49 protein-coding genes and 1 pseudogene (2 of these 50 cut by a window edge) are annotated in these 57,671 nt (G+C 34.6%); 25 read left to right on the top strand and 25 right to left on the bottom strand.

The window, feature by feature from the left end; genetic code table 11:
• Positions 1 to 734: the 3' portion of a quinone-dependent dihydroorotate dehydrogenase gene (locus FLA105534_RS15415; protein WP_173967009.1), read on the top strand. The gene continues 301 nt to the left of window position 1, outside the view; the window shows 734 of its 1,035 coding nt (coding positions 302–1,035); its start codon lies beyond the left edge, outside the window; it ends in the stop codon at positions 732 to 734.
• Here the strand turns inward: FLA105534_RS15415 and FLA105534_RS15410 are convergent.
• On the bottom strand, positions 720 to 1,436 hold the full coding sequence (locus FLA105534_RS15410) for a DUF3307 domain-containing protein (RefSeq protein ID WP_173967008.1): 717 nt from the start codon (positions 1,434 to 1,436) through the stop codon (positions 720 to 722). The two genes, FLA105534_RS15415 and FLA105534_RS15410, sit on opposite strands and share 15 nt — an antisense overlap.
• A complete protein-coding gene (locus FLA105534_RS15405) occupies positions 1,433 to 2,047 on the bottom strand; it encodes a hypothetical protein (protein WP_173967007.1) in 615 nt (204 codons plus the stop codon). Before FLA105534_RS15405 ends, FLA105534_RS15410 begins: the two co-directional genes overlap by 4 nt.
• A 209-nt stretch (positions 2,048 to 2,256) precedes the next feature.
• Between FLA105534_RS15405 and FLA105534_RS15400 the strand changes: the two genes are divergently transcribed.
• The 4 genes from FLA105534_RS15400 (at position 2,257) to guaB (ending at position 6,892) form a co-directional block, all read left to right on the top strand.
• A complete protein-coding gene (locus FLA105534_RS15400; RefSeq protein WP_173967006.1) occupies positions 2,257 to 3,123 on the top strand; it encodes a hydroxymethylglutaryl-CoA lyase in 867 nt (288 codons plus the stop codon).
• 84 nt (positions 3,124 to 3,207) lie between these two features.
• On the top strand, positions 3,208 to 3,762 hold the full coding sequence (locus FLA105534_RS15395; protein WP_173967005.1) for a hypothetical protein: 555 nt from the start codon (positions 3,208 to 3,210) through the stop codon (positions 3,760 to 3,762).
• The gene (locus FLA105534_RS15390; RefSeq protein ID WP_173967004.1) at positions 3,759 to 5,162 is read left to right on the top strand and encodes a DUF5723 family protein; all 1,404 of its coding nucleotides are present in this window, start codon (positions 3,759 to 3,761) and stop codon (positions 5,160 to 5,162) included. The genes FLA105534_RS15395 and FLA105534_RS15390 overlap by 4 nt, the downstream gene beginning before the upstream one ends.
• Before the next feature lie 257 nt (positions 5,163 to 5,419).
• The gene (guaB, locus tag FLA105534_RS15385; RefSeq protein ID WP_173967003.1) at positions 5,420 to 6,892 is read left to right on the top strand and encodes an IMP dehydrogenase; all 1,473 of its coding nucleotides are present in this window, start codon (positions 5,420 to 5,422) and stop codon (positions 6,890 to 6,892) included.
• A gap of 71 nt (positions 6,893 to 6,963) precedes the next feature.
• Here the strand turns inward: guaB and FLA105534_RS15380 are convergent, their stop codons facing one another.
• The 20 genes from FLA105534_RS15380 to FLA105534_RS15285 all read right to left on the bottom strand — a co-directional run bounded on the left by FLA105534_RS15380 (position 6,964) and on the right by FLA105534_RS15285 (position 29,562).
• Positions 6,964 to 8,163 carry a hypothetical protein gene (locus FLA105534_RS15380; protein ID WP_173967002.1) on the bottom strand — a complete coding sequence of 400 codons (1,200 nt, stop codon included), beginning with the start codon at positions 8,161 to 8,163 and terminating at the stop codon, positions 6,964 to 6,966.
• 101 nt (positions 8,164 to 8,264) lie between these two features.
• Complete coding sequence (locus FLA105534_RS15375; RefSeq protein ID WP_173967001.1) at positions 8,265 to 9,422, bottom strand: FAD-dependent oxidoreductase; 1,158 nt, start codon at positions 9,420 to 9,422, stop codon at positions 8,265 to 8,267.
• Positions 9,423 to 9,618: 196 nt separating this feature from the next.
• Entirely contained in the window at positions 9,619 to 10,500 is an 882-nt protein-coding gene (locus FLA105534_RS15370; protein WP_173967000.1) for a L,D-transpeptidase, read from the bottom strand.
• Between the two features lie 95 nt (positions 10,501 to 10,595).
• Complete coding sequence (locus FLA105534_RS15365; RefSeq protein WP_246253253.1) at positions 10,596 to 11,483, bottom strand: alpha/beta hydrolase; 888 nt, start codon at positions 11,481 to 11,483, stop codon at positions 10,596 to 10,598.
• 54 nt (positions 11,484 to 11,537) lie between these two features.
• Positions 11,538 to 13,031, bottom strand: coding sequence for a S41 family peptidase (locus FLA105534_RS15360; protein WP_173966998.1), 1,494 nt, complete (start codon positions 13,029 to 13,031; stop codon positions 11,538 to 11,540).
• Positions 13,032 to 13,070: 39 nt separating this feature from the next.
• Positions 13,071 to 13,652: a GDP-mannose pyrophosphatase NudK gene (gene nudK, locus FLA105534_RS15355; RefSeq protein ID WP_173967059.1), complete on the bottom strand. Its 582-nt coding sequence runs from the start codon at positions 13,650 to 13,652 to the stop codon at positions 13,071 to 13,073.
• A gap of 55 nt (positions 13,653 to 13,707) precedes the next feature.
• The gene (locus tag FLA105534_RS15350) at positions 13,708 to 14,979 is read right to left on the bottom strand and encodes an adenylosuccinate synthase (protein WP_173966997.1); all 1,272 of its coding nucleotides are present in this window, start codon (positions 14,977 to 14,979) and stop codon (positions 13,708 to 13,710) included.
• 95 nt (positions 14,980 to 15,074) lie between these two features.
• Positions 15,075 to 15,533 carry a Fur family transcriptional regulator gene (locus FLA105534_RS15345; RefSeq protein WP_029268726.1) on the bottom strand — a complete coding sequence of 153 codons (459 nt, stop codon included), beginning with the start codon at positions 15,531 to 15,533 and terminating at the stop codon, positions 15,075 to 15,077.
• A gap of 182 nt (positions 15,534 to 15,715) precedes the next feature.
• Positions 15,716 to 16,258, bottom strand: coding sequence for a hypothetical protein (locus tag FLA105534_RS15340; RefSeq protein WP_173966996.1), 543 nt, complete (start codon positions 16,256 to 16,258; stop codon positions 15,716 to 15,718).
• A gap of 31 nt (positions 16,259 to 16,289) precedes the next feature.
• Positions 16,290 to 18,512, bottom strand: coding sequence for a RelA/SpoT family protein (locus FLA105534_RS15335; protein ID WP_173966995.1), 2,223 nt, complete (start codon positions 18,510 to 18,512; stop codon positions 16,290 to 16,292).
• A gap of 273 nt (positions 18,513 to 18,785) precedes the next feature.
• A complete protein-coding gene (locus FLA105534_RS15330) occupies positions 18,786 to 20,324 on the bottom strand; it encodes a serine hydrolase (protein ID WP_173966994.1) in 1,539 nt (512 codons plus the stop codon).
• Between the two features lie 16 nt (positions 20,325 to 20,340).
• Positions 20,341 to 21,132 carry a TrmH family RNA methyltransferase gene (locus tag FLA105534_RS15325; RefSeq protein ID WP_173966993.1) on the bottom strand — a complete coding sequence of 264 codons (792 nt, stop codon included), beginning with the start codon at positions 21,130 to 21,132 and terminating at the stop codon, positions 20,341 to 20,343.
• A gap of 188 nt (positions 21,133 to 21,320) precedes the next feature.
• Positions 21,321 to 21,818: a hypothetical protein gene (locus FLA105534_RS15320; protein ID WP_173966992.1), complete on the bottom strand. Its 498-nt coding sequence runs from the start codon at positions 21,816 to 21,818 to the stop codon at positions 21,321 to 21,323.
• Positions 21,819 to 21,937: 119 nt separating this feature from the next.
• Positions 21,938 to 23,023, bottom strand: coding sequence for a phosphoglyceromutase (locus FLA105534_RS15315; protein WP_173966991.1), 1,086 nt, complete (start codon positions 23,021 to 23,023; stop codon positions 21,938 to 21,940).
• A 165-nt stretch (positions 23,024 to 23,188) separates the two neighbouring features.
• Positions 23,189 to 24,520, bottom strand: a complete 1,332-nt coding sequence (locus FLA105534_RS15310) for a DUF58 domain-containing protein (protein ID WP_173966990.1) — start codon at positions 24,518 to 24,520, stop codon at positions 23,189 to 23,191.
• A 106-nt stretch (positions 24,521 to 24,626) separates the two neighbouring features.
• Positions 24,627 to 25,637, bottom strand: a complete 1,011-nt coding sequence (locus FLA105534_RS15305; protein WP_173966989.1) for an AAA family ATPase — start codon at positions 25,635 to 25,637, stop codon at positions 24,627 to 24,629.
• Positions 25,638 to 25,676: 39 nt separating this feature from the next.
• On the bottom strand, positions 25,677 to 26,888 hold the full coding sequence (locus tag FLA105534_RS15300; protein ID WP_173966988.1) for a DUF4350 domain-containing protein: 1,212 nt from the start codon (positions 26,886 to 26,888) through the stop codon (positions 25,677 to 25,679).
• Positions 26,881 to 27,654: a DUF4129 domain-containing protein gene (locus FLA105534_RS15295; RefSeq protein WP_173966987.1), complete on the bottom strand. Its 774-nt coding sequence runs from the start codon at positions 27,652 to 27,654 to the stop codon at positions 26,881 to 26,883. Before FLA105534_RS15295 ends, FLA105534_RS15300 begins: the two co-directional genes overlap by 8 nt.
• On the bottom strand, positions 27,647 to 28,597 hold the full coding sequence (locus tag FLA105534_RS15290; RefSeq protein WP_173966986.1) for a hypothetical protein: 951 nt from the start codon (positions 28,595 to 28,597) through the stop codon (positions 27,647 to 27,649). The genes FLA105534_RS15295 and FLA105534_RS15290 overlap by 8 nt, the downstream gene beginning before the upstream one ends.
• A complete protein-coding gene (locus tag FLA105534_RS15285; protein WP_173966985.1) occupies positions 28,597 to 29,562 on the bottom strand; it encodes a stage II sporulation protein M in 966 nt (321 codons plus the stop codon). Before FLA105534_RS15285 ends, FLA105534_RS15290 begins: the two co-directional genes overlap by 1 nt.
• Positions 29,563 to 29,582: 20 nt before the next feature.
• Here FLA105534_RS15285 and FLA105534_RS15280 point away from each other — a divergent pair, with 20 nt between their 5' ends.
• The 7 genes and pseudogenes from FLA105534_RS15280 (at position 29,583) to FLA105534_RS15250 (ending at position 36,011) form a co-directional block, all read left to right on the top strand.
• The gene (locus FLA105534_RS15280; RefSeq protein ID WP_173966984.1) at positions 29,583 to 30,326 is read left to right on the top strand and encodes an RDD family protein; all 744 of its coding nucleotides are present in this window, start codon (positions 29,583 to 29,585) and stop codon (positions 30,324 to 30,326) included.
• A gap of 187 nt (positions 30,327 to 30,513) precedes the next feature.
• On the top strand, positions 30,514 to 31,377 hold the full coding sequence (locus FLA105534_RS15275) for a hypothetical protein (protein ID WP_173966983.1): 864 nt from the start codon (positions 30,514 to 30,516) through the stop codon (positions 31,375 to 31,377).
• Between the two features lie 91 nt (positions 31,378 to 31,468).
• The gene (locus FLA105534_RS15270) at positions 31,469 to 32,071 is read left to right on the top strand and encodes a trimeric intracellular cation channel family protein (protein ID WP_173966982.1); all 603 of its coding nucleotides are present in this window, start codon (positions 31,469 to 31,471) and stop codon (positions 32,069 to 32,071) included.
• Positions 32,072 to 32,243: 172 nt separating this feature from the next.
• Positions 32,244 to 33,194: a FemAB family protein gene (locus FLA105534_RS15265; protein ID WP_246253252.1), complete on the top strand. Its 951-nt coding sequence runs from the start codon at positions 32,244 to 32,246 to the stop codon at positions 33,192 to 33,194.
• Positions 33,191 to 33,748, top strand: a pseudogene (locus tag FLA105534_RS15260) (DegT/DnrJ/EryC1/StrS family aminotransferase); the annotation flags it as partial. The gene FLA105534_RS15265 and the pseudogene FLA105534_RS15260, both read left to right, overlap by 4 nt.
• Before the next feature lie 66 nt (positions 33,749 to 33,814).
• Entirely contained in the window at positions 33,815 to 35,278 is a 1,464-nt protein-coding gene (locus FLA105534_RS15255; RefSeq protein WP_173966981.1) for an oligosaccharide flippase family protein, read from the top strand.
• Complete coding sequence (locus FLA105534_RS15250; RefSeq protein ID WP_246253251.1) at positions 35,265 to 36,011, top strand: acyltransferase; 747 nt, start codon at positions 35,265 to 35,267, stop codon at positions 36,009 to 36,011. The genes FLA105534_RS15255 and FLA105534_RS15250 overlap by 14 nt, the downstream gene beginning before the upstream one ends.
• A gap of 1 nt (position 36,012) precedes the next feature.
• Here the strand turns inward: FLA105534_RS15250 and FLA105534_RS15245 are convergent, their stop codons facing one another.
• On the bottom strand, positions 36,013 to 36,912 hold the full coding sequence (locus tag FLA105534_RS15245) for a glycosyltransferase family 2 protein (protein WP_173966980.1): 900 nt from the start codon (positions 36,910 to 36,912) through the stop codon (positions 36,013 to 36,015).
• A gap of 54 nt (positions 36,913 to 36,966) precedes the next feature.
• On the opposite strand from FLA105534_RS15245, the gene FLA105534_RS15240 reads away from it, so the two are divergent.
• From FLA105534_RS15240 to FLA105534_RS15230, 3 genes are read left to right on the top strand one after another with little or no spacing between them, the layout of a single operon-like run.
• Positions 36,967 to 38,058, top strand: a complete 1,092-nt coding sequence (locus tag FLA105534_RS15240) for a glycosyltransferase (protein ID WP_173966979.1) — start codon at positions 36,967 to 36,969, stop codon at positions 38,056 to 38,058.
• A gap of 4 nt (positions 38,059 to 38,062) precedes the next feature.
• On the top strand, positions 38,063 to 38,467 hold the full coding sequence (locus tag FLA105534_RS15235) for a sugar 3,4-ketoisomerase (RefSeq protein ID WP_173966978.1): 405 nt from the start codon (positions 38,063 to 38,065) through the stop codon (positions 38,465 to 38,467).
• Entirely contained in the window at positions 38,464 to 39,561 is a 1,098-nt protein-coding gene (locus FLA105534_RS15230; protein ID WP_173966977.1) for a glycosyltransferase family 4 protein, read from the top strand. Before FLA105534_RS15235 ends, FLA105534_RS15230 begins: the two co-directional genes overlap by 4 nt.
• Here the strand turns inward: FLA105534_RS15230 and FLA105534_RS15225 are convergent.
• Together FLA105534_RS15225 and FLA105534_RS15220 are read right to left on the bottom strand one after the other, a co-directional pair.
• Positions 39,554 to 40,417 (bottom strand): glycosyltransferase family 2 protein, encoded by an 864-nt coding sequence (locus tag FLA105534_RS15225; RefSeq protein WP_173966976.1) that lies wholly within the window; start codon positions 40,415 to 40,417, stop codon positions 39,554 to 39,556. The two genes, FLA105534_RS15230 and FLA105534_RS15225, sit on opposite strands and share 8 nt — an antisense overlap.
• Positions 40,417 to 41,100, bottom strand: a complete 684-nt coding sequence (locus FLA105534_RS15220) for a cell division ATP-binding protein FtsE (protein ID WP_026109865.1) — start codon at positions 41,098 to 41,100, stop codon at positions 40,417 to 40,419. Before FLA105534_RS15220 ends, FLA105534_RS15225 begins: the two co-directional genes overlap by 1 nt.
• Positions 41,101 to 41,518: 418 nt before the next feature.
• Here FLA105534_RS15220 and FLA105534_RS15215 point away from each other — a divergent pair, with 418 nt between their 5' ends.
• The 10 genes from FLA105534_RS15215 to gyrB form a co-directional block, all read left to right on the top strand.
• Complete coding sequence (locus FLA105534_RS15215) at positions 41,519 to 44,533, top strand: tetratricopeptide repeat protein (protein WP_173966975.1); 3,015 nt, start codon at positions 41,519 to 41,521, stop codon at positions 44,531 to 44,533.
• A gap of 196 nt (positions 44,534 to 44,729) precedes the next feature.
• Entirely contained in the window at positions 44,730 to 45,593 is an 864-nt protein-coding gene (locus tag FLA105534_RS15210) for a PhzF family phenazine biosynthesis protein (RefSeq protein ID WP_173966974.1), read from the top strand.
• Positions 45,594 to 45,725: 132 nt separating this feature from the next.
• Entirely contained in the window at positions 45,726 to 47,477 is a 1,752-nt protein-coding gene (locus FLA105534_RS15205) for a TonB-dependent receptor (protein ID WP_173966973.1), read from the top strand.
• A gap of 181 nt (positions 47,478 to 47,658) precedes the next feature.
• Positions 47,659 to 48,189: a GNAT family N-acetyltransferase gene (locus FLA105534_RS15200; protein WP_173966972.1), complete on the top strand. Its 531-nt coding sequence runs from the start codon at positions 47,659 to 47,661 to the stop codon at positions 48,187 to 48,189.
• A 112-nt stretch (positions 48,190 to 48,301) separates the two neighbouring features.
• Positions 48,302 to 48,646 (top strand): SH3 domain-containing protein, encoded by a 345-nt coding sequence (locus FLA105534_RS15195; RefSeq protein ID WP_173966971.1) that lies wholly within the window; start codon positions 48,302 to 48,304, stop codon positions 48,644 to 48,646.
• Positions 48,647 to 48,717: 71 nt separating this feature from the next.
• Positions 48,718 to 49,167, top strand: coding sequence for a hypothetical protein (locus FLA105534_RS15190; protein WP_173966970.1), 450 nt, complete (start codon positions 48,718 to 48,720; stop codon positions 49,165 to 49,167).
• Between the two features lie 958 nt (positions 49,168 to 50,125).
• A complete protein-coding gene (gene asnB, locus FLA105534_RS15185; protein WP_173966969.1) occupies positions 50,126 to 51,802 on the top strand; it encodes an asparagine synthase B in 1,677 nt (558 codons plus the stop codon).
• A gap of 313 nt (positions 51,803 to 52,115) precedes the next feature.
• Entirely contained in the window at positions 52,116 to 53,732 is a 1,617-nt protein-coding gene (asnB, locus tag FLA105534_RS15180; protein WP_173966968.1) for an asparagine synthase B, read from the top strand.
• 170 nt (positions 53,733 to 53,902) lie between these two features.
• Positions 53,903 to 56,638 carry a M16 family metallopeptidase gene (locus FLA105534_RS15175; RefSeq protein ID WP_173966967.1) on the top strand — a complete coding sequence of 912 codons (2,736 nt, stop codon included), beginning with the start codon at positions 53,903 to 53,905 and terminating at the stop codon, positions 56,636 to 56,638.
• 355 nt (positions 56,639 to 56,993) lie between these two features.
• A protein-coding gene (gene gyrB / locus FLA105534_RS15170) for a DNA topoisomerase (ATP-hydrolyzing) subunit B (protein WP_173966966.1) crosses the window boundary here: on the top strand, positions 56,994 to 57,671 show its start. Its footprint extends 1,263 nt past the window's final position; 678 of the gene's 1,941 nt are visible here — the first part of the coding sequence; it begins with the start codon at positions 56,994 to 56,996; the stop codon falls past the right edge of the window.

Genomic DNA, 57,671 nt, shown 5'->3' with positions numbered 1-57,671 from the left:
CTAAAAAACGTTTGTTTCGATTGAAAGAAGATCAAGCGATTGTTAACCGAATGGGATTTAATAATGGCGGAGTTCTGGAAGCTTTAGAACGTTTGAAAAAGAATTCGGGAGTTTTAATTGGTGGTAATATTGGGAAGAACAAAGTTACGTCAAACGAAGATGCAGTTAATGATTATATCATTTGTTTTGATACTTTGTTTGATCATGTAGATTATTTTGTGGTGAATGTAAGTTCGCCAAATACGCCAAATTTACGTGCTCTGCAAGACAAAGAGCCTTTGACAGCTTTGTTGCAAACGCTGCAAAACAGAAACGTGGAGAAGCAAAAAACAAGCACACAAAAAATAAAACCAATTTTATTAAAAATTGCTCCGGATCTTACAGATGAGCAATTACTCGATATTATTGATATTGTAAAAACTACTCAGATTGCAGGTGTAATTGCAACGAATACTACAATTTCCCGCGACGGATTGCAGTCTGCTAACCAGACTGAAACTGGAGGACTGTCAGGAAAACCATTAACGAAACGTTCGACTGAGGTGATTCGTTTTCTTTCGGAAAAAAGCAATAAAGCTTTTCCAATTATTGGAGTAGGTGGAATTCATACTGAAGATGATGCGATCGAAAAACTAAATGCAGGAGCCAGTCTGGTTCAATTGTATACAGGTTTTATTTATGAAGGTCCTGCCTTGATAAAAGCAATCAATAAAAAGGTTTTAGCACAATTGTAAAAGCAGCGCCTGAACAATTAATCCTGTAATAATAGCAGTTCCAAAACTCATCAAAGTACCAATCATGACGTACTCGGTGAGTTTTCTGTCTTTTGCTTCTTTTAGATCTCCAAATCTAAAAATTGATTTAGCTGCCAATAAAAAACCTATAGCTTCAAAATGGCCTGTTAAGATAAAGCAGAAGACAAACAACCTTTCTAAGATACCAATGTAATTTCCTGCTTTGGAGAGTGAATTTTCATTGTGGCTATTTTGACTTTCGGGATTCCAAATCGAGATAATTGTTTTAATGAGAATAGAAGTTGGTTTTGTAAGGAGTAAAACTCCTGTCCCTAGAATCCAAAATTGATTGTTGAACCAATGAAAATTGATTGTTTCGTCCTGGTAGACAAAAACAACCCCAATTAAAACTAGGATGTGCATCAATTGGTCTACTATAAACCAACTGCGTTTCGTTTTGTTTTTCTGGAAATGGAGTTTGATTAAATCAATAATGCCATGAGATACGGCAATAAGAAATGCATATGGGAGAAATTGGATTTCTCCAACCAAAATGGCTGCTAAAATCCCATGTAAAAGAATATGAAGATATAAATAAATACTTTTATGTTTTTTGGCTTCTTTGTCGGCTACCCATGAGTTGGGCTGCGCTATAAAATCACCTAGTAAATGTGCTAAAAGTAGTTTTATAAATAAAATCATAACGTTGCAAGTTGTTTTATTTGTGTTCTGAAATAGCGATCTAAATTTAATACTAAATCAAATTGAGCTCGTTTTTGTCTTCGGCTTACTGCGGCTCTTTTTATCCCTAATTTCGGGGCTAATTCCTCTTGTGACAAACTTGGATTTTCTATTGCAATTGCTACAAATTCGGCAGATTGAGCTGGCCAATTATCCATAAAAGTGAGAGCAAGCTGAATCATTAAATTCATTTTTTCATCGATAACAGTATCGCCGGTTCGCAGCGCTAAACTTACTTTTAGTTTCTTTAAAGTCTCAAAAAGTTCACCCGAGTGTATAAAGGCAGAACCATTGCTTTCAGAAATTTTTTCAGCATCATGTGTTTTATTTCCAATACCAATACTCATTCGGGCATCCAGTTTTAGGGTTTTTAAATGTGCTTTGATGAGAATGGCGGCCAATAAAGCTTCTTCAGGATTCTTTATTTCAATTTGAAATTCATCCCCTCTGTAAATTTCCCATTGGAGAGGTGTTTCTCCAAAAGGAGATAAGACCTCCTTTAAGGATGTTACCCAGTCTTTTGATTTTTGCTTTCTGGAATCGATTATATCTCCTGTAATTACACTAGTCATAGCTTCAAATATAAATAAAAAGAATAATAATAGTATTACAAATGTAGTTAATATTTTTTCAATGTTACGTTTTTGTGTAACATTGTAAATTGTTACGTTTTTGTGTAACATAATGAAATGTTACTTTATCCTGTAATGTAATTAAAGAAAATTATAACTTTTATTTCTTTAAAAAAGAAACTAACTTAGCCACTATAAAAGAGTAAGCTTTGAATAAAGAAATCAAGATTATCGAATGTCCACGTGATGCTATGCAAGGCATCAAAACTTTCATACCTACCCAAAATAAGGTTTCGTATATACAGGCTCTGTTGAGAGTGGGTTTTGATACTATTGATTTTGGAAGTTTTGTGTCTCCAAAAGCGATTCCTCAAATGCAGGATACTGCTGAAGTTTTGTCGCAACTTGATTTATCGCAAACCACAAGTAAATTGTTAGCGATTATTGCCAATACACAAGGAGCATCGCTGGCTGCAGCGCATGAGCCTATTCGGTATTTAGGATTTCCTTTTTCGATATCTGAAAATTTTCAGATGCGAAACACACATAAAACAATAGCCGAATCTTTAGTTACTCTCGAAGAAATTCTTGAAATCGCCGATCAGAAAAACAAGGAAGTCGTTACCTATCTTTCAATGGGTTTCGGAAATCCTTATGGTGATCCGTGGAATGTAGAGATCGTAGGTGAATGGACAGAGAAGCTGGCCGGAATGGGGGTTAAAATATTATCTCTTTCCGATACTGTTGGTAGTTCTACACCGGAAGTAATCACGTGTCTTTTTTCAAATTTGATTCCGAAGTATCCGCAAATTGAGTTTGGAGCACATTTGCATACTACTCCAAACAGCTGGTTTGAGAAAATAGATGCCGCTTCGAAAGCTGGTTGTACCCGTTTTGACGGGGCTATTCAGGGGTTTGGCGGCTGTCCAATGGCAACAGATAAGCTCACAGGTAACATGCCTACCGAAAAGCTGATCTCTTATTTTACCTCCAATAAAAAAGGCACGGGCCTGAACTCTTTAAGTTTTGAGAGTGCATACAATGAAGCATCAAAATTGTTTGGGAAATTTCATTAGAAAATAACTATATTTACTTAGCAAAGACAAATAATAAGTGATAGCAAATTATCGTTGTTAGTATTTAGATAATGTATAAATACCATGAGACTACATTTTATAAACAGAATTTCTCAAATACTATTCTTATGCATCTTTATTTCTTCATGTTCCAGTGATTTGGACTTTGATCAGACTAAAGACTTAAAGTTAGAACCTGCTTTTGTGGCTAATTTGGCTTATTTTGATGTCCCCGCAGCTTCGTTTATAGACAATGGAACCGAACAGCAAATAGGTTTTGATGTTCAGGATTTTGAGATTTTTAAAGAAAAATTTTTTAAGGACAATCTCGTTAAAGCTGAGTTTGATTTTGAAATGGAGAATACCATAAACAGAGCTTTTACACTCAATATATTACTTCTAAACGATAATAATCAAATTCTTCAAACTATTACACTTGCTGTTCCTGCCTATTCGGGAGGTAGTAATGTCATAAAATATCCCACCGAAGTATTCGAAAATCAGCGATTAGATTTATTAAAACAGTCCAGAAAGCTTGGGTTTGTAGTTGTAATGGCACCGGGTCCGCCTTTAAACGGAAACAGTGCAGGAAGTTTAAAATTACGTTCAAGTGCAACTGCTTATATGGTAATCGAATGAGAAAGTTACATCTGATTTTAATATTGGTGTTTCAACTCTCTTGTTTTGCTCAAAATAAAGAAGTGCTGTATAATTTTACCGCCATTCCACAATCCTCGCTTGTGAATCCGGGTGCTGATGTTGCTTATAAATTTTATTTTGGAGTTCCTGTTTTATCTGGAGTTTCAGCAAATTTGGGTTCAAGTAGCTTTTCTGCGTATGATTTATTTGCCAATAATGGGGTAGATTTTAATGATAAAATCCGAAATGTCATTAATAAATCATCAAGCAAAGATAAAACCCAGATTAATCAGCAGCTCGAGTTATTCTCAGGAGGTTTTAGAGTTGGAGGAAGAGACAGTCAGTCATACATTTCTTTTGGAGCCTATCAGGAATTTGATTTTTTAATGTACGTTCCTAAGGATCTTGGAGTGCTGGCATTAAACGGAAACAAGGATTATATTGGGAAATCGTTCAATTTGGCTGATTTAAACATGAAAGCTGAAATACTCTCGGTTTTTCATGTAGGCTTTCATAAAAAGCTGAGTGAGAAATTGGTACTCGGTGGTCGCGCCAAAATTTATTCCAGTGGAGCAAATGCAACATCAACCCGAAATTCAGGGTTTATTTATACCGGTCAGGCAGCCGGAACCCCTAATTTGTATAATCAGGTAATATCTTCTAATTTAGAAATAAGGACATCCGGGATCGCTACATTTACAAAAGACGAGTATGAAGGAAGTATTCCAAAAGATATTATACACAATACTTTTTTTAACGGAAGTCTTGGCTTAGGGCTTGACGCAGGATTTACGTATTATTTTAAAGATAATCTTCAGTTTACCGGAAGTATTGTCGATCTGGGTTTTGTGAGGCAGTCAAAAGATATCGAAACCTTAACCTATAAAGGAACGTATCAATATGAAGGTGTAAATCCTGATTTTACGAATTCAAACGAACCGAAGAATATCTTTGATGACTTTGATAAGGCAATACCACGAGATACACTTTACAATAAATACACTACCCGCAGACCAACAAAATTCTATTCTTCCCTGCAGTACTCCTTTGGCGAATCACGTTCAGATGAAGACTGTAATTGCAAAGGAAAAGTAACCCGAAAATATGTCAACGGTGTAGGAGGGCAGTTGTTTGCTATGGCTTTACCAGTCGAACCTTTTGTGGCGGTAACTGCTTTTTACAGACGTAGTATTTTTGAAAAGTTAGATGTTAAGGCTACTTATACAATTGACTCTTATTCTAGTAAAAATATAGGTTTGGGACTTTCAGGTACTCTTGGAAAACTTAATATGTATGTTCTCGTCAATAATGTTCTGGAATTCAAAGACGTTTCAAAAGCCAATAGTATGGCATTTCAGTTTGGTTTCAACTTTATTTTTAATGATAATTCTGATGAATAGTTTTTTTAAATTGTAAACTGCGACTGTAAACTGTGAGATGTGAGATGTGAGATGTGAACTGAGACAGCGAGATATAAACTGCGACTGCGACTGTAAACTGTGAGGTGTAAACTGTGACTGCGACTGCTCACTACGTCTTTATTACTAAGTCATAATTTACGCTATCTTTCCTGTAAATGTAAATTTATGAATACGTTAGTATTTAAGTTTGCAATTTATTCACTATATTTGCACGCAATTCAACTAGAAATTGCACCATGATAGCACACAACTCCAAGATTATCGGCGAAGGTTTAACTTACGACGATGTATTATTAGTACCTAACTACTCGAATGTGCTTCCCCGCGAAGTGAGTATTAAATCAAAGTTTTCACGAAATATAACGCTTAATGTTCCTATAGTTTCAGCTGCTATGGATACCGTTACCGAAAGTTCAATGGCAATTGCTATGGCTCAGGAAGGTGGAATTGGTGTTTTGCATAAAAACATGACGATCGAGCAACAAGCTGCGAAAGTTAGAAGAGTAAAACGTGCGGAGTCCGGAATGATTATCGATCCGGTAACTTTACCAACGAACTCGACTATTGCAGATGCAAAAAATGCAATGAAAGAATTCGGAATTGGAGGTATTCCAATCGTTGATGAAAATAAAATACTTAAAGGAATCGTTACCAATCGTGATTTACGTTTCGAAAAAAACGGGGCAAGACCAATTACTGAGGTAATGACAAGCGAAAACTTAGTAACTGTTGCTGAAGGAACTTCTTTAGAGCAGGCGGAAGTAGTTTTACAAGGACATAAAATCGAAAAATTACCGGTAGTAAATGCTAACAACGAATTAGTTGGTTTAATTACTTTTAGAGATATTACAAAACTGACTCAAAAACCAATCGCTAACAAAGATGTTTTCGGACGTTTAAGAGTGGCAGCGGCAATTGGAGTAACTGGTGATGCAGTTCAAAGAGCCGAAGCCTTAGTTGCTGCGGGTGTTGATGCTATTATTATTGATACTGCTCATGGACATACCGAAGGTGTTGTAAACACCCTGAAAGAAGTAAAATCTAAATTTCCAAACATTGATGTAATTGTGGGTAACATTGCAACTCCGGAAGCAGCTAAATATTTAGTTGAAAATGGTGCTGATGGTGTAAAAGTCGGAATCGGACCTGGTTCTATCTGTACAACCCGTATCGTTGCAGGTGTTGGTTTTCCTCAATTCTCAGCAGTTCTTGAAGTAGCTGCGGCGATCAAAGGAACAGGAGTTCCGGTAATTGCTGATGGTGGAATTCGTTACACAGGAGATATTCCTAAAGCTATCGCTGCAGGTGCTGATTGTGTAATGTTAGGATCGTTATTGGCAGGAACAAAAGAATCTCCGGGAGAAACGATCATTTTTGAAGGAAGAAAGTTCAAATCTTACCGCGGAATGGGTTCTGTAGAAGCCATGCAGGGCGGATCAAAAGACCGTTACTTTCAGGATGTTGAAGATGATGTTAAAAAATTAGTTCCAGAAGGAATTGTGGGACGTGTTCCTTACAAAGGAGAGTTAAACGAAAGTATGCTTCAGTTCATTGGTGGTCTTCGTGCCGGAATGGGATACTGTGGTTCAAAAGACATTCCAACTTTACAGGAATCGGGACGTTTTGTTAGAATTACGTCAAGCGGAATTACGGAAAGTCATCCACATAATGTTACTATTACAAAAGAAGCTCCAAATTATTCAAGATAATTTTTAGTTTTCAATATAAAACAAAAGGCATAAGAGTTCGTTTCTTATGCTTTTTTTGATTTTAGACAAGACTATTTTTTTACAGTAATCAAATACGTATTGGTTATTTTGTAGTCCTTATTTTTAATTACTATTTTATACTTCCCGGGAGCTAATAGTAAATTTCCTTTTTCATTATTGGCTAAAATCTCAATGACATCAGCGGGTATTCCTTCATTTTCATATTCATTAATCCGATATGCTGTAATTAGTGCAGGAAACTCTTTTATTTTTGAGTTTGGAACCGGGTAATTTTTTCTCTTTTCTGATAATGACAGCCAATTCGGTCTTTTATTGGTGTACGTAGTAACAGGATGTATGATGGAACAGTCTATTTTTTTTAGATTATTTAGGTCGCCATTGAAAGTGTTGCCGTTAGAATCAATCAGAATTGCCGGGTACTCTAAATTTATCATTTGAATATAGGGCTGGTTTAATTTTGTATCTCCTCTTTCAGAATATCGAACCTGATCAATTGTAAATGGATTGATGCCTGTGAATTCAGTTAGTCTGCCGGCCATTGCTTTTTCCCAGGACTTAATTGAGGGTGTTCCTTCGATGATATGGTCGTATCCACAATGGATTAAAAATTTCCCGTCAGGGTTGTTGTTTATCCATTTGGCAATGCTTTGAGCCTGTTTGATTTCTCTGTCTTTCCCTGTGAGATTAGGAGTGTCGAAGTCTTCATAACCAAATACAGTAAAGCCTATTTTGAGAGCTTCGCTAATCAAATTACCAAATTGAGGCTCTTTTGTGTAATACCCGCTTTCTAAGACTGGAAACTTTCTTTTATTAACTAAAGTGTCAGAGAGCGCTTCAAGCCCCAGAAATCGAAAACCGTTGTCGTAAAGTCCCTGTAGTATTGAAGTGGTGAATACACGGTGTCTGGCGTTGTTGTGGGCTTCATTTATCAGAATGACTTTGGCCTTTTTTGATCGATTAACAATATATGTTTTGGCATTTTCAGGATGAAATTGGGTTAGATATAAACTGTCTTCTTTGGTTATTGTTGGTACAGTAGCGCCATTTTTATCCCAGGTTTCCAGTGCTTTTTTATAATAACCGCTAATAGAATAGTCAGTTGCTCCGGTTTGGTATTTCCATTTTACCGTGTCTTTTTCGATCTTTGCACTAATGTCTTTAGAGAATTGGTAAATTTCTTTTTTTGTTTGAGAATATAGGGATGATATTGTAAAAAGAGAGATTAGTATTGAAAAGAATAGTAGTTTCATTGCTTTATAGAAAAGGATTTGAGAGTACTAAAAGTAGAGAAATAAAAGTTTGCAGCATCAAAAAAGGCATAAGAATGAAACTCTTATGCCTTTTTTTATTTTTATGATTCGGTTTTATGGCCAATGCGGCTGTTCATGATGTCTTCGGTTGTGATGTCAGAATGTAGTAGATTTTCCATTTTAGAAGTTTGTCGTTGTGCTTCTAAAGCATAACCAAACATCTTTTGTTCATAATCGTCAATGGCATCCTTTAGTGTTTCAAATTTTCCGTTGGTTAGGTTTTCGGTTAATTGATAGGCATCCATCAACCCCATATTGACACCTTCGCCCGCAAATGGAGGCATTACATGTGCGGCATCACCAACAAGTGTAATGTTAGAATGTTTTTCCCAGGGTTTTTCCAAAGAGAATAAACGTAAAGGCAATCCGGAGAAATCAGTTGCAGCGGCAAAGAATTTTTTATAGTCGTCACTCCAGTTTTTAAAGGTTTCATTCAAAAATGCTCGTACGGCGGTAAGATCTTCAAAGTCAATTCCGTGGTTTGAAATCCAGTTTTCATCTACTTTAAAAGAAACTCCAAAATGAATGGAACCGTCGCGTAAAGTATGCGTATAAAACATTTTCTGTTCGCCCATTGCCATTACATTTCCATCACCATATTTGGGTTTGAATTCCGGATAATCGCGATCAGGGCGGGCAATTTCTCCCTGAATGATGTAGGTTCCCGAAAGCTGAGGTTCCTTATGAGTTACAAATTTTCTGGCATTCGATCTTCCGCCATTGGCAACTATCACAAAATCGGCGGTTGCGGTAGTGCCGTTTTTGAATTCTAAATGGTATTGTTCTCCTGTTTTTTCAATATGGGTTAAATGACTGTCCCAAATTACTGTATTGGCATTCAGGTTTTCGAGCATGATTTTTCTCAAATCATTACGGTCAATTTCAGGTCGTGTATATGCATTTTCTTCATCCGGCATCTCAGCCGAGGTAATGTTCCCCTGCATGTCAGCCATTTTTTCTCCGGTTGGACGTGCGTACTGATAGAAGACGTCCATTAAGGCTGCTTTTTCGATTGCTTTTTGACCTGAATCCGAATGAATGTCCAATGTCCCGCCTGAAGTTCTGGCCTGTGCATTAAGATCTCTTTCGTAAACGGTTACATCAGCACCGTTAATTTGTAAAATTCTCGCTGTTGTTAAACCAACAGGCCCGCCACCAATAATGACGATCTTTTTGTTTTTTATAAGTGAATTGTTCATGTCTTGTGAATTAGGGAACAAATATATAAATAATAAATGAACGTTTATTCATTTAAGTACTAAATAGTTTTTAAAGATGCAAAGGTGCAAAGGTTCAGAGGCTCAGTGGGGGCGCAATTTTATAAAAAAAATCAGTCAGAACCTTTTATGAGGAGGTTTTGACTGATTGTAATAATATGCTTTTTTATAAATCGAGTTAGAGTGTAGGATTTGGTTCGGCTTCTCTAAGCTTTTGATTTTCTAAAATCTCCTGTATAAAGGACTGGGTTTGGGTTTTTATTTCTGATTCTGATAAATCCAGTGCCTTAGGATTTTTTACTAATGCATACCAGGGTTTTGGTGCGTCAAAAGGATAACTTCCAAAAACGATGACCGGAGTTCCTTTTACTTTTACATTTTCGCGGTCCTTTAAAATCCATTCGTCAGCCCATTTGTAAAGATCTTTGGCATCGTTTTCCTGTAATCTCAAACAAGAATGCGAGGCAGGATATCCCGGTAAATCATATTGATGGAAGCCAACTCCCAGTTTATTTTCGATGTTAAAATTCCATTTTAAGTCCCATTCATCATTAAATGTGCTGGTTGTTTTTTCAGCTTTCCAGTTGGTAAAGAACAATCCGGTTGGTGTGGGATCTTTTTTTCGTCCCATATTGGTTGGGCCTGCGAACATTAATTCTCCATTCTCATAAGCAGCAAATGTCTGAGCAGGATAGGAGAAAAGAATCACTTTCGAAACTTCTTCTAAAGCGACGATATGAGTTGGAAACGGGAGATAATAAACCAAATCGCCTGTAAAATCACTAGGAATAATAACAGAGTCCATTTTGACAAAATTCTTTCGATCAGTTCGATTTATGGCGTATGCAATGCGGAGTTTGCTGCTGTCGGAGGCATTGGTTTTAAGCCATTCTTTTGTGTTTTCAAAATGATAGGAAACGGATTTCGGTTTTGTGCGTTCGATCGTTTTTTTAGGCTTTACTTTGCCCTTTGTTTCGGTTGCTTCATTCTTTTTACAAGAACTTATTAGAACCAAAACGACCAGTAGTAAAATACTTAAGGGGTATCGTAACTTTCTCATAATTGTATTTTTTATACTCGTAAAGTTATTTGATTACCAGCCAAATCGTTTATACAATTACCTGAATAGTTTGTTGGATTTTCATTTACAATTTTTCACTGTATCGATTTTATAAATCCTGTGACATCCTTTGTCCATTGAATTTTATTTTTAATGAGATAATTTTCATGTCCGGTTGCTTTATAGATATTAATTCTTTTTTGACCTTTTAAATTTTTATAAATCACATTTATTTCTTCTCTGCTTACGCTTTTATCTTTTTCTCCGTAAAGTAATAAAACCGGACAGGAAATATTTTTTGCATATTCTGCGGGATTGTGGCTAAATCCCCAAAAGCCATTTTGTAAGCCGCCCCAAAACACTAATAAACCTGCCATTGGAAATGTGGGTGCATTCATCTTTTTAAATCTGGCACAGACAGTTTTATACATTGATCCAAATGGACATTCGATAATTATACCTTTGGGATTTATTTTAGAATCATTAATACATTTCATTATTGAAACTGCTCCCATGGAAGTCCCAAATAAATAAATATTTTGTTCTCCTGTCCTGGTAACGTAGTCAAAACAAGTTTTTACCTGCTTAGCCTCCTTAAAACCAATTGTAGTTTGATTTCCTTCCGAATTTCCACTTCCCATAAAATCAACAAGAACGGTATTGAATCCTAATTTGATAAATTCATTTGATCTTTCAATCATTGAGGATTTTTCTCCTACATAACCATGAAAAAGTATAACAGTTCCTTTTGGTTTCTTATTTTTGATAAACCAGCATTCAATTTCCTTGTTGCTTTTAAGGTTTATAATCTGATATTTTTGGGTTGGGAATTTATTGTTTTTGGGTTTAGGATTATTAACTCCCAGGAATAGAGTTTTTGCTTTGTCAATTAGGGATAATTTTTCGGGACTTTTAGTTTTTACGGCGTTATTTTCTGTGAAATGAGTAAATTTATAGGCATGAAAAAAAGCAATACTATTCATGAGTATAAAAAGGAATAGTACTATTCTTAAAATTTTATTCTTAAACAATTTCATTTATTTCTGATCAATTAATTTCAAAGTATATTCAAACGGCGTGTCCTTATTTTGTACAAAGTCATCAATGGTTTGTATGACTTCATGATCGGGAATTACACCTCTGCCAAAAATCTGGTTGGGTTTTTTAGGGGCATCCTGTTCGAGGTTAACGATCGAAAATTGTGTTTTTATCTTTGTGTTCGGAAGTTCGTATTCCACGGGTGTGTGTCCGTTATGACCATAATAACCGCCCATTGTTTCTTCACCAATAATTATAGCGTCGGTATGGCCTGCGACTAAAGAAGCAAAGAGTGATCCTGCAGAGGCTATTCTGGGGCTTATTAACAGATAGATCTGTCCTTTAAAGCTGTTTTTATCGGGTTGTAACAAACGATTGAATTTAGGATCTTGCTGGTACTGTTGCCCTTTCAGTTCAGGGTATTCTTCTTTAAGTTCGGCTTCAAATTCATGGAGTTCTTCGAGCTTTTTCTGTGGTTCTGTTTCTTGATAGATAAAATACTGCGGGTATGGAATTTTTTGAAAATTAATAAATGCCGATGTATTTTCTCGATACGGTTTTTGTGTCAGATAAGAAAAAGCGACAAGGTCGTTAGGATCGCTTCCACCTCCATTACTTCGAACATCGACTATTAAATTTTTGATTTCCGGATGCAGAGAGAGAAGTTGAAAACAGCTGTCGAGATACTTTTTATAAACAATATGCTCTTTGTCTTTTGCATTCATTCCAATTGCAAAAGTGGGTATAGAAAGTAACGCTGTATTTGGAGCCGTGAGTTTGAAAGTGTATTTGTTTTTAATTTCTCCATAGAACAGGCTGTCAATAGGTAAAGAATGTCGGTTTTTAAAGTTTTCTTTTCTTTGATCGTTCGAAACAGCGGCTATAGTTTTGGATTGTTTTTGAGTTTGGTCGGGGAGTGAATATTCGACCAGGAAATGCTCTTTTGGGCCGTATTCCAATTCGAAATACCTTCCGAATGAAGCACTGATTCCGATTGATTTCCCCGAAATGTTATAACCGTCCGTCGTGTAGTATTTGTAGAAACGAGAGATTATTTTCTCGATTTTAATACCGTTGATTTTATGAATTTGAGATCCAATAGGAATTTCGGAATTCTGAAAATTGACAATTATTTTATTGCTGAGTAGTTTTACGGGATACGGAAAGAAAACTTTTCCCGACATATATTTTTTTTGAAATTCATCGGGAAGAGTGGTGTTATTGTGTACGCTGCCTTCAAAATCAGTGATTTTGAGGACAATTTTGTAGAAATCCAGTAGCGATTTAGGTTTTTTTAATTCTGAAAATGCCCACGAATAAATACTGTCGATCTGTTTTTTGGTTCGGTATTTATAAACTCCTGAATTGGCTTTTTCTCTAATTTCCTTAAAAGTCGATAAATCCTGTTTTAGTTTTGCAGCAGGCCATTTTTCATTTTGTGAAAAGAGCAGACAAGGAAAAATCAGAAAAAGTAATGTTTTAAAATAGAGCATTTAATAGATTTTAGTTTGATCTAAAATACTCAAAAAATCTTAAATCAAACCTTTTATTTTCGCATGCTGTAACAATAAAATAGTTTTTGCATCTGTAATTTCGCCGGATTGAATCATGGCATAGGCCTGATCAAAGGTGTATTCCAAAACCTCTATGTTTTCTTGTTCCGCGTCTAATCCGCCACCGTCGTTTACCTTCATTGTTTCGTTGTATTCTCCGATAAACAGGTATAAAATTTCGGTTACAGATCCCGGTGACATGTAGGTTTCGATCACTTTTTCTACTTTTTGCAAACGATACCCGGTTTCTTCTTCAGTCTCGCGAATAATCGCTTGTTCCGGATGGTCCTGATCCAAAAGACCTGCACAGACTTCGATCATCATTCCGGTTTTATTGCCGTTTAGATAAGTTGGCAAGCGAAATTGTCTTGTTAGAATAACAGTTTTCTTAGCGGTATTATAAAGTAAAATAGCTGCTCCGTTTCCGCGATCATACACTTCACGAATATGAGATTCTATTTTACCATCTTTCATTTCGTAGTCAAAAGTTACCTTGTTTAGTATGTACCAATTGTCTGATAATAACTGAGTTTCGGTAACTTTAATTTTCGGATTTTTCATCATTAGAAATGTTTTGTATAAAAAAACGCTCTGGTTATCAGAGCGTTTAGAGATATTATTTTGTTATTGTTTGCTTTCTGTCTGGTCCAACCGATACAATTTTGATTGGCACTCCAACTTCTGCTTCAATAAACTCAATATATTCTTTTAGCTCGATTGGCAATTGATCGTAAGATGTCATTCCAGTTAAGTCAGCTTGCCATCCTTTAAATTCTTTATAAACAGGAGTCACGTTTTCCGGCTCAATGTTATAAGGAAAGTGAGAAATGTTTTGTCCTTTGTAGTTGTATTCTGTACAAACTTTTAAAGTTTCAAATCCAGAAAGAACGTCACCTTTCATCATCATTAATTGAGTTACTCCATTTACTTGTACGGCATATTTTAAAGCTACTAAATCCAGCCATCCACAACGTCTTTGTCTTCCTGTAACAGAACCAAATTCGTTTCCAACTTTTGCCATTGTTGCACCCACTTCGTCAAAAAGTTCAGTAGGGAATGGGCCGCTACCTACACGTGTAACATAAGCCTTGAAAATTCCGTATACTTCTTTGATTTTGTTAGGAGCAATTCCTAAACCGGTACAAGCTCCGGCAGCTGTAGTGTTTGATGAAGTTACAAATGGATAAGTTCCGAAATCAACATCTAATAAAGAACCTTGAGCTCCTTCACATAAGATTGATTTACCTGCTTTTTGAGCTTGGTACATGTATTCTTCACTGTCAATGAAATCTAATTTCTTTAATTCTTCAATGGCTTCAAAGAATTCTTTTTCAAGTTCAGTAAGGTTGTATTGAATAGCTACATCATAAAAAGCAATCATAGCCTCGTGTTTGTCAGCTAGTGCTCTGTAACGATCTTTGAAATCTTCTAATTCGATATCTCCAACACGTAATCCGTTTCTTCCGGTTTTGTCCATATAAGTTGGTCCAATTCCTTTAAGGGTAGAGCCAATTTTTGCTTTCCCTTTTGATGCTTCAGATGCGGCATCTAATAAACGGTGTGTTGGTAAAATTAAATGTGCTTTTCTTGAAATGATCAGTTTGCTTTTGATGTCAAGGTTAAATTTCTCTAAACCTTCAATTTCTTTTTGAAAAACTACCGGATCTATTACAACACCATTACCAATGATGTTTACTGATTTTTTATGAAAAATTCCAGAAGGAATGGTTCTAAGTACGTGTTTAATTCCGTCAAATTCTAATGTGTGTCCTGCATTTGGTCCTCCTTGAAAACGTGCAATAATATCATAATTTGAGGTAAGAACGTCAACAATTTTTCCTTTACCTTCATCTCCCCATTGTAATCCTAGTAATAAATCTACGGTCATTCTATTTTTAATTTGCGTTGAGGCAATCCGAGTTGCCCTACTGATTAATGTAGTTAATTTTCTTTTTTATATTTTTTGAATAATGCCTTTCGGAATTATTGTTTTTGCTTTTTGTTTCCGTAGAAATACAAAGAATGATTTGTAATTTCAATATCAAATATTTCTTCGATTGTCTTTTTGATGGTTTGAATTCTTGGATCACAAAATTCAATTACCTCACCGGAATCCGTCATGATAATATGATCATGCTGTTTATCAAAATATGATTTTTCGTAGTAAGCTTGATTTTGTCCAAATTGATGTTTTCTAACCAAAGCGCAGTCTAACAATAGCTCTATTGTGTTGTACAATGTAGCTCTACTCACACGATAGTTCTTGTTTTTCATTTTGATATATAAGTTTTCTATATCAAAATGTTCTTCGCTATCGTAAATTTCCTGAAGTATAGCATAACGCTCAGGAGTTTTGCGATGCCCTTTTTGCTCAAGATACATTGTAAAAACATTTTTTACAATTTCTTGATTTCTAGTGTTGTCAGTTGAAATGAGTGTCATATCCGGCAAAGGTAATTTTTTATTTTTAATGAATAAAAGTTTCGGGTTTAAAGTTTAACGTTTTAATTTGTATTCGATCCATAATAAAGTATCAATTACAGGTGTTTGTAATGATAAATTTAAAAAAATAGAGTGAACATAATTAACATAATTGTTTTTATTTATGAAAATACTAACATTTTTTACTTCCTTTTTGTCATGTACATGTACCAATTCCATTCCCATGATTTTCCGGAATCTTCAGACATGGCCTGACTCCAAACCGGATTATTTTCGTCTCTTGCATCCCAACGGAATACCTGAAAAACTTTTTTACCTTCGTAAATATCTTTAGAGAAGAAGTGACCGACTTTGTTTTCGAAAGAACCTATTACGGGTTTGTCTAATATTCCGGTATTTGAATCTGACCAATAAATACTCCACAATCGGGTTTCAGGATTAAATAATCTAACGGTCATGCCTTCGAAAGGCTTTCCGTCAAAAGTGGCAAGAAAATTATCAATATTGCCAATTCCGTGCAGGATTTTGTACATTTCCTGAGTGGAGGAAAATTCGATCCATTCTGTACAGTTTGAAAGCCTTTGTTTTAATTTTTTATTTAAGATGTCTGATTTTCCCTGAAAAAAATCAAAATCATATTTAGACGAAGAATCGGAAGCAGTGATAATAAGCTCGCCGTTTTCATTTAAATGTATCTGTGGAATTTTCAGTATATCATTTTTCATATAAAAAAATCAGATTCGATTCTATTTGGAATTAAGTTCTGTATTCTCTTGTTACTTTATCAACTCCGTCAATTTTTTTAATGGCATTGATCATTTTTTTCAAAATGGTGTTGTTTTGAACGATAACAGCAATCTGTCCATGAAAAATTCCGGCATCTGTACTTAACGAAATACTCTGAATATTTACACTCATGTTGTTCGAAATAACTCTGGTCAATTGATTGGTAAGTCCTAAAACATCCATTCCTGTTATGTTGATAATGGCTTTGAATTCTTCCTGAGAAGAATCGATCCATTTGGCGCTCATAATACGGTACGCATAATTGGATTGCATGCCAATCGCGTTCGGACAGTCTTTTTTGTGAACTTTGATCCCTTCATTGATGGTTACAAAACCAAAAACGTCATCTCCCGGAATTGGGTTACAGCATTGTGAGAGTTTGTAATCGAGTTTATCATGTTCCGTTCCAAAAACCAGCATGTCATAGTTACTGCTGATGACTGGTTTGTGAATGTCCTCAGAAGCGGTATTGTCTTTGTTTCGTTTAATTTTATTTTTAAAGAAATTGATAAACGTATTGCTCTTTTGTGCTGCGTAATCTTTTAACTGCTGATTTTCGATCGCACCAATACCAACTCTGTAAAATAAATCTAAACTGGTTTTAAGCTTGAAAAAGTTAACTAATTCATTAATGACCTGCTCATTGATAGTGATTTTTAGGTGTTTCAGTTTTCTGGTAAGCAGTTCTTTTCCTTCTTCGGCGATTTTTTTGGTGTTCTCGTTCAGAACATTCTTAATTTTGGTTTTCGCGCGCGAAGTTGTCACGTATTCCAACCAGTTTACAGTTGGTTTTTGATTGGCAGAGGTTATAACTTCAACCTGATCGCCACTTTTTAATTCGTGATTCAAAGGTACTAATCGTCCATTGACGCGTGTTCCTCGGGTTTTAATTCCAATTTCAGAGTGTATGCTAAAAGCAAAATCAAGTGATGTGGCCCCTTTTGGCAATGATTTGATTTCTCCTTTTGGTGTAAAGACAAAGATTTCTTTTGAATATAAATTCATTTTAAAATCTTCTACAAAATCTACCGCATTGGTTTCCTGATTTTCTAATGCTTCTCGAAGTAAATTCAGCCAAACATCCAAACCACTTTCTTCGGTTGCGCCGTTTTTGTATTTGTAATGTGCTGCATATCCTTTTTCTGCTATTTCATCCATACGTTCGCTTCGAACTTGTACTTCAACCCAACGGCCTTTTGGCCCCATCACAGTAATGTGTAAAGCTTCGTAACCGGTTGATTTTGGAGAGGAGATCCAGTCACGCAAACGACTCGGGCTTGGTCTGTAATGGTCGGTAACAATGGAATAGATTTTCCAGGCTACGAATTTTTCATCATGCTGATCTGATTTGTAAACGATTCTTAAAGCAAATTTATCATACACTTCGTCAAAACTCACATTTTGAGCCCGCATTTTACGGCGAATCGAATAAATAGATTTTGGACGTCCCTTAATTACATAATCAATGCCTTCACTGTCTAAGGATTTTTTCAAAACATCCGAAATGTCTTTGATGTAAGCATCCTGTTCTTCTTTTGTTTCTCTGATTTTGCTTACGATATCATTGTAAACAGCCGGCTCGGTATATTTTAAACCTAAATCTTCGAGTTTGGTTTTAATATTATAAAGTCCGAGACGATGGGCAAGGGGAGCATAAATATAAAGTGTTTCTGAGGCGATTTTAGTTTGTTTGTATTCCGCCATAGAGTCCATAGTTTGCATATTGTGCAAACGATCGGCCAGTTTGATCAGAATAACACGAACGTCATCGTTCAGTGTCAAAATCATTTTTCGGAAATTCTCTGCCTGCATAGAGGCATTCAGGTCCCTCTGAACCAATGAAATCTTGGTTAAGCCTTCTACCAATTGGGCTACTTTCGGATTGAACAAACGCTCAATATCTTCCACAGTTAAAGGGGTGTCTTCAACAACATCATGCAACAAGGCCGCAGCAATAGAGGTCGCTCCCAAACCAATTTCGGAGGCAACTATTTTTGCAACTGCAATAGGATGAAAGATATACGCCTCACCAGATTTACGTCTTTGTTCTTTGTGTGCATCAACAGCAACATCAAATGCTTTACGGATAAGTTTTTTGTCGGTTGGGCTTAAAGTCTGATAACTGATTCGAAGTAACTCTTTATACTCTTGCGCAATTGCTTTATTTTCTTTTTCAATATCTATTTCTATCATAACGGCATAGTTCAAGTACTAAAAATAAGAATAAGTTTGAATATACGCAAGGGAATGGAAGGTTGATTTTAGAATGAAATTATTTTGTTTCAAGTTTCAGGTTTCAAGTTTTTGAGCACTGCTTTCAGTCTCAGTTTTCAGTCCCAGTTTTCACTTTTAAATCGGGTTGGGTGTGAAAAAAGGTTGAAAGAGATACTGTTTAGCAGGTGCAACTGTAAACTGTAAACTGTGACTGCAAACTGCGACTACAAACTGCGACTGCAAACTAAAAAACTATTCTTTCGCAAAATCCAAATCCTGAAAATCATAACTAAAATCAGTTAATTCAGAAATTGGTAGCATTTTTAAGTTAATGACTTTGCCGCTTTCATCGTATTTGAAAAGTAAATGAGCATCGGCGTGAAAGAAAGCATTGTTCCATTTTACTACGTAATTTCCATCTTTGTAGAAGAATACCTCGCCAGCCAGTTGTGGAGAGCGTTTGGAAGCAAAGTATGCTTTTCCTTTTTTCTCTGTTATTGTGATTTCTCCAAACCAATTGTCTTTGTAAGTTCCGGTTATTTTTGAAAAATCAGTTTTTAGTTTGTCTTTTTTGTTTTTGGCAATTGACGCCCAGACTTCATCAGTCACTTTATCAGCTGATGCTTCGCTAGCTTTCATTCGATTGCTGTAAAGGGTTACATAATCATCCGATTTAATGCCAAGATAACTGTCTTTTATGGTATTGGTGATCGCGCTAAAAGCGGCTCCTGATTGCTGATTGGTTAAAACAATGATGCCTAATCCTAATTCCGGAATCAAAGTAGTTTGCGTCACATTTCCTTCTAATCCTCCTGTGTGCGAAACCTGTTTGTATCCTTTTACATCACTTAAGAACCAGCCTAAACCATAACCTGAGAAATGTGTGTTGTACGGTGGCTTTGTTTTTGCCGGAATGATAGTTTGCAATTGCCACATTTCATCGTGTTCTTTTTCTGAAAATAACGGTTTGTTATCACCATATTTTCCATTATTGATTTGTAAGATGGCCCATTTACTCAAATCATTAACACTGGAATAGATCCCGGCTGCTCCATCGAAAAGCTGATTCTCATAACGTTTGATCGTTTTGAGTTTGCCATCAACCGGAACATGAGGTGTAATGACGTTTGTAGTATCTTTTAAACGTTTTACTGAAGCTACACTATTGTTCATTTCCAGAGGTTTCATAATTCGTTCTTCAACAAATTCGGCCCAGGTTCGACCGCTTACCACGTGTACAATCTCACCTGCTACGATGTATAGTAAGTTGTCGTAATCGTACTTGGTTCTAAAACTGGAAACGGGCTTTAAGTATCTTAGGTTATGCACAATGTCTGCTGCTTTAAAATCGCTTCCGTCAGGCCAGATCATTAAATCTCCGGCTCCAAGTCCGAGTCCGCTTCGATGTGTTAATAAATCACGAATAGTGAATTCACGGGTTACGTAATCGTCGTACATTTTAAAATCAGGAAGATATTTTACGACTTTATCGTCCCATTTTATTTTGCCTTCATCTACCAGCATCGCCAATGCTCCTGAGGTAAAAGCTTTGCTGTTGGAGGCAATCCCAAAAAGGGTATTGGCATCTACTTTTTGCTGTGTTGTGATTGATTTTACTCCGTAACCCTTTGCCAGAACTACTTTTCCGTCTTTTACAATGGCAACTGCAATTCCGGGTACATCAAATGCTTTTAGGGTGCGATTGACCAGTTCATCTACTTCCGGGTTGGTTATTTGAGCTGAAAGGCTAAGGCTAAATAATAAGGCTAAAAGTGATAATTTGTAGTTCATGACGGTATGTTTTGGTTTAGTTAAATCCGCGCTGACGTTTGGCTTCGAAGATTAGAATAGCAGCCGCGACCGAGACATTCATGCTGTCGATTTCGCCCTGCATGGGGATGATAATGTTTTGAGTGGCAGCATCTCTCCAATCCTGCGTTAGGCCTGTGGCTTCCGTACCTACAACCAAAGCGGTTGGGGTTGTGAAATTCTGTGTATGATAAGAGGTAGAATTTTGCAGTGTGGCACAGTAAAAATCGATCTTTTTTTCTTTTAGAAAAGCAATGATTTCGGCTGTTGTTCCTGTTGCGATTTGGTTGGTAAACAAACAACCGACACTGGAGCGTACAATATTTGGATTGTATAAATCACTTTTTGGGTTTGCAATTAATACAGCATCCAGATTTGCAGCATCGGCAGTTCGCAAAAGCGCACCGATGTTTCCTGGTTTTTCCGGTGCTTCGGCCACAACGATTAACGGATTGTCTGATAATTTCAGATCAGATAATAGCATCGATTTGGTTTTAGCCACAGCCAGAATCCCTTCGGTGGTGTCGCGATACGCTAGTTTTTGATAAACTTCTTTATTGATTTCGATGAGTTGAACCGGACCGTTCACCAATTTTTGAATCTGATTTTCAGTAACCAGTTCGGGTAAAAATAAAACGGTTTCTATTTCGTAACCTCCTTTTGTTGCCAATTGAATTTCACGTAAGCCTTCAATCAAAAATGTTCCGGTTTGTTTGCGGGCTTTGGCCTTTTCCTGTAGTAAAACAAGCGATTTTATAAACGGATTTTGTATTGAAGTAATTTGTTTCATTTTTTTTTTGAAGGTACTTAGGTTCTGAGGGGCTAAGGTACTGAGATTTTTTTTAAAAGTTGCAAAGGTTTTTCTGGAGGTACTGAGGTTTTTTTTATAGGGGGTGGAGGTGTAAAACACATAGTTCCAAAGTTCCAAAGGTTCAGAGGTTTTCTTCTTACAAGGTCTGGAAAATCTTTTAGGTTTAATTACTTCCAGAATTGTTCAGCTTCTTTTTTTGTTAATGTTTTTATTATCTTTTTTGAAAAATCTACGTTTATTAATGGAAATTCACTTTGATTTTCACCAGTTAAAATTACCGGTTTATCAAGAAGTTCACTTAATTGGACCATAAAATCCAAAATCTTTCTATAATTAACAAAAGAATATATTTCTTTTGGATCGATGTCAAGTTCAATTTCATCAATTGAGAAAAAATGTAGGTTTATCATAATATCATCAATTATGATAGATGCAATTTTTGCTTCTAATTCTCCTGTTTCATCATTTAAGTAATGAATTAAATATTCTAAATCAATTTTATTAATTTCTTTATTTTCTCCTGTTGTACCATATTTTACAATGTGGTTTTTGTTGAGATAATTAATTAAAATTTTCCAATCTTCGATTTTAACATTTTTAACATAAATATCTCTAAGCGACCCATCTGTTTCAAATATCCATTTTATTTCATTCCAATTAGTCATTATTTTGGATAGTTTTTAATTTTAAAAAAGATTGCCACAAATTCCAGGAATTTCATTAGAAGTAAGTAAAAATACTTATTCGTGTAAATTTGTGAAGTTTGTGGCGAAAAAGAATCTTCTTATTTCTGAAGTACTTCCGAAATCTCGTTTGCTACGGGATGCGGAGCGGTGAAGGTGTATCCCATGATTTTTGCAATGGTTTGCGCTATTTGTTTTTGATACAGTTGAGAATCTGTTTTGATTTCTCCTTTTGAGGCAATTTCTGGCCCCATTGCAGCGAACCAAATTTGTGAGGCACCTTCAACATCGGCACCATGATCTGTCCATTGTGCTTTTGTTTTGTCACCACGGCCGTGATCTACGGTGATTACCAGTGTAGTTTTATTTTTGTATTGGGGATCATTTTGTACAAAATTCCAAATTTCTTTAATCCATTTGTCGACTTGGTTTGCGGCATCAAGATAAGATCTGTAGTGTCCGGCATGTGCCCATTCGTCAGTTTCTCCGTAAGCGATGTAAAGCACTTTTGGCTTTTTTGTTTTAAGTTCGTTTAAAGCCTGATAGTGGGTAAAAACATCTAAACACTCATCCTGATGAAAAGGTTTAAACGAATTGTTGCGCATTTCATTCAATAACTTCTGAGTTTCTGTAGGTTTGTCTCCTCCCACATTATCGAAGGCAGAAATTACCGGAAAACCGCTTCTTTTCTCGTTTAAAATTCGATCAAAAGCATCCCAGGCGCCAAAAGCGGCAACTTTTCCTTTTAGTTTCGCCTGCTGGTTTAAAAACTCCAGCACATTTACATTTGGATTGTTTTTATAATGATTGGAGTTGATGGCAACATCTACATTTCCGGTCATGATTTCGCTGTATCCGGGATAACTAAACCAATACGGATTTGAGACGTCTACTTTACTGCCTAAGTCACGATTGCCATAAATTTGCCCTTTCGAAGCAATTTCTGACCATAAAAAAGGCATGATTTTTTTTCGGCTTTCTTTGGAGTCAGCGCTTGCATAATTCTTGTAAATATAGGTACTGTCTCCCTGATTGAATTTTTTATCATTGGCAATTGCAGGGTCCATTCCTTTAAACACTTCCTGCCATCTAAAGCCGTCTGTGGTGATGATGATAATGTTCTCCGTTTTTTGTGCATGAGACATAAAGCTTGTAAGAACAAATACAAGTACAAGTAGTTTTTTCATTTTCTTAGAAATTACAAAGGTTCAAAAGAACAAAGGTTCAACGATTTTTTAATTAATCTTAATTTTTATAAAGAACTTGATGTTTTAATAATATTTACAAAAAAACAATTGCGGTCATTTTACTTTTGACAAATCATTTTTTACAAAAAAAAGCATTTCTCACTTCTACAAAATTCCTCTGGCTTTAATTTCCAAATATTTATTGATAGCGTCCAACGTCAGATTTTCGGGTTGTGTTAGAACGGAGTGTATGCCATATTTTTTGAGTTCGTTAGCAATTAAACGCTTTTCGAACATGAATTTTTCAGCGATCACTTTGTCGTAAATTTCCTGAATGGTATCCGTTTTTTTGTTGATGATCGCATTGAGTTCTGTATTGCTAAAGAAAACGACAACCAATAAATGACTTTTTGCAATTCCTTTTAAATAAGGCAACTGTCGGTTTAAACCGTCCATCGTTTCAAAGTTAGTGTATAAAATGATTAAACTTCTTTGATTGATGTTTTTCTTGATGTCTACGTACAAACGGCTGTAGTCACTTTCGAAAAAATCGGTTTTGATATTGTATAAGGTCTCCAGAATTTTTTGCATCTGAGAGGCTCTTTTTTCGGCAAAAACACGGTTTTCTACTTTTTTAGAGAACGAAAAAATTCCTGCCTTGTCCTGTTTTTTCAGAATTACATTCGACAAAACTAAGGTTGAGTTGATCGCATAGTCCAGCAAACTCAGTCCGTCGAAAGGCATTTGCATGGATCGGCCTTTGTCGATTGCCATGTATACAGATTGTGATTTCTCGTCCTGAAACTGATTCACCATCAAGGCATTTTTCTTGGCTGTGGCTTTCCAGTTTAGCGTTCTGAGGTCGTCACCCTGAACATATTCTTTAATTTGCTCAAATTCCATAGTGTGACCAATTCTACGAATCTTTTTGATTCCGTATTGGTATAAATTATTCGAAAAAGCTAACAAGTCATATTTTCTTAATTGGATATAAGACGGATAGGTGGGAACCATTTTGTCTTTATCGAACGAAAATCTTCTGGAAATTAGTCTTAACGGTGATGAAACATAAACGTTCAGATAGCCAAAGTAATATTCTCCACGTTCTGTAGGTCGCAATTCATAGCCAATTTCTTTTTGCTCAGAGGCTTTAACGGTCTTTATAATTTTGAAATCACGTACCTGAAACTGAAACGGAATTTCGTCAATAATTTTGACTGAAATTTTAAATGTATAATGGTTTTTGATACTAATCGTAACAGGATTTAGGTCCCCGTTCGAAAGTTTTTCCGGTGTAGTTCTTTCTGCTTCAATACCCGTTTTGCTAAGATAGAGCAGGAGTACATCGAGCCCCAAAAAAGTCAATAAAATTAAAACGATAAACCAAACTGCGTTGTACAAATTTGGAAAAATAAAAGCACAAACAAACAATCCAATAATGCCCAGAAGCACATAGAAGAAAAAGTTATTGAGGTATAGGCTTTTGATGAATTTCACGCTTTAAAAAGGTTTCAGGTTTTTATTGTTTCAAGTTTCAAGTTTCAGTTCTCAGTCTCAGTCTCAGTTTTCACTGTGTACTGCCACTGAAAACTGAGACTGAAGACTATCTCGGAATCTCAACAGTCTCAATAATTTGCCTGATAATTTCCGAACTCGTGATGCCTTCCATTTCGCGTTCAGGGGCTACAATTACACGATGCTGTAAAACCGGAATGGCAGCATCTTTAATGTCTTCGGGAGTAACAAAATCACGTCCGCGGATGGCAGCAAAACCTTTGGCAGCATTTAGAATAGCGATTGAGGCACGAGGAGAGGCTCCTAAATAAAGGAAGGCGTTTTCACGGGTATTGACTACAATTCGTGCAATGTATTCCAATAAATTTTGCTCTACTCTGATTTGTTTTGCCAAAGCCTGATATTCTTTTATTTCAGCAGCAGACAGTATGGTTTTGATGGCTTCCAGTTTTCCATGATCCTGTAGTAAATGCTCTCTTTGGATAATCAGAATTTCTTCGTTTAGTTTCGGATAATCTATGGTGATTTTGAATAAAAAACGGTCTAATTGCGCTTCCGGCAAGCGGTAAGTACCTTCTTGTTCGATTGGGTTTTGGGTGGCAATTACCAAGAATGGTGTTTCCAGTTGGTAGGCTAATCCGTCGATCGTAATCTGGCGTTCGTCCATTACTTCAAAAAGCGCGGCCTGTGTTTTGGCAGGAGCACGGTTTATTTCATCGATTAAGATTAAATTGGAGAAAATAGGGCCTTTTTTAAATTCAAATTCAGATGTTTTTAAATTAAAGATCGAAGTTCCCAAAATATCCGACGGCATTAAATCCGGTGTAAATTGGATACGGCTAAAGCCAATGTTCAGGGTTTTGGACAAAAGTTTGGCCGTGATGGTTTTTGCAACTCCCGGAACTCCTTCGAGTAAAACGTGTCCGTTTGATAAAATAGCAACCAAAAGCTGATCGATCATCTTGTGTTGACCTACAATTACGGTTTCAAGCTCTTTTTTAATCGCGCTAACGTGATCTAAAAGTGGAGCTAAGTTTATTCGGGTTTCAAAATTTACATTTTCATTTGTGATTTCGGGTGTTGTATTGCTATCGTCCATGATGGGTTTGTTTTCTTTATATTGAGTTCGGCTGTTTTTTTAATGTAAAATCTTTTCTATCGCAGTATTGATTCGGATTAAATCTTCTTCAAGGCTGCCGTGATAACTATTTCGATGTTCGTTGATCAGGAATACAAGTTGCTGAATATCGGTTACATTTTTACCTGTTTTATGATGCAATTTTTCAATAAAACTATCGTCCAGTTTTGTGGTATCGATTAGGTATTCATTTCTAATTTTTTCTAAAAAGTAAATGATTTTTTTATCAATAATATTGGTATGATCGCCTTCCTGATAATATAAATTTCCGATGGTTTTTGTAAAATCGACGGTTAAATTGGGCAAAGGTTTTAATATGGGAACAATTCGCTGTTTTCGTTTGGCATTAAAAATAATGAAAATCAACATTCCAAACAAAAAGAAATACCAGGCCCACTTTAAACCGGGCTGGCTTAGAATGTAACGTAAAGGCGATTCAGAGATACTCTCATTATTTTGTCCTTTGGTGTACCAAAAAATATCTCCCTTGGGTAGGCAAGACAGGACATTTTCGGCATATTCATAATTATTTGCTTTCAGTAAGTTATAGTTTGTAAAGGCAACCGGTTGCGTGTGCAGATAAAAATGCCCCTGATGATAAGGAACTTTTATAAAATTGATATGCTTTTTTGACTTTTTGAATGAAGCAATCTGATAGCCTAAAACGGTTGTATTTGCAGTGTCAATTTTAGAAAAATAGTCCTCTAAGGTCTGTGCGAATTTATACTTTTTCTTCTTCAGTTGTGGATTAGCCAGCCAAACGGTTGTACTGCCAGAGCTTTGATAATCGGAATTTACTTCGACTTTTAAACTGTCTAACAGGTACTGTGGAAAGGTTTTCATGCTCAAAAAAGCATTGTTTCCACGCGATACAAAATAAAAAAGCTCGTTTACAGACTCTTCGTCAATCGTATTTAATTCGGAGATGTTTATAAAAGTTCCTTTTATTTTATAGTTTTTTACGAGAGTATCATTGTCATATTTTGAATCTAAATATTCATAAGGCGTTAAAGTCGAAATGCGTTCTACAGCATGATTTTTAAAAAAGCGATTGATTTCTTTGTCAAAAACATAAAGTCCAAAAGGAATTTTGTCATTAACAGAGTAGGTTGGTCGCCAGTCAATAGGTTTTGGCCGATCGTGATCTGCTACCAAAATTAAGGTCAGAATAAAAACCAGTACAGCAATATAAATTTTAAGTGTTTTACTCATTGCTAAACGTTTTTATGGCATTCTTAAATCGGTTTTCGGCCTTTTTAAAAGTGATCTCATCAATTTCAAATTCACCGTACCAGATATAGTTATACAGATAAGACAAATAGGTGAATTCTTCTTTGTGTGCGGGTTTTTGAAGTTCGTATAAATAATCAGAATTGGTTTTTTCGATATCCCATTCGATGTAGTGATTTTGTGCCATCACTTTTAAAAGCCAGAGATAATAATAACGAACCGCCGTTCTTTTTTCTCCCGATTGTAAACATTCTTTAATCAGTTTATCAAAATCTAATAGATGTATGTTCTTTTCTATTTCTGAATAGTAAATGTTTTTCTTTTTAGCATTTTTTCCAAAAATCCACTGTCCTTCTTTATTAATTATGGCTTTTACGATTAAATAAATAACAAAAATGATGATTAAAACGGCTACTACTTTTAATAAAACCGAGACAAAATTAATGGACGTCTCAGGGCTTTCAATTTTAAACCAATCTCCAAAAAGACTCGCAAGCCACTCTTTAAAGCGCTGCCATAGGCCTTTTTCGGGAGTTTTGAATTCGTAAACAAAACTTGAACCCGTGTATTTTTTTTTGAAGTTTTTAGCGAAACTTTTAATTTCTATGGTGTCGGAATCTATCCGAATATCTTTTTCAGTGTATTTTACGGAGGTTATTTTCGGAGGTTCGGCTGTAGCCAAAGTATCCTGAGCACGAGTAATGCCCGAGAAAAATAGAAAAGATAAAAGGAATAGAATTTTATTCATTATCGGTTCCGATTAACTCAATGTCGCGATTTGAAATTTTCTCTTTTGCTCCCAGGCTATAATACATAATTCCCTGATTGACCATGATCATGTTGTTGAAGATATTGCTTAATGTAAAGATCAGAATAAACATCGAAGTCAGAAAGAAAACCAAGAACGGAGAATCGCCCATAGCTTCTGGATTGAACTCTGAAGTACCCATAGCGGTCAGGAAAACCATAAATATTCCGATAAAATAGAAAACCATCGTGATAGATCCCTGAATCATCTGCATCATAATGATGACTAAAAAAGTTGCACCTATGGAAGTCCAGAAATCTTCTCTTAACAAAAGATAAGCGTGATTTAAAGACTGGAAGAAACCTTTATCTTCTGTCAGGTAAGCATAAAAACTAAAATTAACCCAGGTAAATAAAGTGGGGATGGCAATTAGCAGCAATGGAATACCAACGATTAAAAAGCACAGGAAGAATAGTAAAATTATAACAACAAAAAGCATTGGAACGACCAAAAATATAAGTCCAACACAGAATTTGATTATTTTCCAGAGGTTTTGTCTAAAGATCGCTACGACATCTGCTGTCGTGAAGCTGCTTTTGTTTTTTTGGTCGATTAGTTTTAAATACAGAATGGGATAAGTCGAATTGAAGAGCGATAAGGCTATTATAACAACAAAAAAAATGACGATAAAACCAATCAAAAGGCCAAAATTGTCATTGAAATAACCAGCAAGATTATCAGAGTCCGGATGGTTTAGACTTTGGTTAAATATGGCTTGAAAATTACTTTTTAAAAAGAAAAAGACTAAAGTGCCTACAATAAGCAGGAAGGCTCCATTGATGATAAAAAAGATTTTAAAAAAGTGTTTTCCAAAAGTTTTGAAAAAGCTAAAGGTATCTATGATATAGTCGCCTAACTGTCGTTTTTTGTAAAGTTCAAACATTATGATAAAGTTGTTTTTTTGTGAACAATAAAAGGGTAAATCAAATAATAAAATGATATTATGGCTAATGTAAGCAAAATGATAAAACTACTAAGCCAGTTGGGCATATCAATTGAATATCGGGTAATAAAACCTTCCAGAAAACCTGCGCTAATGGTAAACGGAAAGGTACTCAGGAATATTTTAAAACTATTTTTGAAACCTATTTTAAAGGAATTCATTCTCGAGAAGGTCTTTGGAAACAGTATAGAAGCTCCTAAGATAAAACCGGCAGTAGTTTCGATTACAATTGCAAAAATTTCCATGGCTCCATGAATCCATATTCCGCGGACGCTTTTCCAGAAAACACCCTGTTCATAGAAGAAATACTGAAAAGACCCCAGCATAATGCAGTTTTGGAGGAAGATATAAAAGGTGCCAAGACCGCCAAAAATTCCATAAATGTAGCATCGCGCTCCTACATAAAGGTTGTTCATGGTGATACCAATAAAACTTCCCCAGTTGCTTCCGGAGCCATATACAGCCATCGGATCTCCTTTTTTGATATTTTCTAAGGTCATATTAACATAACCGTCACCCAGAATGAGGCGAACAAAATCGGGATCGTATCTTGCGGAGACTACGCCAATTCCTACCGTGATAAAGAACAAAACAAAAGCGTACATTAAATAGCGTTTGTATTCATAAATAAGCAACGGAACTTCAGTAATAAAAAATTCCAGAAACTTATTTTTTTCTGTTCTTTTGGTTCTATAAATTTTCTGATAAATTTGTGAGGCGAGATGATTGAGGTAAATAACGGTTTTGCTCTTTGGATAATACGTTTGAGCATACGACAAGTCATTCATCATCTGAATGTACAAATTAGCTAACTCATCCGGATTTTTTTTAGCTTTACCAAAAATAGCTAGCTCAAATTCCAGCCATTTTTCTTTATTTTGTTTTATGAAGGCGACTTCTCTCATTGTAGGCTAAAATATAAAATATGTCAGAATTATCTATAAATACAACACAAAATGTCAAAATAAATTTTATCGCCGCAACGGTAGGAGAAAGAATAGGTTCTTATTTCATTGATTTGGCTATTAAATTGGCCTATGTGACTGTAATTTCTCTTATATTTTTTTACGGTTTTAATTTTGATAGAGTCCTTGACAGCTTAGACAGCTGGTCGAGAGCATCGGTACTTTTGCTACTGTATTTTCCCTTTATAATTTACACATTAATCTTAGAAAGTATTTTTGAAGGACAGACCATCGGAAAGAAACTAGTAAAAATAAAAGTTGTTAAAATTGATGGTTATCAGGCAGGCTTTGGTGATTATTTAATGCGTTGGTTTTTTAGACTGGTTGATATTTCGATTCTGGGAGGAATCGTAGGTTTAATATCAATAATTTCAAGTCAAAAAGGACAACGATTAGGAGATATGGTTGCCGGAACAGCTGTAATTACATTAAAAAATAAAATCAATATCAGTCATACCATTTTGGAAGAAATTGGAAATGCTTATGTTCCGACTTATCCTTTAGTAATTAAATTGTCGGATAATGATATGCGAATTATCAAGGAAACTTTTCAAAGTGCATTAGCCAAAAACGATCATGAAATTATTTATAAACTGGTGTCCAAAATAGAGAGTGTTACAGGGATTAAAAATCAGTCAGGAAATAATAATGATTTCTTAAGGGTTATTCTTAAAGATTATAATTTTTATACGCAGAATATGTAGACGTAAAATGCATGGTTAAAAGGGGGTTATGACAAATATCATTTTTTTTACATCAGAAATATTTTAATTTTACTAGTGTTAAAATCAGTTTATCACATGTTAACTAATATATAGCATGTACTATTTGTGTTTTAAAAAGGAGGGACCGAAAATCCATAAGAGTAGGATCATTTAATTCAGAGAAATAATGAAAATTACAAAGATTTTTGCATTTATAATGTTACTAATTTCTGTTGCCAATTTTGCTCAGACCGGAAGTAAAAAACTGGATAAAATTATAAAAAGAGATTATCAGATTATTGAATGTACGGTTGCGAAAATGTCGGATAAAACGGTTGAATATTCTTTGCCGGGAGAAACAGTGCAAATTTCGCTTGATGTATCTCAAATTGCCAGAATTGATTTCGCCAGCGGTCGTTCGCAAACTTTCGATGTGTCTGTAAATACAGCAGTGTCAAGTACTACGAGTTCCGCTAATTCAGGTCAGACTATCGCTACGGCAGAAATGAAAGCCAATACAATTGCTGTGCTGCCTGTACCTTATGTGAATTCGGGTACTTTAGAAAGTTCAGAAGAAATGGCAAAATTTGCTCAAAATGATCTTTATAATAAACTGTTGGATAAGTCTTCCAATCTATTTCCGTTAACCGTCCAGGATTTAAGAGTAACAAACAGTTTGTTGCATAAAGCTGGAATTGATTATAAAAACATTGATGAAACGCCAATCGAAGATCTTCAGAGAATTTTGGGAGTTGATAATATTATAGCAACAAAAGTTTCATATACCATAACAGAAGGTTCTATAGCTTCAACTTATAACAGTGGAAGTGCCAAAGTGAGTGATAACAATAAGAAAGTGAAAACGAGCGATATTTCAACTACAAGCGCAAGTACACAAACGTATTATCACTATACGGTTTATTTTGACATGTATAAAAACGGAACGAAAATTTACTCTGAAACGCGTAAGCCATTCTTAAACATAAAAGACAGTTGGATGGATTCTGTTTCTTATCTGTTAAAAAGAAGTCCAATTTATGTTAGAAAATAAATTCTCAGACAGAAGAGTCTTTAAAGAATAAAAAACCAATTTAACCTTTGTACCTTTGCAGCTCTGTATCTTTGCAGCTAAAAAGTAAAAAATGTTTCATTTATTAGATCTTATCGGTACCATGGCTTTTGCTATGTCGGGAGCTTTGACAGCGATGCATAAAAAACTGGATCCGTTTGGAGTTTTTATCATTGCTTTTGTGACGGCTGTTGGTGGCGGAACACTCCGTGATGTATTGATAGGCAGAACACCCGTAGGATGGATGTTGGATTTGCAGTATGTATATGTAATTATTGTTGGTTTTGCCTTTGCCATTCTCTTCAGAAAGAAGTTTGACCGATTGCGTACGTCGCTGTTTCTGTTTGATACGATCGGGTTGGGTGTTTTTACTTTAATTGGGCTTGAAAAAGGAATTATGATTGGTTTGCATCCCGCTATCTGTATCGCCTTAGGAACCATGACAGCTTGTTTTGGTGGTGTTATCAGAGATATTTTGTGTACCGAAATACCAACGATTTTTAGAAGAGAGATTTACGCAACCATCTGTATTTTTGGTGGAATTGTATTTTTTATCCTGAAAAAACTGAATTTAGAAGATGATATTTTGTATTTAGTCACTTCCGTTGTGATGATTATTGCACGTTTGCTGGCTGTAAAATACAAATGGTATTTGCCGGCATTTGAACACAAATAAGATTTTTTAAACGATATTAGCGTGCTGAAAATTTAAGAGCCGCGAATTCACAAACGTAATTTAAATTTTTGTTACCAATAAAAATTAAATTTGTGAATTCACGGCTCATTTTTTTTAATAAGTTTGTTCGAGTAAAACGCGGAAGCAGAACTATAAAACGACCACCAGGACCATGATGAAATATACTGTAAGGAATTATCATAAAGGCGATTATGAGATTTGGAATGCATTTGTGGCTCAGGCTAAAAACGCAACATTTCTATTTCATCGTGATTTTATGGAATATCATCAGGACCGTTTTGAAGATTTCTCACTTTTGGTTTTTGAGAATGATAAGTTAAAAGCAATTTTACCGGCGAATAAAGCTGGAAATTCGGTTTATTCACATCAGGGATTGACTTATGGAGGTTTGATATTCTCAAATAAATTGAAAGCGGAGAATGCGGCATTGATTTTAGATGCCATCTTAGCTTATTTAAAAGAGACTGCCGTTGCAACTTTTTACTATAAACCCATTCCAAACTTTTATTTTCCCGAAGGAAATCAGGAGATGGACTTTTTTTTATTTAAAAACAATGCCGTTTTAGTACAAAAAGAAATGAATTTGGCAGTTAACCTGAAATTACCTTTGCGTATCTCCAAAAGTAAATTGAAGCATTTCAGACGAATTGAAAACCTTTATCTGGAAATTGTAGAAGAGCAGTATTTTCAACCTTTTTGGGAATTAATTCTCGAACCTAGATTACTGGAGAAATTTGATGCTAAACCGGTTCATAAGTTGAAGGAGATAGACTTTTTGAAACAAAAATTCCCTCATAATATTAAACAATACTCGGTTTACCAGAATGATGAGATTATTGCGGGAATTACTATTTTTGAAACTGAAAATGTTGTAAAATCGCAGTACGGTGCCACTTCAGAAAAAGGTGAACAAGTTAGGGCTCTTGATTTTTTGTTTATTAATTTAATACATAAATACAAGCGTAAAGGCAAGCATTTCTTTGATATGGGGATTGTAAACGGAGAAAATGAAAAAGGTTTTAATTCGGGACTTTTGACACAGAAAGAAGAATTAGGCTGTACAATCTATAATCAAGATTTTTATAAAATTGCTATTAAATGATACCGTTTCTGGATCTTGAAAAAATAAACCAACCATACGAAACTGCCTTTCAGGAAAAACTGGAAGAGGTTTTAGATGATGGCTGGTACATATTAGGAAAAGAAGTAGCACTATTTGAAAAAGCTTTCGCAGCATATTGTCAAGCCAAACATTGCATTGGAGTGGGGAATGGTTTTGATGCTTTAGTATTGATTTTTAAAGGGTATATTCAGTTAGGAAAACTCCAAAAAGGGGATGAAGTACTTATACCGGCAAATACTTATATAGCAAGTATTTTGGCTGTTTTACAAGCAGATTTGATTCCGGTTCTGGTTGAACCAAAGTTAGAAACATACAACTTAAACCCGGATTGGATCCGAGAGAAAGTCACTCCAAAAACAAAAGCCATCTTAGCGGTTCATTTGTACGGACAATTGGCCGAAATGGACAGAATAAATGAAATTGCAGATCAGTATAATTTCGTTGTAGTAGAAGACGCGGCACAATCTCATATCTTAGAAAAAAAGCTAGAAGCTAAAAAATATAATCTAAAATCGGCAATTGAAGTAGATTTTATTATTAAAATTTTGAATCAATATTAATTCGTGTCTGGCGGTAGAACATATCAGCAAATTCTAAAAATGACGTCACTTTTTGGTGGTGTCCAGTTTTTTACGATCTTAATTTCGATTTTAAGAACTAAGTTAATAGCTGTTTTTATTGGCCCTGAAGGAATGGGAGTTATTACGTTGTTAAATTCAACTTTAAGTGTAATAAATAGTATTTCGGGTTTTGGAATAGAAACCAGCGCTGTGAAAAATATTTCCGAAAATTATGGAAGCGGGAACCTAAAAGAAGTTTCCACTACCATTCAGGTTGTAAAAAAGATTGTGTTTTTTACAGGTGTTTTAGGAATGATACTCACAATCCTTTTCTCGAAAGTATTGAGTATAATTACTTTTGGAGATTCCAGCCAAACATATTCGTTTGTATTTATTGCGGTTACAGTTTTATTTAAGCAACTATCGTCAGGTCAATTGGCTATTTTACAAGGTTTGCGAAAAATGAAATTAATGGCAAAAGCGAATTTGTTTGGAAATCTTTTCGGGTTGCTTTTTTCGGTTCCTCTGTATTATTTTTTACGGATTGATGCGATACTTCCAACCATTTTGATTGCTTCTTTGGCAGCCCTTGTTTTTTCTTTTTATTATTCAGGTAAAATTAAAATTAAGCAGGAAAAAGTTTCGAAAGATTTTTTTCTAGCAGAAGGTAAAACAATAATGAAACTGGGATTCATGTTGACCATTAGTAGTGTTTTAACACTATTATCTACTTATTTGGTTCAGGTTTTTATAAGTAAAAATGGGGGATTGCAGCAGGTAGGTTTTTATAATGCAGGCTTTACTTTATTGAACTCGTATGTTGGAATTATTTTTACCGTGATGAGTACAGATTATTTCCCGAAGTTGGTTTCAATTAATTCTGATAATGAAAAAATAAGATCGAGTGTAATGCAGCAGGCCTTTGTTTCAATTATCATCATAACACCAATTATTGTTTTATTTTTGACTTTAATTTCGATCATCATACCCATTATTTATACGCCAAATTTTAACGTCGTTATCCCGATGGTTTGTTTTGGAATTTTAGGAATGTTGTTCAGAGCTGTTTCATGGGCTATGGGTTTTATTTTGATTGCTAAAGGAGATTCCCGAATATTTATTAAAACAGGAATAGGTTTTAATGTTTTGTCTTTAGTAATGAATGTTTTTGGTTATTATTTTTACGGATTAGAAGGTTTAGGTTGTAGTTTTTTTCTTTACTTTTTATTTCATTTTATTGGATTAAAGTGGATTACAAAGAAAAGATATGATTTTTATTTTGACAATGAATTTTACAAGATATATTTTGCTTGTTTTATAATAAGTGCTGTTACATTTTTACTGCGATACATTGAAAATTCGACTTTAAAGTATATTTTAATGACATGGATGGTTTTGATTTCTATTAGTTTTAGTTGGTATCAAATTAGTAAAAAGGTAAATTTGAAAGAAATGGTAATGTCATTAAAATCTAATAAAAAGAGCAATAATGATTCAAAGTAGTTATAGAAAATTTCAGTCTTTTTATCATAAATTCAGTTTTTACTATTCGGTAAACTGGAGTAAGACATTGTATTTTAATTTTAAAAAATTTCCTTTTCAGATCGCTAAAAAACTTCCTGTTTTCTTTTATGGCAGAGTTAAGTTTACTGCTATTTCGGGTGAGATTCAAATTGAAGGAGATATTCAAAAAGGAATGATTGGATTTGGTCAGCCTTACGAGCTGGATTCACTTCATAAAGGTATTGCCGAAGTTTATGTTTTAGGAAAACTTGTTTTCAAAGGAAAATTTCAGTTTGGTAAAGATTATTTTATTTTTATTGGGGAAAATGCCTATTGTGAATTTGGAAATATGGCCTCTATGGGATCAGGAGGGAAATTAATTTGTACAGAAAAAATTGTTTTGGGAGATTACGCCCGTTTTGGTTCTCAGGCTCAAATTATTGATACCAATTTTCATGATTTAATCGATACGCAGACAGGAGAAAAACTTCAAAAAACAAGTCCTATTTTTATTGGAAATTACAATTTTATAAGTAACAGAGTTACGATTCTAAAAGGAGCCCGGACGCCTGATTTTTGTACCATTGCCTCTAACAGTTTGTGTACCAAGTCGTATGATGCTTTAGGCGAAAATGTTTTAATTGGAGGAGTTCCCGCTAAGTTAATCCGAGATAATATTTCAAGAGACTGGGAAGGAGAAAAACAACAATTAAACGATTTTCTTACTGTTTAGATTAAGCAAACAGAATTCGGAAGCGTTGCTTGATTTCAAGCAAAAGGTATTTCAGTAACAATTTAAAATCAGACATTTTATAAGCTAAAACTATTTCAAAGTGCATTCTCTTTAAAATGGTTTTGTGCTCATTTTTATTTCGGTTTAAGCGAATTGCCTTTTTGAGAATCAAATAAGTAGAGTGATTTATTTTTCTGGATCTTGAATCGTTTTTAATAAAAAAATGAGTTCCTAACGATGTTTCTATGATTCTTTTTTTAATTAAGATTTTGTCGATATAGTCAAATTCATAAGAGCGCGAGGCGCGAATCCAAATATCTAAATCTTCATACCCTAAATTCTCGTCGTAGCCATTCAAAGCATCAAAAACAGACTTTTTTATCATCGACGAAACTGAACAAATACTATTTCCACCAGAAAGCACGCTTAAGTAAATATCTCCGGTTTCTCTATTTTCTATTGTTTTCTTTGAGTTATCAACCGGAAAATAATAAGAATCAAAATTGCCATTTTCTGTAATCAATTCAACATTGCCATAAACAACACCAAGGTTTTTAAATGAACTGTTTTTGAATGTATTAATTTGTGATGAAATACAATCCGGAAGTAAAATATCATCTGCGGCGAGATCAATAATATAATCACCTTTTGCAAGTCGTAAGGCTTTATTGAATGATTTTGTATTTCCCAGATTGGTTTTGTTGTCAATGAATTGAACCTCCGGATAATTGATAAGCCAGTTTTTAATTGTTTCTCTTGAATTATCTATGCTAAAGTCATCTACAACAATCAGTTCAGTAAAAGGATAGTCCTGATTGATGACCGAAAGTAAACTCTCTACAACAAATTTTTCGTGGTTATAACACAAGCAAATTACGGTTACTAATGTTTTATCTTGCATATTGTTTTTAAAGAGTTATATATTTGATACGAAAATAAGAAATCACAAATGATATTGTCTCAGAAAAAAAATAAAATTGCTTTAATTGGTTATCGTCTAAATGGTGGAGGAAGTGATAAAGTGATGGCAAATTTATCTGTCTTTTTTGAAAGCCAGGGTTTTGATGTGACTATTCTTATTGTTTTAAATGAAATTAGTTTTCCATATTCAGGTACATTAGTGAATCTGGGATTATTGAAAAACGAAAGCAATGGTTTTTTTAATAAAGTAAAAAGACTTAGAGCTTTGCATAAATATTTAAATGAAAATAAATTTGATTTTATCATTGATTTTCGTTTTCGGACAAAAGTGATTCAGGAGTTAGTTTTGGCACGTTTTATTTACAACACCAAAACTATTTTTACAGTTCATAGTTTTTTGATTGATCATTATATGCCAAATAATTCTTGGCTTACACGATTAATGTACAATCACTGTTATGCAAATGTGGCAATTGTGGAAGAGATGAAAATGTTGATTGAAAATAAACACCGACTAGAAAATGTAGTCACAATTCACAATCCCGTTTATTTAGAGGAAATTAATACAAAATGCAGTGAAAAGATTAATATTGAGTTTGATTACATTATTGCAGTTGGACAATATGAAAACAAAATCAAGCAATTTGAGGAGTTGATTGCAAGTTATGCCAAATCGGATTTGTCTCAAAAAGAAATCCATTTAGTTATTTTGGGTAAGGGTAATGAATCTGATCTTCAAAAAGTGATTTTGAAGAATAGTATTTCCGGATTTGTACATTTGTTCGGATATCAGGTTAATCCTTTTAAGTATATTAGTAAAGCTAGATTTCTGGTGCTAAGTAGTAAAAATGAAGGTTTTTCGAATGTTATTGCGGAAGCACTGACTTGTCAAACTCCGGTTGTAACTTTTGATTGTGATTTTGGGCCGAGAGATTTGGTGAAGAATTTAGAAAATGGTCTTTTAGTAAAAAATCAGGATTGGGATAAGCTTACAGAAGCCATGAATCTCTTTATTGAAGATGAAACCTTGTATGCATATTGTAAAAAAAATAGTTTTGAAAGTGTTCAGCCTTTTCTATTGGAAAAAATTGGACAACAATGGTTAAATTTGATGCAGGTACATTAAAGATATGGCGACAATTCAAGATATAGATTTATTAAAAATTCCTGTAATAGAGGACTTAAGCGGGAATTTGGCTTTTATTCAAAATGATATTTTACCATTTGATTTTAAACGGGTCTATTATCTTTTTGACGTGCCTAGTACAGCTTTTCGCGGAGGACATTCGCATATAGAGCAGCATGAAATTTTAATTGCTCTTAGTGGAAGTTTTGAGGTTACTGTTAATGACGGAACTAATAAAGAAAGCTATTTGCTTAATAAGCCAAATTTTGGGTTACACCTGCCAAAAGGAATTTGGAGAGAATTGGAAAACTTTTCTTCAGGTTCTGTTTGTTTGGTTCTGGCATCAGATGTTTTTGACGAATCAGATTATATAAGGAATTATGATGTCTTTTTGAACTCCAAAAAATGAAACTACTTTATATTGTTCCTAAAATAAAAATTGCTGGAGGTGTTGCAAGAGTTACTTCTGTTAAGGCCAACTATTTTGTAGAACATTTTGGTTATGAGATACATATTTTATCGCAAAATGAAGGGGATACTTTACCTTTCTATGATTTCAATTCTAAAATTGTTTTTCATTATATGACCCTAAAAGGGAGGGGGCTTAGTTTTTTTGTTTCGTTTCAAAAAGATATAAATAAAAAAGTTAAAGAAATAAAGCCGGATGTCATTCTCATTGCTGATAACGGATTAAAAGCTTTTATTTATCCTTTTGTTTGCCGAACTAAAATCCCAATGGTTTTGGAGTGTCACGGTTCAAAATTTATCGAAGAAAAAGATCTAAAAGCGGATTTCCTTGCGAAATCGATTCGAAAAATAAAATATCAGTTTAAAGATTTCGGCGCTCGAAAATTCACTAGAATAGTGACTTTGTCTGGAGAAAGTTTAAAAGAATGGAATGTCGAAAATGGGGTTGTAATCCCAAATCCGTTATGGATTAAAAACAATAAAATTTCTAACCTACAGCATAAAAAGGTAATCGCAATTGGCAGATATTCGTTTGAAAAAGGATTAGACCGATTGTTATTAATCTGGAAAGAAATTATTCAAAAGCACTCTGATTGGACATTAGATATTTATACAGACAACATTCATTCTTTGAAAGAAAAGGCCTTAGATTTAGGTTTAGAATGGGGTATAAATTATCTGGATTTTGTTAAAAATATTGAAGAGAAGTATTATGAGGCTTCTATTTATGCAATGACTTCGAGAACGGAAGGTTTTGCAATGGTTTTATTAGAAGCAATGGCTTCAGGTTTGCCCTGTATTGCGTACGATTGTCCAATAGGTCCAAGGGCTCTTATTACCAGTGGTGAGAATGGTTTTTTAATTCCGGATGATTGTATAGAAATATATGTTGAGCAACTGTCTTTTTTAATCGAAGACCAAGAGAAAAGATCGAAATTAGGTAAAAATGCCCAAGCAGCTTCCGAGAATTACGCCGTCGATAAAGTAATGGAACAGTGGAAGTCTTTTTTAGAAAAAACGGTAATAATTAATTAGACTTTTTTAAGTTGCAAAAATACCCAAGCTTGTAGAGATCAAATAAAAATAAAGAAGGTTTTTTAGAAAGAAGATTTTTTTCAATTTTGGATCTGTTATTTTTAAAAAGATAAGCTGAAATAGAAATTAGTCTTATTTTTTTTAAAAGTTCAAACGAAGTTATAATTTTACTCTCTTCTTTTTGTATTTTATTTGAATTATAAAGAAAAACAAGATTTTCTAAAGCAATTTTGGTTTTATTTAAAAATATCTGTGAAGTTTCTAAATTCAAATGAAAAGTTGGATTTTCTATCCGAAGAATTTCAAAATGATTTGCCTTTAAAACAGAAAAGAAACATAAATCTTCATAACCATATCTTGTGATGGATTCATCAAAAGGGAATCGAATAAAAACGTCTTTTTTGACTACTAAATTTGAAGTAAGGAGAGAAAGCGCTTCTCTTTTATTTCCATAAAACCAACGAAGAAATTGTTCCTTTTGAGGTTCTTTGTTCTCGTAAATGATTCCGCCAAAAAAGATATCATTTTTCAAATCAGAAATAATATCAATATACTTTTTTATGAAATTGCTTTTTGCTGGAAAAGTATCGCAGTCTAAAATAAGCAACCAATCAAATTTAGCTTTTTGAGCCATGGAATTGATATTTTTTCCTCTTCCTAAATTAGTTTCGTTTTTAAAAAAGAAGCAGTTAGTTAAAAGATTTATCTCTTGATTGAGAGTGTTTTCGCGAAAATCGGATGCGTCGTCCTGACAAAGTATTTCAAAGTTAATTCCAATAATATTACATTGTTTTGCAACTTCTTCGACAAGTGCAAAAACATTATAATTATAAACCGGAATTAAAATAGAGAGCATTATACACTGCGTTGCACCACTTCAAAAATTCTTTCATCCTCACATTTTAGGGTTTTAGACGGGAATTTCATCAGTAAAGCATAGTCATGAGTTACCATGATCACTGTTTTACCGTTGGCATTGATTTTTTTAAGTACTTCAAGAACCTCTGAGCTGGTTTGCGGATCAAGGTTTCCGGTTGGCTCATCGGCTAAGATAAATTCAGGATCGTTTAAAAGTGCTCTCGCAATAGCAACACGCTGCTGTTCACCTCCTGAAAGTTGATGTGGCATTTTGTTTAGGAATTCTTTCATGCCTACCTTATCCAGAACTTCATCGATTTTATGCTCCATGGCTTCTTTTTCAGACCAGCCGGTAGCTTTTAAAACAAAAAGCATATTGTCTTTTACGGAACGGTCCGGAAGTAACTTAAAATCCTGAAACACAATTCCGATTTTACGTCTCAAATATGGAATTTCGCTTTCTTTTAAAGTTGCCAAATCAAATTCAACGATATGTCCTTCACCCTCAGTTAAAGGTAAATCACCATAAAGCGTTTTCATGAAACTACTCTTTCCGGAACCTGTTTTTCCAATTATATAGATAAATTCACCATGCTGAACATCTAAATTAATGTGAGATAAAATTTTCTTTCCTTCCTGATATATAGTGACTTCTTTAAGAGACAGTACGGTTTGCGACATAATAAAATTAATTTGAATGGTAAAAGTAATAAGATAACGCTTGGATTCAAAATAAATTTCAATCATTTCTGTGGGAAATTTTTAAAAAGCAGCCACGAATTAAGAGGATTAGAAGGATTTAAGTCTTTTTTTAGACAGAAACGTAAAATTTACTTAGTTGAATCTTCACAATAAAATGTATAGCTGAAATGAAACGTAATAAGTTGTATAAGTTTGTTTTATGACAGAGTGATGACTGTTTTTAGGTTAAATTAATTAAAGGTTGGTAATGGAGTTAAACTCAGTTGATAAAGCATCTAATTTAGAATTATTTATACGGCAGATAGGGTTTAATTAATTTTTTGTTCATAATAAAAGCCGGAAACGTTTCGTTATAAACGGTATAAAATGATACATTTGAATACTAAATATAATTAAAATGCGTAAACTTCCCTGGTTCTTTTTATTACCAATTATTCTTTTTTCGACCATAGTTTCGGCACAAAAATCAGCTATTTATACTTACGACTTAAAGGATTTTGACAAAGCACTAGCTTTATACAATGACAAACAATATGCTTCGGCCCAACTTATTTTCGAACAGGTTAAAAACAATGCAACAACCGAAGAGGTTCAGTCAGATTGTGCTTATTATATTGCCAATTGCGCCATTCGGACAAACAAAGTAAATGCCGATGCTCTGATCGAAAAATTTGTAAACGATTATCCAACGAGTACGAAACAAAATCAGGCTTATATTGAAGTTGCCCAATACTTTTTTGAACAGGGAAATTATCCAAAAGCTTTACAATGGTTTGATAAAGTAGATGAAAGCTACATGAGTAAATCTGATTCGGATAGATTTAATTTCCAAAAAGGATACAGTTATTTCAATGCTAAAAAGAAAAAAGAAGCCACAACTTATTTTAATAAGGTTGTAAATTCTCCTGATTTTGGTTCCCAGGCCAAATATTACTTAGGATTTATGGCTTATGAAGGCGATGATTATAAAGAAGCAACTAAGTATTTTGATGAAGTTTCGGGAGAAGAGAAATACAAAGAAAAGCTTTCGTATTATCAGGCCGACATGAATTTTAAGTTGGGGAGTTTCCAAAAAGCAATCGATTTGGGGCAAAAAGCCATGAGTAAATCGAATGATTTGGAAAAGTCAGAACTGAACAAAATTATTGGAGAAAGTTATTTCAATTTAAAGCAATATGGTAAAGCGATTCCGTTTTTAGAGCAATATGCCGGTAAAAAAGGAAAGTGGAATAATACCGATTTCTATCAATTGGGATATGCTTATTATGAACAAAAAGAATATGAAAAAGCAATCTCTCAATTCAATAAAATTATCGAGGGGAAAGATTTCGTTGCTCAAAATGCGTATTATCATTTAGGTTTGGCTTATTTAAACACGGGCAAAAAACAAGAGGCTCTAAATGCATTTAAAAATGCTTCGGAAATGGATTTCAATGCCCAGATTCAGGAAGATGCCGCTTTGAATTACGCAAAGCTGAGTTATGAAATTGGGAATGCCTATCAAACCGTTCCTGGAATTTTACTTGATTTCCTAAAAAAATACCCAAACAACTCCAGTAAATCAGAAGTAGAAAAATTATTGGTTGACTCTTATATTTCTTCTAAAAATTATAAAGAAGCGCTGTCTTTATTAGAGAAAAACAGGTCGCCAGAGAATAAAGCAGCTTATCAAAAAGTGCTTTTTTACAGAGGTGTTGAATTGTACAATGAATCAAACTATCAGGAAGCAGGGAAAATGTTTAAAAGTGCTATTAGCGAACAAAAAACACCTGAATTTACAGCCCGTGCTACTTTTTGGAAAGCAGAAACGGAATACATGACTGATGATTTTCAAAATGCTTTGTTAAGCTACAAACAGTTTGCCGGATTAGCTGCTGCTAAAACTACCAATGAGTATAAAAATATCAACTATAATATTGGTTATGCCTATTTTAAACTCAAAGAATACGATCAGGCAGGGAATTCTTTCCAGGCACAAATTGATAATTCAAAGGAAGATAAAGTGCGTTTAAATGACTCTTATTTACGTTTAGGAGACAGTCGATTTGTAAACTCGAAGTACAGTGCTGCAAATGAAGCCTATGCAAAAGCTATTGAAGCAAAAGGAGTTGATGCCGATTATGCACAGTTTCAAAAAGCAATTTCTTACGGATTTATGTCTAAAAATGACAAGAAAGCCGATGAATTGAATAATTTTCTTCAAATGTATAAAAAGTCGTCTTATCGTGATGATGCTTTGTATGAATTAGGGAATACTTATGTAGCCGAGAAAAAGAACGATCAAGCCCTTAAAACATATGATCAGTTAATTTCAGAATTTAAAAATGGTTCGTTTACTTCAAAAGCGATTTTAAAACAAGGGTTGATTTATTACAATTCAGATCGTGACGATCAGGCTTTGGTAAAATTTAAGAAAGTAGCAGCTGAGTTTCCTAAAACTCCCGAAGCTCTGGAAGCAGTTTCAACTGCAAGATTGATTTATGTAGACTCTGGAAAAGTGGATGAGTATGCAACCTGGGTTCGTACATTAGATTTTGTGGCAGTTACAGATGCCGAGCTGGATAATGATACTTATGATGCGGCTTTCAAGCAATACAGTCAGAATAATAGCAAGCCGGCTATAACTGGTTTTACAGGTTATATAAATAAATTTCCAAAAGGAATGCATGCGCTGGAAGCCAACTTTTATTTAGCACAATTGTATTTTGCCGAAGGTTCAGAAGCAAAATCGACTGCAAACTATCAATATGTAATTGATCAGCCAAGAAGTGAATTTACAGAACAGTCGTTGACAAGATTGGCACAAATTTTCCTGAAAACAAAAGATTGTGATAAGTCGGTTCCGGTGTTGGTGCGTTTAGAAAATGAAGCCGATTTTCCTCAGAATAAAAGTTTTGCACAGGCTAATCTGATGAAATGTTACTACGACAAAAAAGATTATGATAATTCAGTAGTATATGCTGATAAAGTATTGCAAAATGCAAAAGCCGATGCAAACGTTAAAGCGGATGCTCAGATTATCGTAGCGCGTGCGGCAATGCAGACCGGAGACGAAGATAAAGCCAAAAGTGCCTACGCTAAATTATCGGCAACTTCGAAAGGAGAATTAGCAGCAGAAGCACTGTATTATGATGCGTATTTTAAAACCAAAGAAGGAAAATTTGATGCTTCGAATGTTTCCGTGCAAAAGCTGGCTAAAAACTACTCGGCCTACAAATATTACGGGGCGAAAAGTTTAGTCTTGATGGCAAAGAATTTCTATGGATTAAAAGACAGTTATCAGGCGACTTATATTTTAGATAACGTAATTAATAATTTTACTGATTATCCGGATGTTGTTGAAGAGGCTAAAACGGAGTTGAGTGCGATTAAGTTGGAGGAAGCAAAAACGAATTCTTCAATTAATAAGTAAGAACAAAGAGTAGAGAAGATAGAAAATAGAAAAAAGAGGCAAGAAGCAAGATGAAAGATTGCTGAGAAGTCTTTTCTCTTTGTTCTTGCATCTATTAAAAAAAACAAGAATAAAAGATTATAGAGAATAGAAAATAGAAAAAGAAGCAAGATTACTGAGAAGTCTTTCCTCTATTTTCTCAAAAAAAAAGAGAACAATGAGTTTACCATTTTATATAGTTGATGTTTTTGCCGATAAAAAATATACAGGAAATCAGTTGGCCGTTTTTACGGAAGCGGAGAATCTTAGTACTGGAGAAATGCAGCAGATGGCACGCGAGATTAATTTTGCAGAAAGCACATTTATAACAAAGCTCGACAGAGAAAAAAACAAAGCAGAAATTAGAATCTTTACTCCTGCTCATGAAATGCAGTTTGCAGGACATCCTATAATTGGAACTTCGTGGGTTTTAATCAACAAAATATTTGATAATTCCCCAGAGAATATCACATTAGAAGTTCCTATTGGACCAATTCCGATTCATCAGTCTGAAGATTTAATTTGGTTAAAAGCAGCACAGCCGAAATTTTGGGATATTTTTTCGAAAGAAGATTTTACATCATTCAGCAATCTGAAAAAGGAAGATTTCGAAAATCAATTTCCAATTCAGGAAGTGACAACCGGAAGTGCGTTTGTAATGGTTGGGCTAAGTAATAAGAAAGCACTGGAAAATTTGGTTTTAGATAAAGATAAAGCAGATCAATGGATGAAAAGGAACTGCAAAACAAGTTACAGAGGTCTTTATTTTTATTATTTAGAAGACTCCAAATTGTTTAGCAGAATGCTTTGTGTAGAACACAATCAATTGGTTGAAGACGCAGCAACAGGGAGTGCAAGTACATGTTTGCAAGCTTTTCTTTTAAAGTATCATTTGCCGCAAATTGAAATGATTAATTATCAGGGGGATTATATCAATCGTCCGTCTCAAATCTATTTTAATGGAAAATTAACTGAAAATCAGTTTGAGATCAAAATAGGTGGAAAGGCACAGTTTGTTGCAAAAGGAGAATGGGAAGTTTAGTTTAAGAAGTTAGAATAAAGAGAATAGAGTACAGAGAATAGAATATAGAATTATAGAGTTAGAAGAAAATTTAGAAAAGAAAGGAAGTCTATACTCTTTATTCTATTTTCTTTCCTCTCAAAAAAAAGATATATGAAAATTAATTGCCAGAATAAAATCATCATTTTACTAGTAATGTTTGTTGTGCAGTTTTCATTTTCGCAAAAGAAAAATGAAACAATCGGAACAGAAACAGTAAACGTAGTAAAACCGTATTCGCCAACAATTTCAGATGCTTTTAAAGTAAAAGAAACACCTTCGCTTGACGATACCGGAAATCAGCCAAAAGAAACTATAAAATATAGTATTTTATCTGTTCCCGTGGCTTCTACATTTACTCCATCAAAAGGAAAGGCCGAAGGTGTTGAGAAATCTAAAAAAGAAAAACTATTTAACAATTATGCCACTTTAGGAGTAGGTAATTATGGTACTTTAAATGCTGAATTATTTGTCAATCAGGAGTTGGGGAACAACGATTATGTAGCAGGAATGTTTCGTCATCACTCTTCTCAGGGCGGAATTAAAGGTGTAGATTTAAATGATGAGTTTTACGATACGGCGCTAAATGTAGGGTATGGTGTAAACAATCGTGATATGTCCTGGAATGTTGATTTGGGCTATCAGAATCAATTGTACAACTGGTATGGTTTACCAGCTGATTTTGGTGCTACTTTGGTCGGACAAACCCGAGATGATTTAATAAGAGGGATCAATCCAAATCATTCTTATAACACTATTTCTTTAGGTGGTAATGTAGCTTTTACAGAGGGAATTTTTAGTAAGATCTCGACCAAGTTTACGCATTTCTCAGATAGTTTTTCATCGTCAGAAAATCGGTTCTATGTGAAACCTTCTTTCAAAGTAGAAATAATGGATCAATCCATAAATACCAATATTATTGTAGATCATGTTAGCGGATCTTTCGAACATAATTATGCTCACGATAATACAAACCCTTTAAAGTACAGCCTTACGAATTTTGGAATTGAACCAAGTTTTGTGATTTTAGAAAATGACTGGACATTGGAGCTAGGAGCCGGATTGTTTTATGGTTTGGATTCTGAAAACAGCGGAAACAAGTTCTATATTTATCCAAAAGTGAATGCTTCCTATAAACTGGTTGGGGATTTGATGATTTTCTACACAGGAGTAAACGGAGGTTTGAATCAAAATTCTTATGCTGATTTTGTTACCGGGAATCCGTTTTTATCCCCAACACTTAATATGAAACCTACCAATAATCAATATACCGTTTTTGCAGGTTTAAAAGGGAAATTGGCCAACAATGTGAGTTATAATCTTACAGGTTCTTATCTAAATGAAAAAGATAAAGCATTGTACAAAGGCAACGATTATACAGAGGATTTTTCCAACCAAAATTATGCTTTTGGAAACTCATTTGGAGTAATTTATGATGATGTGAGAACCTTCCGTTTCTATGGAGAATTAAAAGCTGATTTTTCTAAAAATGTCTCTTTTGGAATCAACGGTACTTTTAACAGCTATAAATTCGACGGTATAGAAGCATGGAATTTACCTTCTATGAAACTGAGTTCAAATCTGGACGTAAATATTACGAAGCAATGGTATGCTGGACTGAATGTTTTCTTTGTGGGAGAGCGTAAAGACATGCAATCGAATTTAAATTTAGGAATAGATCCGGTGATTACAACACTAAAAAGTTATTTTGATGCCAATGCACATTTAGGTTATAAATACAACGAACGTTTGACTTGCTTCTTAAAGCTTAATAATATAGGAAATCAGGCCTATGAAAAATGGCTGAATTATCCGGTACAAGGATTTCAGGTAGTTGTTGGAGCTAACTATAAGTTCGATTTTTAAGTTTTTTTTAACCGCAAAGCACGCAAAAGTTTTTTATTTTGCGTTACGCAGATAAAATACAAAGTTCGCAAAGCTATTTCAACATAAAGCTTTGCGAACTTTGCGTTTGCTAAGTGCGATTCATGATAAAAAACTTTTGCGTGCTTTGCGGTTAAATAGACAGATAATTAAAATAATTAAGATGAAAATTAAACTCAGACAAGAAAATGAAAAGGACCATAAAAGTGTTTTTAATTTAATTGAGAAGGCTTTTGAAAAGGAAGAATATAGTGACCATAAAGAACAATTTTTGGTTGAAAGATTAAGAAAATCAGACGCTTTTATTCCTGAACTATCTATTGTTGCCGAAGTAGAGAATGAAATTGTAGGGCACATTTTATTGACAAAGTTAGAAATCAAAAACGATACGGAAACTTTTGAATCTTTGGCATTGGCGCCGGTTTCTGTGCTACCTGAATTTCAGGGAAAAGGAATTGGTTCAAAACTTATATTACACAGTCATAAAGTAGCGAAAGAGTTGGGTTACAAATCGGTTATATTATTAGGACATCAGGACTATTATCCGAGATTTGGTTATGAACTTTGTGAAAGATACAATATCGAGATGCCTTTTGAGGTTCCTGCAGAGAATTGTATGGTGATTGCTTTAACCGAAAATGGATTATCAGGAGTAAGTGGAAAAGTCATTTATCCGGCTGCTTTTTTTGAGTAATAATTAGGAGTCTTTTCTTTCAACTGTTTTTAGGATCTTTATGGCTTAGTGTCAAAAGAGGATTTTGACAACGAAAGAATTGGTAGCTCATTTCATAAAAAGACAATAAACGATGAAAGTATTTAAAATTCTTGAAGCATATAAGATACAATATGAAAATCCTATTACTCTCAATATAGGCGAGACTGTAAAATTGGGAGAAGAGGAGACAGAAGAAAAGTGGAAAGGATGGATTTGGGCCAAAAATGAGAGTAACAAAGGCTGGGTACCGGTTCAGATACTTGAAATTTCTACGGATAAAAAAAAGGCAAAAGTTTTAGAATATTACACTGCTAAAGAACTGAATGTCGATAAGGATGATGAAATTCTAAAAATTAAAAGCTTAAACGGTTGGACATGGGTGAGAAAAATTCTGACTAATGAAGAAGGATGGATTCCCGATGAAATAATAGGTTAAAATATAAAAAGAAGACTTTTTTATTTAAAATCTCTGCACCTCTGTATCTTTGCACCTCAGTACCTAAAAAAATGACTTTTAAACAAAAAATACACTCGCATTACCTGCAAATGGTTCAGGATCGAATAGATGTTTTTAGAGACATGATTTCGGCTTTGACCGAAGATTCTAAAAACGATGCCAAAGGTTCTGCTGGAGACAAACATGAAACTGCTTTGTCTATGATGCATATCGAACAGGAAAAACTCACCAATAAACTGAAAGAAGCTATTGCCCAAAAAGCGATTTTAGATAAAATTGATGCCTTAAAAACTACTGAAAATATCATTTCGGGAAGTTTGGTGAAAGCCAACGGAATTTATTTATATGTAAGTGTAGCACTTCCTAAAATCAATGTTGACGGTGTAAATGTTATTGCGCTTTCTCCGCAATCTCCTTTAGGGGGCCATTTAATGGGGAATAAAGTGGGATTTACTTTTGAAATTAACGGGACCAAATATTTAATTCAGGAAATTAATTAAATGGATTATCTGTATTTAATATGCAGCTTCTCTTTGTTTGGGGCTGCTTTTGCTTTGTATAAACTACACAAACTTTGGTTAAAGGATGTTACTGAAAAAAATGATCAGTATAAATTTCAAATTAATTTTCAGTCTTTCAAAAATTGGCTTTACGTAGTGATGTTGATACTAGGAGGAATAGTTTATTTTTTCAGAGCCTTACCTTAATATTTCTTTTTTAAACTTTTTTAAATCTAAATGTGTCGTTCCTCTGGAACTTTGCTTTGATGATTGTTTTTTTCAACAGATTAAAATCCGTTGCTATAAAAATATCGAGCCGAAGGCTCTTGTAAATTGCTCTTTTGAAACTTTGTTTAGGTTGTTTTTTTTGGAATAAAAATCGGTTGTTAGAATATATGTCTAGCCAAAGACTCTTATGCGTCACTCTTTCTAAACTTTGTTTAGGTTATTTTTTTTACGGATTAGAATCCGTTACTAGAATATTTGTTTAGCGAATGGTTCTAGTGTATCACTCTTTTTGAACTTTGTTTACGGGATTGTTTTTTCAGCAGATTAAAATTCTCTGTTGGGATATTAGGTAGAATTTAGGGTTTTTATGCAAAAGTTTCGAAGGAATGCTTTATTTTGTAACGACGGATTTCAATCCGTCGAAAAGGTATAAACACGAGTCATAAGTTCCGTAGGAACGACCCATATAAAATCTGTCAATGATTCTGAGATATCGTGAAGTTTAACTTATAGATCGTTCTTTGGATTTGCGTTTTTTACTTCTATTAAACCTGAAATTGAAATTTTTAAGTTTGAGGCTTTTTTAAATACTTAAATTTTATGTTTTATATGTAAAAACTGTTTTTTGGTTTTAAATTGTAATTAAAATAGCGATATGTGTTTTTCAATTATAACTAATATTGCATCTTTGCTTTGTCAAAATGAAGTTTAAAAATAAAAATATAGCGTTATGTGTGGAATTGTATGTGCCTTTGATTTAAAGCAAAAAGCCGAAACTTTAAGACCTCAAGTATTAGAGATGTCTAAAATTATCCGTCACCGTGGACCGGATTGGAGCGGAATTTATAGCAATGATAAAGCAATTTTATCGCACGAGCGTCTGGCAATTGTAGATCCGGCTTCAGGAAAACAACCTTTATTTACCGAAGATAAAAAATTGGTTTTGGCTGCAAACGGCGAAATTTACAACCACAGAGAATTGCGTAAACAGTTTCAGGGAAAGTACAACTTTCAGACAGAAAGTGATTGCGAAGTAATCTTAGCACTTTACAAAGAAAAAGGACCTCATTTTGTAGATGAAATGAACGGAATTTTTGGATTTGCAATCTATGATGTTGACAAAGACGAGTACTTCATTGCTCGTGACCACATGGGAATTATTCCATTATATATTGGTTGGGACCAGCATGGGACTTTTTATGTTGCTTCTGAATTAAAAGCTTTAGAAGGATATTGTACAAAAATCCAATTGTTTCCTCCTGGACATTATATGACAAGTAAAGACGGTGAATTTGTGCAGTGGTACAAAAGAGATTGGACAGATTATGAGGCAGTAAAAGATAATGAAACAAGTATTCCTGAAATTAAAAAAGCACTTGAAGCAGCAGTTCATAGACAATTAATGAGTGATGTCCCTTATGGCGTTTTACTTTCCGGAGGTTTAGATTCTTCGATCACGTCGGCAGTAGCCAAAAAGTTTGCACAAAAACGTATTGAGTCAGATGATACTACAGATGCCTGGTATCCGCAGTTGCACTCTTTTTCAGTAGGATTGGAAGGTTCTCCTGATTTAGCGGCTGCACAGGTGGTAGCAAAACATATTGGAACCATTCACCACGAAATTAAATTTACTATCCAGGAAGGATTAGATGCCGTTCGTGATGTTATTTACAACTTAGAAACCTATGATGTAACGACCGTTAGAGCATCGACTCCAATGTGGTTGATGGCGAGAGTCATCAAATCAATGGGGATTAAAATGGTATTGTCAGGTGAGGGAGCAGATGAGTTGTTTGGAGGGTATTTGTACTTTCATAAAGCACCAAATGCGAGAGAATTTCACGACGAAAACGTTCGTAAATTAGGGAAACTGCACATGTACGATTGTTTACGTGCCAATAAAAGTTTAGCAGCTTGGGGAATTGAAGGACGTGTTCCGTTCCTGGATAAAGAATTTATGGATGTAGCAATGAGAATCAACCCGCAGGATAAAATGATAAACAAAGAACATTCAATGGAAAAATGGGTGGTTCGTAAAGCATTTGAAGACATGTTGCCTGAAAGTGTTGCCTGGAGACAAAAAGAGCAATTTTCGGATGGTGTTGGATACAGCTGGATTGATACTTTGAAAGAAGTGGTAGCCAAAGAAGTTTCGGATGAACAATTGGCAAATGCAAAGTATAAATTCCCGTTACAAACGCCAACTTCTAAGGAAGAGTATTATTATCGTTCGATTTTTGCGGAACATTTTCCAAGTGATGCGGCTGCATTATGTGTGCCACAGGAAGCCAGTGTGGCTTGCAGTACAAAAATAGCTTTAGAATGGGATGAAGCTTTCAAGAACATGAATGATCCATCAGGAAGAGCTGTGGCAAGTGTACACGATGATGCTTACGCTAAAGCATAAACAAGTATTTTTAGAATTAGTATATATATTTCCGAAAGACGTTCTCAGCACTGAGGACGTTTTTCTTGTCTTATATTGTTAAAAGGTATTGTTTCAATTAGTTAAAAGTTTTTTTTGGAAATAGTTTGACTTTCTTTTTTATATTTGGTATTCACTGAAATAAAATTAAAAGAACTAAATATTGTAGCTTAATAAGTACATAAAATTCAGAAATAATATTTAGCTTAGCCGAACATTAGAAAAACATAAGATATTTAATTAACCGATTTAATATCGGCAATATAGAGAGAATAATAAAAAAATATAGAACAGTATGTCTGGATTATTAGCTGTTATAGGTAAAGGAAAAGACCCGCAACTCGTAAAAGAGCTTTCTGCAAGAATGTCACATCGTGGTCCTGATGAAAGTGATTTACATATTATGGAAAATGGCAGTATTATGTGCCATGAAAGTTTGTCAATTATTGATTTAAAATCTGGAAAGCAGCCTATTAAGGGAACTAACAAAGCCTGGATGGTGCATGATGGAGAAATCTATAACTATCAGGAACTAAAAGACACGGTTTTAAAAGAGCATAGCTTTAGAACAAAATCTGATTCAGAAGTCATAGTTCATTTGTACGAAGAATTTGGACACAAATTTTGTAATATGCTGGATGGCGACTTTGCTTTTGTGATTATTGACGGGGATAATTATATTGCAGCTAGAGATGCGGTTGGTGTAAAACCTTTGTATTATGGACTGGATGAGAGAGGAAGAATCTATTTTTCATCAGAAATGAAGTCAATTTCAGATCAGTGTAAATCCTTTTCAACTTTTCCTCCTGGACATTATTATACAGGTAAAACCGGTTTTGTAAAATATTACAATCCGGAATATGAAGACCATTCTAATGCCAGTCAAAAATTAGATTTAGATTTAATTCGGGAGACTTTAGTTGAAGCAACCCGTAAACGTTTAATGAGCGAGGTTCCTGTTGGGGTATTACTTTCCGGTGGATTAGACTCTTCATTAACATCGGCAATCGCTGCCCGTTTATTGAAAGAAAACAGCGAAAAATTGCATTCATTTTCGATCGGATTGGATGCTGACGCACCAGATAACAAAGCGGCGAGAGCAGCAGCGGAGTTTTTAGGTACGGAACACCATGAAATACATTTTACAGTAGAAGAAGGAGTTGAAATTTTGGAAAAAGTAATTTACCATATTGAGACTTACGATATTATTTCGGTAAGATCCGGAGTACCAATGTATTTGCTGTCAAAGGCAATTGCGGATAAGGGAATTAAAGTAATTCTTTCGGGTGAAGGAGCGGATGAAGTTTTTGGAGGTCATTTGTATTTTAGAAATGCACCATCCGCACAGGAATTTCAGGATGAAACAATCGAAAGAGTACAAAAAATGTTTACCGCTGATTTGTTACGTGCCGACAAAATACCAATGGCGCACGGATTAGAAGCGAGAATTCCGTTCCTGGACAAAGAGTTTTTAGAGGCTGCAATTCGAATTAAAACCGAAGAGAAACAGCCAAAAACATACGATGGAATTGAAAAATACATTCTAAGAAAAGCATTTGATACACCAGAGAACCCGTATTTACCGCAGGAAGTTTTATGGAGACAGAAAGAGCAGTTTTCGGATGGAGTAGGATATAACTGGGTCGATGAACTGATCGACTATTGTGCCGGACAGGTTTCTGACGAACAGTTGGCGGGAGCAAGTGCTGAATTCCCATATAATTCGCCAACAACCAAAGAGGCTTATCTTTACAGATCGATTTTTCATAAATTCTATCCACAGGTAAGTGCCGCGCATACCGTTAGAAAATGGATTCCAAGATGGCAGGAAAATCAGGATCCAAGTGGAAGAGCTAACGCAGCACACGTAAAAGCAGGTGTTGAAACTTCCAAAGCGGGAGTTACGGTCTAAAATTTGAAACTTGGAAATAAAACATAAAATCCGGAAAGACATGTCAAATGTACTTCCGGATTTTTTTTAAGATCTAAATTTCTAAAAACTAAGTTAATTACGACGCATCCTGTTTAGGAAAAATATTATATTTGGTTACCATTAAAAACTAACCTTATTTAAAATTACCTATGAGAAATTTATTGTTTAGTAGTATTTTATGCTGCTCATTTGCGTCGTTAAGTGCTGTTTATGCACAAAAAACCGATGTGCCAAAATATATCAAAAATGTTGAAGGAGTAAAAGAATATTCCTTGAATAACGGATTGAAAGTTCTTTTAATTCCGGATGCTTCACAAAGTAATATGGTGGTGAATATCGTTTACAATGTGGGGTCCAGAAACGAAGGTTACGGCGAGAAAGGGATGGCTCACTTATTAGAGCACATGCTTTTTAAAAGCACCAAGAATTTGGGAGACATTAAAAAAATGCTCTCTGAAAAAGGAGGATCTGCCAACGGGACTACCTGGTTAGATCGTACCAATTATTATGAAGTTTTTCCATCCAATGATGAAAATCTAAAGTGGAGTATTGAAATGGAAGCAGACCGAATGATCAATGCGACCATTTTACAAACAGATTTAGACAAAGAGTTTTCTGTTGTTAGAAACGAGTTTGAGATAGGAGAAAACAACCCTGACGGTGTTTTGCAGGAAAGGGTACTTTCTGCGGCTTATTTGTGGCATAATTACGGAAAAAGCACCATTGGAAGTAAGGAAGATATCGAGCGTGTAAAGGCAAAAACATTACGAGTTTTCTACGAAAAGTATTATCAACCGGACAATTCAACTTTAATAATTGCCGGAAAATTTGATGAGAAAAAGGCTTTGCAATACGTAGGGCAGTATTTTGGAGGTATTCCGAAACCTAAAAGAGTTTTGGATAAAACTTATACTATAGAACCGGCCCAGGACGGTGAAAAATATGTTGAGTTGAAAAGAGCGGGTGACAGTAAAAATATTGGAGCTTTATACCATACTGCGGCTTACGCAGATAAAGATTACGCTGCTATTGATGCTTTGGGTGAAATTTTAACGGCTGATCCATCAGGTTACCTATATAAAACGTTAGTTGAAACTCAAAAAGTATCCAGTATTTATTATTGGCAGCCAACTACCAGAGATGCCAGTTTTGTGTACTTTGGAGTAGCAGTTCCTAATGATAAAGATGTTGTAGCAACAAAAGAATTAGTGAGAGCCGAACTGGATAAAATAGGATCGACCAAATATACAGACGAAGATGTAAGCAGGGCTAAGGCTAAAATCATCAAACAAATTGAGAGTGTAAAAAATAACACCGTTTCCTTTGCTATTAATCTTACAGAAATTATTGGGGCAGGAGATTATAGACTAGGGTTTTTGTACAGGGATGCAATCGAAAATCTAACGAAAGAAGATATACAAAGAGTTGCCGAGAAATATTTTAGAAGCAATAACAGAACTGTTGGAGTATTTATTCCTTCAAAAGACGAGCAAAGAGTTAGGCCGGCAGAATATACAGACGAACAATTGTTGGCCTTTACTAAGGATTATAAAGGAAAAGCACTTGAAAAAGAAGCGGCTCCATTTGAAGCTTCGATCAAGAATTTAAAGCAAAATTTTGCAGAAGGAAAACTTGGTAATGGCGCAAAATATGGCTTGATTAAAAAAGAAATTAAAGGAGGAAAAGTTCAGGCAAGTTTTAAATTTCCGGTAAGTAATGAAAAAGATTTGTCAGGAAAATCAGATGTGGGGGCTATTTTGGCTCAATTGTTAAAAACGGGTACAAGTACCAGAACAAAAGAACAAATCAGTGATCGTTTGGATCAATTAAAATCAAGTTTGTATTTTGATTTTTCGGGACAAACATTATCAGTAGATGTTAATACTTATAAAGAAAGTTTTAAAGAAGTGATGGACATTTTAGGAGATTTGCTGGTTAATGCTACTTTTCCGCAAAATGAGCTAACCAAAACGATTAGCGAATACAACACGTACTTAGAATCGAGTTTAAATGATCCTCGTTCTGTAGCATTTATAGAGCTTTCAAGACAAACGTCAAAATATCCTAAAGAAAGTATTTTTTATACGGCAACTGTTCAGGAGCAAATTGATGCTTATAAAAAGATAAAGCAAACAGAAATTGTTGATTTCTATAAAAATATTTTAGGAGGAAACAACGGAGTTGGAACTGTGGTAGGAGATTTAGAGGCTAAATCGACAGCTCAGATTTTAGAGAGCACTTTTGGAAAATGGAATTCCAAATCGAAATATGAAAGAGCATTGCCTACTTATTTCGAAACTCAGAAAGCAGATAAAGATTACATTACCCCGGATAAGGAAAATGCCGTTGCGGTAGGAAAAATTAGTTTTAAAATGAATCAGAAAGATGCTGAATACCCTGCATTTGTGATGGCAAATGAAATTTTAGGAAGTGGAGGATTTTTGAGTGCCAGAATACCAATGCGATTGAGAGAAAAAGAAGGAATCAGTTATGGAGCGGGATCTTTTGTAAATGTACCGATTACAAATGATGTTGCGTATTGGGCTTATTATGCGTTTTTAAACCCAACGAAAAAAAGTGCAGTTGAGGTTGCTGCAAAAGAGGAGATTGCTAAAGCGTTAAAAGATGGTTTTACAGCCGAAGAATTAAAATCAAACCTGGTAAGCTGGTTAAATGAAAGAAAAACCAGATTAGGCGATGACGGAACTTTAATGACTTTGACTAATACTTATTTGCAATACGGAATTCCTTTGGAAGATTATGACGCTCTTGAAAGTAAAGTAAAAGCATTAAAAGTGGAAGAGGTAAATTCTGTGGTGAAAAAGTATTTGAGCTTAGATAAAATGACTTCCATTTATGCAGGAGATTTTAATAAAAAACAATAAAGCTTAGAAAATCTAATGTAAAAATTCCAAATTCTAAATTCCAATTTATGGAGTTTTAAATTCATAGAAACCGAAATGCATTTTATAGTGTTATTTCGGTTTTTTTTATACGGTTTTAAAAATAGAGTTTTTGTAATTTAGGTTTTATAAAATCATTTTTTTACCACATTCTTATTTTTGTAATTTGTAATTTAAGAAAATTGGAATTTAAGCCTGCCTTTAGGTCTATTTTTCGGTTTTTAAGACAATTGTGTTAATAACTTACCCTCTTTAAATGGTAATTTAACGGATATATAATTTGCGTTTTTATATATTTGCGTGTTAGACAATAAATACATTTTTTAGAATAAATTATATGAGCGAAGAAATCAAGAAGAACAATTATTCAGCAGATAGTATTCAGGCATTAGAAGGAATGGAGCACGTAAGAATGCGTCCATCGATGTATATTGGAGATGTGGGGGTTCGAGGGCTACATCATTTGGTTTATGAGGTTGTTGATAACTCTATTGATGAGGCGATGGGAGGACATTGTGATACCATTGGTGTTGCAATAAACGAAGACGGATCAGTAACAGTTGAAGATAACGGTCGTGGTATTCCAGTTGATTTACATAAAAAAGAAGGTGTTTCGGCACTTGAGGTAGTAATGACTAAAATTGGTGCCGGTGGTAAATTTGATAAAGATTCTTACAAAGTTTCCGGAGGTTTGCACGGGGTTGGGGTTTCGGTTGTAAATGCCCTTTCCGTTCATATGAAGTCTACCGTTTTTAGAGAAGGAAAAATCTACGAACAGGAGTACGAAAGAGGAAAATCATTATATCCGGTAAAACAAATCGGAGAAACAGATAAAAGGGGTACACGTCAGACATTTTACCCTGATAACACCATCTTTACTCAAACTACAGAGTTCTCTTATGATACTTTATCCGCTCGTATGCGTGAGCTTTCTTTCTTAAACAAAGGAATCACAATTACCTTTACGGACAAAAGAGAAGTAGATGAAAAAGGAGAGTTTAAAAGTGAAGTATTC

The organism is Flavobacterium collinsii, from assembly GCF_902804485.1.
GTDB lineage: Bacteria > Bacteroidota > Bacteroidia > Flavobacteriales > Flavobacteriaceae > Flavobacterium > Flavobacterium collinsii.
The sequence above is the reverse complement of the archived record's forward strand: the minus strand, read 5'-3'. Positions and strand labels throughout refer to the sequence as shown.

Excerpts from the sequence above, each read along its gene's own strand:
- FLA105534_RS15410 (WP_173967008.1), bottom strand. The coding sequence starts at position 1,436 with ATGATTTTATTTATAAAACTACTTTTAGCACATTTACTAGGTGATTTT.
- FLA105534_RS15405 (WP_173967007.1), bottom strand. The coding sequence starts at position 2,047 with ATGACTAGTGTAATTACAGGAGATATAATCGATTCCAGAAAGCAAAAA.
- FLA105534_RS15395 (WP_173967005.1), top strand. The coding sequence starts at position 3,208 with ATGAGACTACATTTTATAAACAGAATTTCTCAAATACTATTCTTATGC.
- FLA105534_RS15390 (WP_173967004.1), top strand. The coding sequence starts at position 3,759 with ATGAGAAAGTTACATCTGATTTTAATATTGGTGTTTCAACTCTCTTGT.
- guaB (WP_173967003.1), top strand. The coding sequence starts at position 5,420 with ATGATAGCACACAACTCCAAGATTATCGGCGAAGGTTTAACTTACGAC.
- FLA105534_RS15380 (WP_173967002.1), bottom strand. The coding sequence starts at position 8,163 with ATGAAACTACTATTCTTTTCAATACTAATCTCTCTTTTTACAATATCA.
- FLA105534_RS15375 (WP_173967001.1), bottom strand. The coding sequence starts at position 9,422 with ATGAACAATTCACTTATAAAAAACAAAAAGATCGTCATTATTGGTGGC.
- FLA105534_RS15370 (WP_173967000.1), bottom strand. The coding sequence starts at position 10,500 with ATGAGAAAGTTACGATACCCCTTAAGTATTTTACTACTGGTCGTTTTG.
- FLA105534_RS15365 (WP_246253253.1), bottom strand. The coding sequence starts at position 11,483 with ATGAATAGTATTGCTTTTTTTCATGCCTATAAATTTACTCATTTCACA.
- FLA105534_RS15360 (WP_173966998.1), bottom strand. The coding sequence starts at position 13,031 with ATGCTCTATTTTAAAACATTACTTTTTCTGATTTTTCCTTGTCTGCTC.
- nudK (WP_173967059.1), bottom strand. The coding sequence starts at position 13,652 with ATGAAAAATCCGAAAATTAAAGTTACCGAAACTCAGTTATTATCAGAC.
- FLA105534_RS15350 (WP_173966997.1), bottom strand. The coding sequence starts at position 14,979 with ATGACCGTAGATTTATTACTAGGATTACAATGGGGAGATGAAGGTAAA.
- FLA105534_RS15345 (WP_029268726.1), bottom strand. The coding sequence starts at position 15,533 with ATGACACTCATTTCAACTGACAACACTAGAAATCAAGAAATTGTAAAA.
- FLA105534_RS15340 (WP_173966996.1), bottom strand. The coding sequence starts at position 16,258 with ATGAAAAATGATATACTGAAAATTCCACAGATACATTTAAATGAAAAC.
- FLA105534_RS15335 (WP_173966995.1), bottom strand. The coding sequence starts at position 18,512 with ATGATAGAAATAGATATTGAAAAAGAAAATAAAGCAATTGCGCAAGAG.
- FLA105534_RS15330 (WP_173966994.1), bottom strand. The coding sequence starts at position 20,324 with ATGAACTACAAATTATCACTTTTAGCCTTATTATTTAGCCTTAGCCTT.
- FLA105534_RS15325 (WP_173966993.1), bottom strand. The coding sequence starts at position 21,132 with ATGAAACAAATTACTTCAATACAAAATCCGTTTATAAAATCGCTTGTT.
- FLA105534_RS15320 (WP_173966992.1), bottom strand. The coding sequence starts at position 21,818 with ATGACTAATTGGAATGAAATAAAATGGATATTTGAAACAGATGGGTCG.
- FLA105534_RS15315 (WP_173966991.1), bottom strand. The coding sequence starts at position 23,023 with ATGAAAAAACTACTTGTACTTGTATTTGTTCTTACAAGCTTTATGTCT.
- FLA105534_RS15305 (WP_173966989.1), bottom strand. The coding sequence starts at position 25,637 with ATGGACGATAGCAATACAACACCCGAAATCACAAATGAAAATGTAAAT.
- FLA105534_RS15300 (WP_173966988.1), bottom strand. The coding sequence starts at position 26,888 with ATGAGTAAAACACTTAAAATTTATATTGCTGTACTGGTTTTTATTCTG.
- FLA105534_RS15295 (WP_173966987.1), bottom strand. The coding sequence starts at position 27,654 with ATGAATAAAATTCTATTCCTTTTATCTTTTCTATTTTTCTCGGGCATT.
- FLA105534_RS15290 (WP_173966986.1), bottom strand. The coding sequence starts at position 28,597 with ATGTTTGAACTTTACAAAAAACGACAGTTAGGCGACTATATCATAGAT.
- FLA105534_RS15285 (WP_173966985.1), bottom strand. The coding sequence starts at position 29,562 with ATGAGAGAAGTCGCCTTCATAAAACAAAATAAAGAAAAATGGCTGGAA.
- FLA105534_RS15280 (WP_173966984.1), top strand. The coding sequence starts at position 29,583 with ATGTCAGAATTATCTATAAATACAACACAAAATGTCAAAATAAATTTT.
- FLA105534_RS15275 (WP_173966983.1), top strand. The coding sequence starts at position 30,514 with ATGAAAATTACAAAGATTTTTGCATTTATAATGTTACTAATTTCTGTT.
- FLA105534_RS15270 (WP_173966982.1), top strand. The coding sequence starts at position 31,469 with ATGTTTCATTTATTAGATCTTATCGGTACCATGGCTTTTGCTATGTCG.
- FLA105534_RS15265 (WP_246253252.1), top strand. The coding sequence starts at position 32,244 with ATGATGAAATATACTGTAAGGAATTATCATAAAGGCGATTATGAGATT.
- FLA105534_RS15255 (WP_173966981.1), top strand. The coding sequence starts at position 33,815 with ATGACGTCACTTTTTGGTGGTGTCCAGTTTTTTACGATCTTAATTTCG.
- FLA105534_RS15250 (WP_246253251.1), top strand. The coding sequence starts at position 35,265 with ATGATTCAAAGTAGTTATAGAAAATTTCAGTCTTTTTATCATAAATTC.
- FLA105534_RS15245 (WP_173966980.1), bottom strand. The coding sequence starts at position 36,912 with ATGCAAGATAAAACATTAGTAACCGTAATTTGCTTGTGTTATAACCAC.
- FLA105534_RS15235 (WP_173966978.1), top strand. The coding sequence starts at position 38,063 with ATGGCGACAATTCAAGATATAGATTTATTAAAAATTCCTGTAATAGAG.
- FLA105534_RS15230 (WP_173966977.1), top strand. The coding sequence starts at position 38,464 with ATGAAACTACTTTATATTGTTCCTAAAATAAAAATTGCTGGAGGTGTT.
- FLA105534_RS15225 (WP_173966976.1), bottom strand. The coding sequence starts at position 40,417 with ATGCTCTCTATTTTAATTCCGGTTTATAATTATAATGTTTTTGCACTT.
- FLA105534_RS15220 (WP_026109865.1), bottom strand. The coding sequence starts at position 41,100 with ATGTCGCAAACCGTACTGTCTCTTAAAGAAGTCACTATATATCAGGAA.
- FLA105534_RS15215 (WP_173966975.1), top strand. The coding sequence starts at position 41,519 with ATGCGTAAACTTCCCTGGTTCTTTTTATTACCAATTATTCTTTTTTCG.
- FLA105534_RS15210 (WP_173966974.1), top strand. The coding sequence starts at position 44,730 with ATGAGTTTACCATTTTATATAGTTGATGTTTTTGCCGATAAAAAATAT.
- FLA105534_RS15205 (WP_173966973.1), top strand. The coding sequence starts at position 45,726 with ATGAAAATTAATTGCCAGAATAAAATCATCATTTTACTAGTAATGTTT.
- FLA105534_RS15200 (WP_173966972.1), top strand. The coding sequence starts at position 47,659 with ATGAAAATTAAACTCAGACAAGAAAATGAAAAGGACCATAAAAGTGTT.
- FLA105534_RS15195 (WP_173966971.1), top strand. The coding sequence starts at position 48,302 with ATGAAAGTATTTAAAATTCTTGAAGCATATAAGATACAATATGAAAAT.
- FLA105534_RS15190 (WP_173966970.1), top strand. The coding sequence starts at position 48,718 with ATGACTTTTAAACAAAAAATACACTCGCATTACCTGCAAATGGTTCAG.
- asnB (WP_173966969.1), top strand. The coding sequence starts at position 50,126 with ATGTGTGGAATTGTATGTGCCTTTGATTTAAAGCAAAAAGCCGAAACT.
- asnB (WP_173966968.1), top strand. The coding sequence starts at position 52,116 with ATGTCTGGATTATTAGCTGTTATAGGTAAAGGAAAAGACCCGCAACTC.
- FLA105534_RS15175 (WP_173966967.1), top strand. The coding sequence starts at position 53,903 with ATGAGAAATTTATTGTTTAGTAGTATTTTATGCTGCTCATTTGCGTCG.